The organism is Paludibacter sp. (genome assembly GCF_009712605.1).
In the GTDB taxonomy this organism is placed as follows: Bacteria; Bacteroidota; Bacteroidia; order Bacteroidales; family Paludibacteraceae; genus Microbacter.
This window is the reverse complement of the sequence record NZ_WASO01000014.1, coordinates 115343-173013: the sequence shown is the minus strand read 5'-3', so window position 1 is coordinate 173013 and position 57671 is coordinate 115343. Positions and strand designations below refer to the sequence as shown.

The window sequence follows — 57671 nt, the reverse complement described above, 5'->3', positions numbered from 1 at the left end:
GATTTCTCCATCAGCGATAGATCCCAACTGGCAGCTTCTCCCAGAGGTATCGGAAACGTAGTACGAAGGCCATGAATTACGTCCAGACCGAACAACAGAGGAATGTGCAAACGCGACTGGATGGCAATTTCCTGCAATGCACGGGTTTTATCCACACCCATTACATTGAGCATGGAACCCACTTTACCCTCTCTGATCTGTTTTTCTTTCTCCGCATCTACGGTCACCTTACCGGTAGCTGCCCCATCGCTTGTATACTGGTTTAACTGCCCGATTTTTTCATCGAGGGTCATTTTCGACAATAATTCGTTTACAAATTTCTCTCCATTCTGACTGACGGCAAGCAGCGGAATCGTCAGCAAAAAGGAGGCTAATAATAGTTTCTTCATAGGTTTGATTTTAAAATAAGTGTTGTTTGAAATAATGTCCGAATTTATAAAAATTATAACAAAAAAAGAGCTGCTCGCTCTTCTTTTATAACACGATCAAATAGTTAACCGATAGTATAATCTCTGATTGAAAAAGTAAAGGGGTTTATTGCCAAACACCGGGAATAGGTTCGCCGCAAAAGACGCAACGACCGTGATGGATATAGTTCGATTTTACCCTGTACCCTACCCGTTCTATCAATAATTGCCGGCAAACCGGACAAGTAGTATTTTCACCGTGTAAGTCCGGTACATTGCCTATATAAACGAATTTCATACCGCATTTTTCGGCAATAGCTTTGGCATGAATAAGTACCGTTTCGGCTGTTGCCGGGATATCTTTCAGCCTGTAAGTAGGAAAGAAACGGCTGAAATGAAGCGGAGTATCTGCAAAGCCATTCGCAACCAGCCATTCGCACATAACGAGTATCATTTCCGGACTATCGGTATATCCCGGAACGAGCAAATTGGTAATTTCCAGCCAAACGCCGCCAGCTTTCAGCATCTTCAGCGTATCCAGCACCGGTTGCAGTTTTCCTCCGTCAAGGTGACGATATATTTCATCATCAAAACACTTCAGGTCAATATTGGCTGCATCAAGCCAGGGCAGCAAACCTGCAAGCGGTTTTTTATTTATAAATCCATTGGAAATAAAGACGGTTTTCAACCCTTTTTCTTTAGCAATAGATGCCGTATCAAGAAGATATTCGTAAAACACCGTTGGTTCGGTATACGTAAATGCAATACTGTCTGTATCGTGTCGAAGAGCTTGTTGCACTACTTCAGAAGGAGTAAGGTCAAAATGTTGTAATATGTGGGGTGACACTTGCGAAATCTGCCAGTTTTGGCAATTGAGGCATCGGAAATTACAGCCGGCCGTAGCAAGAGAGTAAATGCCACTGCCGGGGAAGAAATGGAACAGAGGCTTCTTTTCAATCGGGTCAATGCTAATGGAGCAGGGATTACCATAAGCCTGTGTGTGCAAAACGCCATTATGATTGATGCGGGTGCGGCATATTCCTGTTTGACCCGGATGCAAAACACATTCGTGAGGGCAGAGATGACACTGCACTTTCATCTCCGGCAATTGCTCCTGCCACATTGCCGGACGGCTCCACTTATCGGGTTCGTAAGCTTCCATGGCTGTGATTCAACTTCAAAATTACTACAATTAATCACCTTTTGAATCTTTCTCCCTCCTTTTTCTGCTCTCTTCCGAAATGTACCACATCCTTTCCCGAAATTGTAACACAAAACGCGAAATCAGATATTACATTTGCAATAGAAAAACCTAATAAAAATACGATTATGGCAAAAGATTTTTATTCAGCAGTAGAAGCAAGACGTTCCTTTTATGGGATTAGTAAAGAAACCGTCGTTTCTGATCAAAAGATTCAGGAAGTGATTGAACATGCCGTCAAGTATACCCCGTCGTCATTCAACTCTCAAAGTGCGAGGTTGATCTTGTTGCTGGGCGCTCAGCACGACAAACTATGGGACATCACCAAAGAAGCGTTGCGCAAGATTGTTCCTGCTGAAAATTTCGGAGCCACCGAAGCGAAGATAGATTCTTTCAAGAGCGGATACGGAACGGTTCTGTTTTTTGAAGATAACGCCGTGATAGACGCGTTACAAAAGCAGTTTGCTCTCTATGCCAACAATTTCCCGGTTTGGTCACAACAATCGAACGGAATGCACCAGTTTGTGATTTGGACTGCACTGGAAGTCGAAGGCTTCGGTGCTTCATTGCAACACTACAACGAACTGATTGAAGAAGAGGTTAAGAAAGAGTGGAACGTGCCTGCATCATGGAAACTGATTGCCCAAATGCCTTTCGGCAAACCAACTTTTCAGCCCGATGCCAAACAGTTTCAACCGTTGGAAGAACGCATCAAAATTTTCAAATAAATGAAGTACGCAAAGACGCCAAGCCGCTAAGAAATCTGCATATAAACAGTTCTTTTGCGCCTTGGCGTCTTCTTTGCGAGATATATCAGTTATTATCGCTTTACCAGATTGACGAAATAGACATCGTTCTCCCGCAAATCAAGCGCTTTGGAGAATTTGCCGTCGGCAGCAATCTGAATCTCTTCTTTGGCCACCGGCGATCCGTCGTTGGCCTTTTTGATCTCTTCCACCTGCTGTTTGGTCAACTGAGCGGGCTTGTTTATCGAAAGATAGGTAGCATACGCGTCGTTCACTTTGTAGCCAACCTTATACAACTCCATCGTGTAGTTCCCTTGCGGAATACCAGACAACGAAACCACTACTTTCCCTTTGCTCTTAGAGGGTAAATCGCGAACGTAATAAACCTGATTATTGACCGAATCGCCCGGATGGGTGTTGGTGAAATCCCATAAAAGCAGCTGAACATCGCCTTTGCTGTTCTTGCAGGCATACGACTCGCTATCGTTGTTAGTCAGCTCGGTTTCGCCCAGTTTGTTCAGGAACGTAAAGGCATAGTAGGCCGGCTTTTTGATGCACTGATAGTTGAGCAAACCGAAACCACCGTGAAACGGAGTAAAGCGTGGCCCCGCTTCTTCGAAAATATCGGTAAACACCCAGTACGACATAGAAGTAGCAGCATCGCCCACCTGTTTGATTTTTTGGAGAATATAGGCAGCCTCGTGATAGCTGTCGTGAATTGGATCAGACGGTGTGTAAGATGCGCTCCACTCGGTATAGTGTAATTCGAGACCCGGCATGGCCGAATTCTGAATTTGTTTGCGGGAATTGAGAATATCGCCACTTACGGCCATCGGATCTTTGCTGAGTACAGTTCCTGAGTTTCCATATTCATCAAGATAGCCTTGTTTTACACCATAAGTGTGAGTGCTGATAAAATCGAGTGGCAAAGAATTTTTATGGCAAAACTCGATCATTTCGGGCACCCAGGCAGCACCGGCTGTGGCTGGTCCGCCCACTCTATAGGCTTTATTAACCGACTTAATACCATTCACCGCATATTGATACAACTTGAAGTATTCTTCCTGCGTGCCGGTCCAGAATCCGCCTTTCAGGTTAGGCTCATTCCACACCTCAAAGCACCAGCTCTTCACTTCGTTTTCGCCGTAACGTTCAGTAAAGTGCTGCGCCATATTACGAATAAGAGCTTCCCATTTATTGTAATCCTTCGGCGGAGTTACATTTCCGTGCCACCAGAAGATAGTCTGTTTGCCGCTTGCCAGAGCTTCGGGCATGAATCCCAGTTCCACGAACGGTTTCATGCCAATGCTCAACAGGTAATCGAACAACACGTCGATGTATTGATAATTATACTCGGGGTTACCTTTTTTATCTTCGCGATACAAGCCCATATCATCAGTCAGCAAACCGTGCATACGGATATATTTGAAGCCGCATTCTTTCTTAACGAGGGCAAGTTGCTGCTGCCAGTCAGCACGCAGGCCTTCGTTGGCGCGTCCGGCACCGATACACTCTTTGAACTGGGTGTTTAACGGACCTTTCACCTGATTGTAATCGACTGCGATCACCCGCTGAGGTTCTGTCGTAACTTTTGGTTTGGATTTACCGGCAAAGACATTACCGAACGACATGCTGCCAAGCAAGACAGCTGTGAGAAAGAGATTTTTGTTTTTCATTGATGGATTAAAAAATTGATATATCGGATTTTATTTACCATTCAAAAATTCAGTATAGCTTGAACCAATTACAGTAAGATCGGTTATAGTCGTTTTTTATTTTGCGTTTAAAGCATCCGACAAACCTCCAGTAGTTATTTTAACTGCTTTTTTTACTATGTTCAGAGCATGTTCTTGAGCAAAAGAGACAAAGCCTCAAAATAATAATGCTACAAATAGTAATTTTTTCATATCAAAATGATTATTATTAAAATTAGAACCGACAATCCAATTATAAGGCATCCTTTTCCATTTGACTTTTTTATTCCATTCTGCTGCATCATAAAATCAACATGCTCTTTCGCCTCCTTTAGACTTTCACCTGTTTTTTCTTTGTAGTATTTAACAGCTTCTAAGTATTTACCTTCTCTGCATAATTTCATCGCTTCATCGCCATAACTTATATCGACGATATTGTTTTCTATCTCATATTTTTCCCATTTCTCAAATTCTGCATCTGTGAGGATTTTAATTTTATCAATGAAAAAAAACTTTTCCTTTCCAGATGATATACAAAAAGCATTTATCTTATCTTTCCCGATATAATTAATCGGACAAATTTCTCTTGCCGTAAATGGTTGAGTGCCTCCATTGTAAACTATTTTAATAGTTTCTCCTGTCCCAATATGCTGATTAATATAATCGGTTTTATTCATCACCATCTATTTATATTTGTTACCCCTACAAGAGTGTAAAGACTCTGCATTTATAATGAAGTCATCTTGACTTTTATAAAACAATGTAATTTCGCTCCTATGAAGCTCTCAAAAAACACTAATTAACAATTTCTACCATAATATCGCTTCTCCGAGGCTTAATAAATGCTCCTTAGGAGTAATATCTTGCATTCAAAGTTCTATATTTTATCTCAAATTTCAAAATGCATATTTATTTTTATTAGTGAAATAAAATAAAACAACAAATTACAATGCAAATATGTAAGCAATAGAACCACAATGTATTATGGTTCCATTGATATAATCAACATGGTCAATGATTATGGGATAATGCTACCCAGATAAGAAAAAAGGATGTAAATCCGGTTACTTCAAGGTATTCCGTTCCCAAAATACGCCATCGACATAGCCCTGAATGGTTTTGTCTGTTTGTGCCATCTGGAGGCGTTTTTCGGCCAACAGGCAATAATCTTCGTTCATTTCCACCCCACAAAAACGACGGTTCAGTTTTCGGGCTACCACCGAAGTTGTGCCCGAACCTAGAAACGGATCAAAAACTATATCACCTTCGTTAGAGCTGGCCAAAATCAGTTTAGCTATCAGCTTTTCGGGTTTTTGGGTAGGATGGTCGGTATTCTCCGGCATCGACCAGTACGGAACCGTAATATCGTCCCAGAAGTTGGAAGGATGCGTCAAACGGAATTTCCCTTCTTCGGTTTCCTGCCAGTCTTTGGGCTTACCTTCGTGACGGTAGGGAGCCAACACTTTTCGTTTCACCTTTACAGCATCTACATTGAAAGTGTATTGATTTGCATCCTTCACACCAAACCAGATATCTTCCATCGAATTTTTCCAGTTGGTTTTGGCACCCCTGCCCTTTTCGCGCTGCCAGGTAATACGGTTAAGCACAGTCAGATGCTCCTGCATTACAGTTTGCAGAGCCGAAGTACATTTCCAATCACCACACAGGTAAAGCGATCCTCCGGATTTAAGGCATTCCACTACCCGGGGAAACCAGCTTTGAAGATAATCAAGATAGCGCGATTCCGAGAGTTGGGTAAATTTGTTTCCGGCAAAGTCTTTGGTAAGATTATAGGGTGGATCAATAATGATCAGGTTGGCAAACTCACGGGGTAGAAATTCAAGCACCTGCATCAGATCGCCCCAAATGGTACGATCAGTAACCTGTGCCACAGTTACCGGTTGTTCAGGGGTGAACAAATGTTGCCGCAGCGACGGCTTCTCGTCATCATTGACCGTTAAAGTACGATTACGGGGTGCCCGTTGTTTTTGCATGTGGTTCAGTTGTGGTAAAATGGATGTTCGATTTATTCCGAAAATTCAGCAGGAATACCTTTTTCGTTGAGACGCTTTTCCATTCTGATTACGGTTTCTTCCGATGCAAATTTAGTTAATTGCTCCCTGAAAACAGCATAATCAATCACTTTTCCGTAATATTTTGAATAGAGTTTCCGAATAAATTTCTGCCATTTTTTGTCGCCCATCTCTCCGCGAACCAGATGCCATATTACCGGACCAAGGGTATATGTCACCCAGTTAGGACGGTTGGCAGCAATAGGCAGATCCTCTGCTGTGCCCTTGATATAGGTATTATAAATCCGGCAATTCTCACGAAGCATCGCTTTCAGGGTATCATCGCCGCAACTCTTTTGCAGATACACCATTCGCAGGTATTCCGTCAACGATTCTTCTGTAAAACGCGTGTAGGACGAATGGTTATAAAGTCGTGTGAAATAGCCGTTCCCCACCCACTGATGAAATGTTTCGTGACCCACCCAGTAACGCTTATCCGGCTTGTTGACGTTAGCAATATATTCGGGTCCCATCAACACGAAGCCCGGCATCGACTGACAAAAATCAAAGCCCGGAAATTCGATAAACGTAAACGTAGGAGGCCTGTATTTCCCTATAAATTTATTGGCAAAACGAAAAGCTTGCAAACTTTCACGGGCAACTGTATTCGCTTTGGCAGTATCCGTTGTATGAAAGAAATAATTCAGTTGCCTGCCCTTCCATTTTTGCACCAAACCGGTATAATAATCTACCGGCGCAATAAACAGAGGCATTCCAGCATTTACCTTCACGCGAAAATGATATTGCCGGTTTATCCCGTCAAACTCATAACCAGACTGTTTGCCTGAAGAATAGGCATAATAACCGGCAGGTACGGTCAGGTTTATTTCCGAAGAAGCAACATTGTCGTAAAGATAAGGGAACCACTTACGGGCTCGAACCAACGCAATTACCCTATCGCTCTTGAAAGAATCCGTTTCGAGTGTATAGTTGAAGCGAAGTTCGCCTTTCCGGAAAGCCGGCAATTGAAGGAGTAAGCCATCCTGCGAACGACGATATCCGATCGTATCACCGTTACAGGAAGCTGTGTGGATTGGAATAATATCGGCAAAATTGAATCGCACTATTTTTGTGCTATCGTCTTTTGCCAGTTTAATCAGAGCCTGTACATTGAGCAATCGTCCGGCAGAATCGAGTTTCATATCCAAACGGTAAGAAACGATTTCTGTCCGCCTTTCTCCTGCCATTACATTGATTGCAAACAGCAAGATCATGCTCAACAATGCAAGCTTTTTCATACTATAATAATTCCTTTGTTTAAGGAAGTATGGAACTTCATGTTGCTGGAAATTATTATATTATTCTTGGGTGTTGTGAAGCAACATGTTCGTTTCATATTCGTAGAGCCAAGTGACCCAACTCTTGCGACTAAACGTAAACTTCAAGAATCTCCGACGAACGTTGCGGTACCAGAGTAACGCTACTTAGGGAAGCCGGCAACAATACGGTTTCACCTTTTACCATTGTCTCGCTACCGCCATCATACTTCAGCTCCACAGAGCCCTCCGTACACATGTAAATAACGAACGAATCGAGATGATAGTAATCGCGGTCAAGTTTATCCGTCAGTTTAATCAGGTTGGTTGTAAAATAGTTGCACGAAGCCAGTTCGCAGGGAACATTATCTTTCGCTACCGGATGTTTTTTTGCATCCTTCACATAGGTAAAGTCAATGACATCGAGTGCCTGTTCCGTATGCAATTCACGGGCATTTCCCTTGTCGTCCACACGGTTAAAATCGAACAATCGGTATGTAACGTCTGAAGTCTGCTGAATTTCAGCAACAAGGCAACCCTTGCCAATAGCATGAACACGTCCTGCAGGAATAAAGAAAACATCTCCCTTTTCCACCGGATGCTTATCCATTACTTGCTCCAGAGTTCCTTCTGCAAGGTGTTTCAGATAAAGCTCCTTGTCCACTCCGGGAAGAAAGCCTGAAATTAGAGTAGCCTCTTTATCTCCCGGCAAAGCATACCACATTTCGGTTTTCCCGAAAGAGTTGTGGCGTTCAGCGGCAAGTTCGTCATCAGGATGCACCTGAATGGATAGGTCGTCATTAGCGTCGATCAGCTTAATCAGCAAAGGAAATGTTTCACCGTAAGCTTCGAAAACCTTTTTTCCGACCAGCTCATCCATGTAAACCTCTACCAGTTCAGGAAGTGAATTTCCAGCCAGAAAGCCGTTTGATACGACAGACTCATCGCCCGGAACCCCGGAAAGTTCCCAGCTTTCGCCAATATTTGGAAGCATATCGGAATGTTTTCCGAATTGTTCTAATTTGTGTCCACCCCAAATTCGGGTTTTATAAATAGGGCTGAATTTTAAGGGATATAGTGTCATAGTTTTGTTTGTAAGTGTACTTGATGATGAATAAGTCCTTTTATTTTGAGAAGATTTTCTGCCACCAGCTGCGGGATGTTTTTCCTCCTTTATGAGTAGCATACGTAATACGGTAACAATGCACATCGGCAATAATAGCAGACTGATGCATATTGTTTCCTTTGCATTCCAGAAGCCCGCCGTCAATGGTCATAACCTCAGTTTTAGCTGATAGCGGCATAAAAACACGATAACTACGCCATTGTCCGTCTTTCTTCGCGTAAGACACCAAACTGTCCGTTTTGCCGGGATATGCCACTTTAAGAAGAAATTTATTTCCTTCAGCCTGATCCTCTTTATTGAGTTTCAGTCTGTATGTCAACAAGAACCCATTCCCTTTATGAAATAGATTCCGGTCAAAGTGGAAATTGACCTTATTGTGAATAAATCCTGTGGTAAAGTCAAACCGACGGGGCATTTGCCACACATCCACCGTATCGTTTTCCGCAAGTACAGGAATTATTTGTTTGTATTTATGCGCATTCACATCTTTCTGCAGTTTTTGCAACTGAAGAGTCAACCGGTCATATAAATGTTCCTGCTTATCAGGGTGTGCGGAGTACCAAACCATAGAGCTGTCAAAGTCAGCAACCGACACGTCGTATTTATGCAAAATATAACGATAGGACTGACGCTTTGTGCTATCAAGATTGGCTCCGTAATTCTTTACCATATTACAGGCATCCGCCAAATACATGTCATAAAGTACGTCAGCCGTTTTCCTTTCCGGGAGCACGCCTTTAGGTGTAGTGCTACAGGAAAACAGCAGCAGAATAGCTGCAAAGTATACGATTATTGTTTTCATGTGAAACAATTTATTTTTTAATGGTCACATGTAATTCTATGTTGCTACAAATTGGCTCCATTACGGTTGGCATTGTAAAGCAACATATTCATTTTATGCTTGTGTATCAGACTGTGTGTCAACCGGCTTTTTCACTTCATTATCGGAAAGATAACGACGATAGAACAACAATATCAATATCACACCGACACTCACCGCGCTATCGGCGATATTGAATACCGGGCGGAAAAATATAAAATCCTGACCTCCCCATATCGGGAACCAATCGGGGAAGTTGCCTTCTATCAGAGGAAAATACAACATGTCGACAACACGACCGTAAAAGAGAGGAGCATAACCGCCGCTTTCGGGCATAAACTGGGCTACATGTCCCATACTGTCAGAAAATAACAGGCCATAGAACATACAGTCGAACAAATTACCGATTGCACCGGCCAGAATCAATGAAATGCTGATTATGTATCCTGTCGGCAGTTGTCGTTGTATGATTTTACGCAGGTAATAAATCAGGAAGATGCCTGCACCTATGCGGAAAAGACTCAAAAACAACTTTCCGATCAGTTCCATACCGAAAGCCATCCCGTTGTTTTCTATAAAATAGATATGAAACCAACTGAATATCTGTATGTCATGTCCAAGCTCGAAATGCGATTTAATAAAAAGTTTCAGCGTTTGGTCGCACAACAGAATCAGTAAAACTGTAAGGATAGAAATTTTTGCTGTTTTTGAGAGTTGCATAATGGTTGAAATAAATTATAAGGTACAATTTAAATTGTAAATAGCGGCTACCTGCAAAGATAGCCGCCAATTACCATCAGTTTATCGAGTCCGTAAATTATCCGTAAATGATATTTCCGTTCTCGTCTTTGAAATCGTTTTCAAAACTCTTGTTATACTGAGTCATAGCCCGCAGACTCATACCCATACTTGAGAAACCACCGTCGTGATAAAGGTTCTGCATAGTCACCTTCTTGGTCAGGTCGGAGAACATCACGATGCAATAGTCAGCACATTCGCTGGCAGAAGCATTGCCCAGCGGCGACATGCGATTGGAGAAGTCTACCAGACCGTCGAAGCCTTTGATACCGCTACCGGCAGTGGTCATTGTCGGTGATTGCGAGATGGTGTTAATTCTCACACCTTTTTCGCGACCGTAGATATAACCGAAGCTGCGTGCAATGGATTCAAGCATTGCTTTTGCGTCAGCCATGTCGTTGTAACCGAACAAAGTACGTTGAGCAGCTACATACGAAAGCGCCAGAATAGAGCCACCTTCGCTAATAGCATCCATCTTTTTCGCCACCTGAATCATTTTATGGAATGATACAGCTGAAATATCAAGAGTTTTGCTCAATAAATCGTAGTCCAGATCATCATAAGTACGTTTTTTACGTACGTTAGGAGACATACCGATGGAGTGCAAAACGAAGTCGATTTTGCCACCCAGAACTTCCTGAGATTTTGCAAAAACCTTTTCCAGATCTTCTACACTGGTTGCATCGGCAGGAATCACTTCGGCATTGAGTTTCTTTGCCAATTCGTCGATTGTTCCCATACGAATTGCTAACTCGGTATTGGTCAATGTGATTGAAGCTCCTTCTTCTACGGCGCGTTCAGCAACTTTCCATGCAATGGACATGTCGTTTAAAGCACCGAAGACAATTCCTCTTTTTCCTTTTAATAAATTGTTTGACATACTGTTACAAATTAATAAATACTAGATACCTATTCTCCTGAGTACAATCAATGTCGGGATCGCACACGGAGCAAAACTACAATAAAAACTACCTAATTTGCTTATTAGCAAGACAAAACATTATCAACAACGTCTTATCCGACCAATTTATCTTGATAAAAAACGGTGCAAAGTTAGCAAAAAAACGTATCTTTGCAGCAAAATTCTTCACACCAGCATGACCAACAAAATCCTAATCCTCGATTTCGGGTCGCAATACACCCAGCTTATCGGTCGTCGCATCCGCGAACTCAATGTTTACTGTGAAATTCATCCTTACAATCACTATCCGGCTCTCGATGCCTCTGTGAAGGGTGTAATTCTCTCAGGTAGTCCGTTCTCTGTTCATCAGGACAATGCGCTGATTCCCGACCTCACTCCGTTTGAAGGAAAAATGCCAATTTTGGGCGTTTGCTACGGAGCTCAGTATCTTTGCCACAGCAACGGCGGTAAGGTAGAACCTTCCGACACACGCGAATATGGCCGTGCCATGTTGAATGTCGCTGCATCACACTCTCCTCTTTTTGCAGGAGTAAGCGAACGTTCTCAGGTTTGGATGTCTCATGGTGATACCATCACCGAAATTCCGGCTAATTTCGAACTGATTGCTTCCACTGAAACCGTAAAAAATGCCGCTTTCAAAATCAGCGGAGAAAATACATTCGGCATCCAGTTCCATCCAGAAGTTTATCATACAACCGAAGGAACTCAAATGTTGAAAAACTTTGTGGTGGATATTTGCGGTTGCTCACAGGACTGGACTCCCGATTCATTTATCGAAAGTACCGTAAAAGAACTGAAAGTACAGTTAGGCAACGATAAAGTTGTACTCGGACTTTCAGGAGGCGTCGATTCTACCGTAGCAGGCGTATTGCTGCAACGTGCCATCGGCGACAACCTTACCTGTATCTTTGTAAACAACGGTTTGTTACGTAAAAACGAATTCGAGAGCGTACTCGATCAGTACAAAGGCATGAAACTGAACGTGATCGGAGTAGATGCTACCGAACATTTCCTGAACGACCTGAAAGGTGTTCGTGAACCGGAAAAGAAACGCAAAATCATTGGCCGCGACTTTATCGAAGTATTCGACAAAGAAGCACACAAAATAGAAGACGTAAAATGGCTGGCTCAGGGAACTATTTATCCCGACGTTATCGAATCGGTTTCGGTAAACGGTCCGTCAGCTACCATCAAATCGCACCACAACGTGGGTGGTTTGCCCGAAACAATGAAACTGAAAGTGGTGGAACCTTTGCGCCTGCTTTTCAAAGACGAAGTTCGCCGCGTAGGTAAAAGCCTTGGCATTTCGCAAGATTTGCTGGGTCGTCATCCTTTCCCGGGTCCAGGTCTGGGCGTACGTATTCTGGGAGATGTTACTGCCGAAAAAGTTCGCATTCTCCAAGACGCCGACCATATCTTTATAGAAGGTCTGAAAACATGGGGTTTGTATGATTCCATCTGGCAGGCAGGAACCATTCTGCTTCCGGTAAAATCGGTAGGCGTAATGGGCGATGAACGTACCTACGAAAACACCATCGCCCTTCGTGCCGTTCACTCTACCGACGGTATGACCGCCGACTGGGTGCATCTTCCTTATGATTTTATGGCTCAGATTTCGAACGACATCATCAACAAAGTACGTGGTGTAAACCGCGTCGTGTACGATATCAGCTCAAAACCACCCGCAACTATTGAGTGGGAATGATGAACTACGTGTTTAATCGTTGAAATGTGTAATTGTTGAAGCGGTTATTCGTTTGACTACCCAATAAAAATAAGAGATCGTTGAATTGTTTAATCGTTGAGTCGACATAACAGTTCAACGATTTTTTCTATTAACCAACAAGAGATAAATACCATGTACCTGTACAGCTTTGAAAAACTTGAAGTTTGGCAAGATGCTCGCCTGTTTGTAAAAAAGATTTATCTTCTGACAAAGCAGTTTCCTGTTGAAGAACGTTTTGGTCTGTCGGCTCAAATACAACGAGCGACAGTATCTGTCATGTCAAATATAGCCGAAGGAGTTTCCCGCAGTACCGTCAAAGAGAAATGCCGCTTTATAGAAATCTCTTTCGGTTCATTGATGGAGGTCTTGTCGCAACTCTATATAGCGTTTGATCTGGAATATATCTCTGGACAACAATTCGCAGATACAAAAGCCGACATCGACAAAATTGCAAACAAATTGAATGCTCTCAATAGAAGTTTTCAATCCAGATAACATTACAGATTACGCTTAAACAAATCAATGGTTCAACGATTGAACGATTGAACAATTACACATTTCAACGATTCAACAAAGATGTTAATAGATACCCATTCACACATTTACCTTTCTGAGTTTGACGAAGACCGTGCGGAAGTAGTCAATCGCGCGAAAGCGGCCGGGGTTGCTCATATCATACTTCCGAACGTGGATAAAGAGACACTGGAACCGATGTGGGCGCTTGAAGCCACCGATACGAAGTTTTTCAGTGCAACTATTGGACTTCATCCTACCAGTGTGGATGCCGAATACAAAAAAGAGTTAGAATGGGTCAAAAATAAACTGGCACGTCGTCCCTATTGCGCGATTGGAGAAGTGGGTATTGATTTGTACTGGGACAAAACATTCCGCGAGGAACAAATCATTGCTTTCGAACAACAACTACAATGGGCTATAGACTACGACTTACCGGTCATCATTCACCAACGCGATGCTTTTGAGGACACCATTGCCTGCGTGGAGAAATATAATTGTTCCAAACTCAGAGGTGTTTTCCACAGTTTCGGTGGCTCATTAGAAGAAGCTCAGCGCATTTTATCTTTGGGCGGCTTTTATCTTGGCATCAACGGCGTGGTAACCTTCAAGAATTCGAAGCTCAGTCACGTACTGGAACAACTCTCTCCCGAATATCTGGTACTGGAAACCGATGCTCCCTACCTCACTCCCGCTCCTCACCGCGGGAAACGTAACGAAAGTGCTTACGTGAGGCTTGTAGCTCAAAAATTGGCTGAAATATATCAGCAACCTGTGAATGAGATTATTGAGATAACAGGAAAGAATGCTACAAAATTGTTCAGTTTGTAAATCACTCAATTTTCAATTCGTCGATAACTTCAAACAAAGACAATTTTTGCGTTGCTTCGTTTGTTTTTTAGCTTTCGCTGACAGCTTATTGACCACAGGATAAGGGAGCTCCAATCTGCATGAGCAAGACACATAAAAATAGAACTGGGTTACTTTTATGATCTTTGGTAAGACCAGACCCGAAGGGTAAACAAAAAATACCGAACCGACGGAAAGCTGTTTGAGTGAGTAGGCCAACTACAGAGTTTGTTAATGTGCAAATGTTTCATGGCCGAGCGAACGAGTTCTTTCCGTCTCTGTTTTTGCTTACTTTTTGCGCCAAAAAGTAAGGCTTGCGGCAGGCAATAAACAAATTAGTTCCAGCACATCAAAAGCAGTGATTTTCTGACCTCTAAAACAACAGAGCGTTGTTCCGATTTCTTCAATAGATTTCAGAACAACGCTCTTTAATTTCATTTCGGTAGATGACTACCTGTTATTTTCGAAGCTATTTATTTAGAATGGCATATCACCGGGCATTTCAGCCGGACCCGGATCGAAAGAAGGATCAATTGGCGGCGCAGATTCGCCCGGAGCACTCGCATTAGCCAGTTCTATTTTCCATGCTTTCACGTCAGTATACCATCTTTGATTGTACTCACGACTTTCAATATCGAAATCAATCTTCAGTTTATTACCGGGTTGTAGTTTAGCGTCAATCTTATCACCCCAGACAGAGATACATATCTTTTTAGGATACTGTTCTTCAGTCTCTACAACAATGTTTTGTTTTCTCCATTCACCTTTTGAGCTTGTACCGGTTTGTAATGGCAGTAATTCTACTAATTTAGCCGTGAGTTGCATTTTTTGAATCTGTTTTATTTAATAATCAAGCAAATAGCTGTTTACTATCTACCTCGTAAACTTACTCAAAATAATTTGATTTAAGCAGAATAAAATCATTGAAAAACCATTTAACGACAACTGTTGTAAGTCACAATAGATTTCAACAGAATGATTCAACGCCGACATTATTTTTCTTCAACTGGCTATTGGTGCAATCAGAATAAATCCCTACTTTTGCATCCGCTTTCAGCCAAAGGAGAGGTGCTCGAGTGGTTGAAGAGGCACGCCTGGAAAGCGTGTAAACCCCTAAAGGGTTTCACGAGTTCGAATCTCGTCCTCTCCGCTTTTTATGGTTACCAGAAAACCGGTAAATTTCTTTGAAAAGTTCAGAAATAGTCGAAAAAGCTCAGTTTTTTCTTGTATTTCTCAAGACAAACTAATAACTTTGCATCATCAAATTGTTCTGTGGTGTAATGGTAGCACAGCAGATTCTGGTTCTGCTCGTCTGGGTTCGAGTCCTAGCAGAACAACACTGAAAAATCCCTGTAAATTATTTTTGCAGGGATTTGTTGTTTTATATTGTTCTTTAACTATTTAACCTCAATGTTACCATGCAGGCACGTCACTACACTCAAAACAAAAACACCCGTCTTGCCTATTACGACAACGGGAAAGATGCCACACCAATCCTTTTTCTTCATGGGCATTTTAGTTGCGCAAGCACTTTTAAGCATATAGCAAAAGAACTGGACGGGTATCGCACAATCCTGATCGACCAGAGAGGTCACGGCTGGAGCGATCACAGCGACGACTATTCCCGCGAGGCCTACATAGACGATGTGCGTGCCATCGCTGAGGCTCTCCATTTGAAAGATATAATCATAGTAGGGCATTCTCTGGGAGGGGTCAACGCGTATCAGTTTGCTTCCCGTTACCCGCAATACGTCAAAGCTTTGATCATTGAAGACATTGGTACCATTGTAAATGGCGACATGCGTTCGTTTTTACTATGGCCGCGCCGCTTCGACTCCATCAGGTCGTTAAAACTCCATTTCCGCAAGAACAAAATGGGCGACAATACTTATTTTATGGAAAGTATCACCGAATTTGAAGACGGATGGGGTTTTCGATTCGATTACGAGGATATTGTACGTTCACAGCAACAACTCAACGGCAATCACACCCATGATTGGGATAAAGTTACCTGCCCTACTCTTTTAATGCATGGCGAGAAAAGCTGGGCTTTCCAGTCAGACAATGCCACAGCAATGTGCGAAGGCAAACCCAACGTACATTTTATAGAATATCCCGGGTGCGGTCATGTGATTCACGACGAACATCCTCAACAATACGTCGATGACATTAAAACGTTTTTAGAGTCTCTATAGTTTACTGGAGGAATTTCCGAGTTGATTTTGTATTTTTGTTTGTCAAACGATGCAATTTTCTTATCATTCATCGCTTAACCACTAAGATTATGATACTTAGAATTCTTTTCGCTCTACTGCTTTTTATTCATGGTCTCATACACTCCATGGGCTTTGCCAAAGCATTCGGTTATGCTTTCGTCAACCAGCCCGTTTATATTTCAACGTCTGCCGGGTATGCCTGGCTAATCAGCGGACTACTTTTTCTTGCGGCCTCATGGTTATTCATGGCAAAGAAAAAAAGTTGGTGGATAGTTGCTGTCATTGCGGTAACCAGTTCCCAGATGCTGATTGCTTCCATTTGGCAGGATGCCCGTTTCGGAACAATTGCCAATGCAATCATCCTGTTTGTTTCCGTTCTCGCGGGAGGAAGTGCCTGCTTTGAAGCAATATTCAGGCATGACGTACGCAAAAACTTAAAGAACAACTTCCCTCCAACAAGTGATCTCCTCACAGAAAAAGACATGCATCATCTTCCCGAACCAGTGAAACGATACCTCAGATATGTCGGCGTTGTAAATAAGCCTAAAATCAAAAATTTCAGAGTCGTCTTTGAAGGAGAAATGCGCGATAAAGGCAAAGATTTCTTTCCGTTCGTAGCTGAACAATACAACTTTTTGGCCAATCCGGCGCGCTTATTCTTTATGAAAGGAAAAATGTTTGGCATCGAAGTTCCCGGCTATCACAAATATGCCAACGCGAAAGCCCGCATGGATATAAGGCTATTCGGCCTCTTTCCTGTTATCCGAAAATCCGGTCCGGTAATGGACCAAACCGAAACCGTTACACTCTTTAACGACATGTGCCTTCTGGCTCCGGCCTCATTGATTGACACAAGAATTGAATGGCAGCCAATCAACGACTCCATGACAAAAGCCATATTCACCAACGAGAACATCTCCATTTCCGCCATACTCTATTTCAATACAGAAGGACAGTTGGTAAATTTCACATCCAATGACCGCACTGCAATAGCTTATATGAAAGAGTTTCCATTCTCCACCCCGGTAACTGAATACAAAAACATCAATGGGTACAATCTTATTTCGAAAGGCGACGCGGTGTGGCATTATCCCGATGGAAAATTCGTTTACGGAAAATTTACCCTGAAAGAAATTCAGTATAACAGAGATTATATTGATTAAGTTGTTCAACTTTCTCAAGCTTAAAATAACTTATCAGCGAGCAATCTCATGCATAAAACACTGACAGTATATTTATTACATTGTTTTTTTACATAAGAGCTAAGTTCCATATCTTCTTTTACTTTTTGTCTTGAAACAAAAAGTAAACAAAAAATTCAAGGCTATGCCCACTTCGCTCCAAAAACTGGCGTTCATCGACGAAAATCGTCCAAACTTGTTATCTCCTAACGTCAATAACTTCAAACAAGGACGATTTTTGCGTCGCTTCACTTGTTTTTTGGCTCACCGGACAATGCCACCCCAATCTGCACGAGCAAGATACATAAGAATAGAACAGAATTGTTTTTAAAATCAGTAATAAAACCAGATCCGAAGGATAAACAAAAATACCAAACCGACGGAAAGCTGTTTGAGTGAGTAGGCCAACTACAGAAGTTTGTTAAAAAGTAAATGTTTCATGGCCGAACGAACGAGTTCTTTCCGTCACTGTTTTTGCTTACTTTTTGCGTCAAAAAGTAAGGCCTGCCGCAGGCAAAGAATGATAACATTAAGCTGAAATATCTGCCTATTATCCCAAGAAGGCATTCCCTCTACACAAGCAGAATCACAATGTTTGGTTCTCCGGCCTCATTTCAAGATTCATTTTCAGTCTCAGACTCCTTGTATTAAAACAAAAAAGCGACCTATTTGGTCGCTTTTTTGTTTTGATTGTTGGGCTTATTCTTTTTGTTGAGAATTTCCTTGGACTCCATCAACTTAAGAAAATCCGGATTAATATTGAGCCGTCCCCTCGACAGTTCCCTAAGGTCATCAAATATTTTCCGGTCTTCCACCACCTCTTTGTTCCACGTCAGGTAGCATTTTTTCATATGGTTGGCAATCAATAATAGAAGCTGATCTTTTTGTTCACCTTCCGGATAATCGACCGCCTTCTCGATCATCTGTTGTAAAACGCGACCGTAATGGGGATAACGCATCGTTTTACTGGTAAACGGAATTTTATCGGGATGCGTGTAAAGGTTTTCCTTTTTCAGCACTTCACAAGGATAGTCAATATCCAACTTAAAATCAGACATTATTGCAAGGTGATCCCACAATTTATGCTTAAAGTTGTTGATGTCCCGTAAATAAGGAAACAAATTTCCCATTATCGAAATAATAGTCTGAGCACAGCGCGCTCTCTCCTTGGGGTCTTCAATGTTGACGGCGTGTTGCACCATTCGCTGAATGTTGCGACCGTATTCTGGTAGTATCAATGTTTGTCTTTTAGCGTATTCCATATCACAGATTCCCCTCCGGCACAGAGGCTTTATTGATAAAGTTTTTGCAAAGGTACACATTTTTATTGCTATTAGAGGTGATTTTTAGGCGATCCACAGGAAAATAGCAGAAATAACGTATTTTTGTATACATTTCTCATCAAATCAGAAATACCATTATTGCTCAATCAATTACTCAAAAACATTACTGCATGCGTAAAGTCATGATGATATTGTTAACCTTTTGCTACACATTGCTTTTAGCAAAAGGAGAGACCAAACCGTTAATCTATCAGATTGATATCCGAAAAGACATCGGCGCCACCACCTGGCTTTATCTGAAGAAAGGATTTGCGGAAGCCAATAAATCAGGAGCCAAAGTAATTGTAATACGCCTCAATACTTACGGTGGCGAAGTAGTTTACGCCGATTCAATGCGTACGCGTATACTAAACAGCAAAATTCCCGTCATTGCATTTATAGACAACAACGCAGCTTCTGCCGGTGCATTAATTGCCATAGCCTGCGACAAAATATACATGCGGACAGGCGCAAGTTTCGGTGCGGCAACTGTTGTGGACCAAACCGGAGGACAATTACCCGATAAATACCAGTCGTACATGCGCGCCACCATACGCTCTACCGCCGAAGCTCACGGAAAAGATACGATTATAACCGGAAAGGATACTATTATCCGATGGAAACGCGACCCGCACATTGCAGAGGCCATGGTCGACAACCGGATTATTATTCCCAATGTGGTCGATTCAGGACGAACACTGACTTTCACCACCAACGAAGCCATTAAAAACCGTTATTGCGAGGGGAAAGCCGAATCGGTCGATGACATTATCTCCAAACAAATGGGGATCAAAGATTATGATTTGAAAGTTTACAAACCCTCCGGATTCGGCATTGCAGGCATTTCGGGCATCATATTAATAATTTGCGGATTAACTTTAAGTATGATAGACAACATCAACCTCGATTTCAGCAGAGTGCCCGGTGGAGAAATCGCCATCGCACTGTTTACGGTTCTTATCAGCATTGCTGTCGCATTCGGCCTCTCCATTTATCTCTCCAACAAAATTGGCCAAAAAGGTATTTTCAGAAGAGTAGCACTCGAAGCAGAGCAGGAAATCGCTCAGGGATTTGTGGGTGTTCCCACCGAACCCCAGCAAATAGTCGGCAAAATTGGCATTGCAGCAACTGTTTTGCGCCCTTCAGGTAAAGTCATGGTTGAAAGCAATTTTTATGACGCTGTTTCCGAACATGGTTTTATAGAACAAGGCACTGCGATTAAAGTTACGCGATACGAAGCCGGACAGGTATATGTGATTAAAAGCGAAGAATAGAACAAAAGTATGCAGGAAGGGCAAAACGAACAGGTTGCCATTGTCTTTGAAAAGTTCTACTTTTGTAGCCGCAAATCATAAACAGAAAAATCAAGCATAAGATGTTAGTAATCGGCATAGCAGGGGGTACAGGCTCCGGAAAAACCACAGTAGTTCGTAAAATTATCGACCGTCTTCCGGCCGATGAGGTGGTTGTTTTACCTCAGGACTCATATTATAGAGACAGTTCACATATCCCTCTCGAAGAACGTTTTGACATTAACTTCGACCATCCGAATTCCATTGAGTTCGATTTGCTTGTTGATCATGTAAAAGAACTCAAAAAAGGCAATTCCATAGAACAGCCTATTTACTCATATCTTACGTGTACAAGAGCGGAAGAAACCGTCTCCATTTCTCCCCGCGACGTTGTAATCATTGAAGGCATTCTGGTGCTCACTCATCCTGAATTGCGTGACCTGATGGATCTGAAAGTATTTGTGGATACTGATCCCGACGATCGCCTCATTCGTGTCATCAACCGCGATATTCTGGAACGCGGACGTTCTGCCACAACAGTGATGGAACGTTATCAAACCACCGTAAAACCAATGCATCTGCAATTTATCGAACCGACCAAACGATTTGCAGACCTCATTGTTCCGCAGGGAGGCGACAACGAAATCGCCATCGATATTCTCACAATGTATATCGAACAAAACCTTGGTGTTGAGGTAAAAAAATAATTTCATTTTCATTTCAAACATAACCTTTGTATTCTGCGATGCTTACATTTCCACTGCCATTTATAGAACAAACCAAAGATCTTTTAGGTACAGAGTGGGAAGCATTTGAAGAGGCCTTGCAAAGTGACGCGCCTGTAAGCATTCGCCTGAACGATAAGATAAACCAGAAACTCTCCTACGAGAAAGTTTCCTGGTGTTCAACCGGTTATTACCTGCCCGAACGCCCGCTCTTTACCGCCGATCCCTTGCTTCACGCCGGAACTTATTATGTTCAGGAAGCCGGGTCGATGTTTTTGGAACAGGCTATCAAACAACACGTTCACCAACCGGTTCATGCGCTTGACCTCTGTGCCGCACCCGGAGGCAAATCAACTCACTTATCTAATCTGTTGCCAGAAGGAAGTTTCCTGATCTCGAACGAAACTGTACGTCAACGAGCAAATATTCTGGCCGAAAACATGCAAAAATGGGGCAACCCCAATGTAGCAGTCACAAACAATTCTGCAGCTGATTTTAGTAAACTTCAATCGCTCTTCGACGTCATTGTTACCGATGTTCCCTGTTCGGGAGAAGGCATGTTTCGCAAAGATCCGGCTTCGATCAACGAGTGGTCACCTGCCAATGTAGAGCTTTGCGCCACACGACAGCAATCCATCATCAACGATGTATGGCCATCCCTGAAAGAAGACGGTATTTTGGTTTACAGCACCTGCACTTACAACAGAAGCGAAGATGAAAATAATATCGACTGGATTGTAGAAACCCTTGGGGCAAAAGTTCTTCCGGTCAACGTGGATGAAGCATGGGGCATTACCCAAAGTGAATCCGGCTATCATTTTTATCCGCATAAGACACAAAGCGAAGGATTTTTCATTGCTGTTTTGCAGAAAACATCTTCCTCTGCAACCTCTTTCAGAAAAAGCAAAAACAACGACGCTAAAAACAGGCAATCTTTATTGAAACGTGATGCTTTCGTTTCTTATCTTAGCGGAGACAACTGGATATTCCGACTGGGTAAAAACGGAATATTTGCGTACCAAAAACAATTTGAAGAGATTGTCACTGCAATAAATACCCATCTGAATCCTTTGTTTGCCGGAATACAAATGGGCGAACAAAAAGGAGCTGATTTCATTCCTCACACGGCATTGGCTCTTTCGAAAGTTTTGGCCAGAAACAACCTTGCGGTCGCCAACGTAGATTGGCAAACGGCCATATCTTACCTCAGGAGGGAAGCAATCATGCTCCCTGATTCTCCAAAGGGATATGTTGTAATTGCCTACAACAATACACCATTAGGATGGGTTAAAAACCTGGGTAACAGAGCCAACAATCTTTACCCTTCCGAATGGCGCATCCGTATGAACATCGACCTGAACACTCCACACAAAAGCCCTCTCACAGAAAACAACTTGTAACATATTTTGCGATATATTTTATGTATATTTGTCTCGACCAACAAATACACTAACACAGTTCCTTGTTACCTGAACCGTCATGCAAAAAAAAGTTTTAGTTGCTTATGCCTCTAAATACGGGGCTACTGAAGAAATTGCAGAAAGAATCGGATTAATTCTTAGCCAAAGTGGTTTATTGGTTGATGTGCTTCCCGTATACGACACCGCCTCACTGGAACCATATCAGGCGATAGTGATGGGCTGTGCGGTCTATTTCGGTCAATGGCACCGCCCCGCAATAAAATTCCTGCGAAAAAACAAACACGAACTCGCGGACAAGGATGTCTGGCTATTTTCGAGTGGTCCGACAGGCAAAGGAAATCCTGTAGAAATAATGAAAGGATGGAAGTACCCCCCCACCCTTCAATTGGTGATGTCGGCAATTAAGCCGCACGATATAGCTTTGTTTCACGGTCAGCTTAGCCTCGACAAAATGAACGTTGTTGAACGCTTCATTATCAGCAAAATTAAGGCTCCGGTCGGAGATTTCAGAGAATGGGATGTAATTGAAGAATGGGCAAAAAATATTGCAGCACAATTAAATACGCCTCATTAATTGTCCTTTTTATTTCTCAAGCTCTTTTTTCAGCAAAACCAAAGCTTCTATGGTGGCGCGGGTAATATTTCTGTCTCTGAGTTTTCCAAACTGAAAACACTCGCTCACTACCTTATCACGAACAGCTACAGCAATCCAAACCATTCCAACGGGTTTTTCCGGAGTTCCTCCGTTCGGGCCGGCAACTCCAGAAGTAGCCACTGCAACATCCGTCTTGAATCTCGATTGTACGCCACGCACCATCTGTTCTACCACCTGTTGGCTCACAGCTCCGTAGGTATTCAAATCCGACTCAGACACGCCCAGAATGTTATGTTTTATTTCATTTGCATAAGCAACAACGCTACCTTTATAATAATCGGAGCTACCCGAAACCGAAGTGATTAAGTGCGCTATATTTCCACCGGTACAACTTTCAGCAGTAGCCATGGTCATTTTCTTCTGTCGCAACAAGTTTCCCACAACCACCTCCGGAGTAATATCTTCAAGTGCAAGAATTGCATCACCCAGAATAGGTTTTACTTTCTCTATTTGCGCATCCAGCACACGCGACAATTCCTGCGGATCATTCATTGAAGCTGTCAGCCGGAGACGCATCAATCCTATTTGAGGCAAATACGCGAGTTTGACAAAATCAGGCAGGTTATTTTCCCACTCCTCAAGTTTAATAGCCAGCGCTGACTCAGAATAACCACCCACAATTATATGGCGATGTTGTATTGAAGGTACCCTGAAATATTGTTTCAAGCGTGGAATAATCTCGTTATTCATCACCGTTTTCATTTCCACCGGCACACCCGGCATCGAAACCAGTATTTTACCGTCCCGTTCAAACCACGTGATGGGTGCTGTGCCGACAGTGTTGGAAATCACGGTTGCCTTTTCAGGAACCATTGCCTGCATTCGGTTCAGCTCATTCATTGCTCCGGGGCGTCCGGCTAGGAAGGCTTCAATATTTTTATAAATTCTTTCGCTAAACACCATTTTCGTTTCAAAGAACTCACACAATGTTCGCAAGGTAATATCATCTTTGGTGGGACCTAATCCGCCTGTTACCAAGACAATGTCCGTTTTCTCCAACAATCTTCCGATTGTGTCTTTAATTTCATCGGCGTCATCACCAATAGATGTAATACCCCTTACCCTAAATCCTTCTTTTGCGAGCTCCGCCCCCATCCATGCCGAATTAGTATCGACAACCTGACCCAAAAGCAATTCATCTCCAATCGTAATTATTTCGACATTCATAATTTCGCAGTTTTAGTCAATACAACAAATATCCTTATAAACAGGGATTTCTCTCAAATAACTCATTTGCATCGATTCGTAGTCCAAATGACAACAAAAATGCTTCATCCCGTTACTCACCAACAGATATTCGACCTTCAGTTCCCAAACGTAACGCGCTATCTGATCAAATACACTCTGCGTTATTTCAACTGCAGGCGCTTTGTATTCTGCAATAAGCAAAGGCATTCCAAAAGTGTCATACACCACCGAATCACACCTTCTGATCAAACCGTTTTGGCGCAACGAAATTTCATTTCCAATCCTTGCAGCAGGAAAACCTTTTTCGTTTACCAAAAATTCGATAACGTTCTGACGAACCCATTCCTCCGGAGTTAGCATCACATATTTCTTGCGTAAACGATCAAAAACAAGACGTTTGCCATCTTTTTCCTTAAAACGAAACGAATATAACGGTAAATTCAGTGGTAACATTGCTTCAAAATAAAACATACTTAACACACAGATACTCCCCAAACATTGAGATTAAAGCCTCCCTGTGTTTCAAAATGACAAAGTTACCACCTTCATTTGTAAATTTGAAAAGAAACATGCGCTTGATAGCAACAATTTTTGTAATTTTGCAAACAAATTTTGTTACTGCGTTGTATGTCATCATCCTTACATTCAAAAGAAAACCTGGAATTTATAACTGTAGCTGCTGAATTTTGTCTGTTTTTAGAACAACTTCCTGAAATCGACAAGAAACAATTTCTAAACCGCGCTATAAAATACCTGCCGCTTGTCTATCTGAAAACATCCCTATTGCCCTTCAATAGCGATAATTACGAAGCAGAACCCGAACGCATCGTGACAGAAACAGACTATGAACTTGTAAGGGGGAATATTGCATCACTGATGGGAATGGATGATAACTATCTGGAAGTATTTCACCCAGACATGCAATACTCCGACACACCGATTGCGGCGACAATTTCGGAAGATTTAGCTGACATTTATCAGGAACTCAAAGATTTTCTGTATAATTGTCAGATCGGGAGCGACGAAGCCATGCAGGATGCCTTAACATATTGTCTTTCGGCATTCAAAGATCATTGGGGACGCAAGCTGTTAAACGCCATGCGTCCATTGCACCAGGCTTTTTACAACGACAATAACGAAGAAGATATTGACACAACCTCAACTCCTGCGGACGATGAGCGTGATATTCCATTTCTAAAATATCAACGCAGAGAGTAACCTTTTTGAACAGAAACCAAATAATGACTTATCAAGCATCAATAAGCAAAGAATCTATAGCAGGACTGCCTACAGCCGCCTTTGATGGCAAAATAATTGTAGTGCATTCTGTTGAAGAACTGGAGTATGCTATAGCGTACTTATCAGAACACAAACTTATTGGCTTTGATACAGAAACCAAACCTTCATTTTCACGGGGACAAAGCCACAAGGTCGCTCTCTTACAGCTATCAACCGATGAAATTTGCTTTTTGATCCGCCTGAATGAAATTGGTTTTCCGCAGGTTTTAGTGGAGCTTCTGAATAACATTGATGTAAAAAAGGTCGGACTTTCCCTTCGTGACGATTTCAAAGCATTAAGCAAACGCGCACATATTTACCCAGACAGTTTTGTCGATCTGCAGAATGTTGTGCATGAATATGGCATAAAAGATCAGAGCCTGCAAAAGATCTACGCCATTCTTTTTGGCAAACGTATATCTAAATCCCAACGCTTATCAAACTGGGAGGCATCGGAATTAACTCCGGCACAACAACTATACGCAGCTACCGATGCCTGGGCCTGCCACCAAATTTACCAAAAACTCAAACAAGACGTATGATTTTACCGAAAATAACGCTAAAAAGAGGAAAAGAAGAAGCTCTTTTACGTTTTCACCCCTGGATTTTTTCCGGAGCTATTCATCGCATAGAAGGAAATCCGCAGGAAGGTGACATTGTAGAAATTTACACCGCACAACAACAATGGATTGCAATAGGCTACTACCAAATCGGAAGTATTTCTGTTCGTATTCTGTCCTTCAAACCCTTGGAAATTAACGATCAGTTCTGGCTGGCAAAAATTCAGAACGCTTACAACATAAGAGTAACGCTCGGACTGGCTCAGAACCCACAAAACACGACATACCGGCTTGTACATGGCGAAGGGGATAATCTTCCGGGACTTGTGATCGATGTATACGACACGACAGCTGTTGTACAGGCGCATACCGTTGCGATACACAATGTTCGTCACACCATTGCTTCCGCATTAATGCAAACCGTAAAAGGCCTTGAAAATGTTTATTACAAATCAGAAGGAACTTTACCATTCAAAGCAGACGTAACTCCAGAAAACACCTATTTGGTGGGTCAGGAAACCGATTGCATTGCTATGGAACATGGACTTCGGTTTCATGCAGACTGGTTACGCGGCCAAAAAACAGGTTTTTTCGTGGATCAACGCGAAAACCGTCTTTTACTTGAAAAATATGCTAAAGGACGTTCTGTTCTCAATATGTTTTGTTACACCGGCGGCTTTTCATTCTATGCTCTGAGAGGGGGAGCACAGCTTGTTCATTCGGTTGACAGTTCTGCAAAAGCAATAGAACTCACCAACAAAAATGTAGCACTGAATTTCCCCGACGAGACAAGACATGAAGCCTATGCCGAGGATGCTTTCAAGTTTCTCGAACAGGCAAAAGACAAATACGATCTCATCATATTAGATCCACCGGCTTTCGCAAAACACAAGAATGTTCTGAGCAACGCATTACAGGGTTATAGAAAACTAAATGCGAAAGCATTTGAACAGATCAAACCTAACGGAATTCTGTTTACATTCTCCTGTTCACAGGTTGTTTCAAAGGAACAATTCAGGCTGGCCGTCTTTTCAGCCGCTGCACAATCCGGCCGAAATGTAAGAATTCTGCATCAGTTAACCCAGCCGGCGGATCACCCTATCAACATATATCATGCTGAAGGTGAATATTTAAAGGGACTTGTTCTATATGTTGAATAACCAAAATACCACTGATTATCAACGATATAAATCTGTTAAGAAAATTTATTCACTATAAATTACGTTAATAACCAACAGTTCTTGTTCATACCACTTGGAAAACGTAAAAATACACTGTACCTTTGCATTGTGTTTTTCATGGTATTAGATTTAAGGTTAACAAGGATTGTGGTTGTCGGGAGACAACCCTTTCTATTTTAAATTCGATTTTATTCCACAAGCCAAATTGGCTTTCCAATAAAAAACAAGAGAGTAAAGAGATCAAATTCTTTACTCTTTTTTATTTGGCATAAATATACATAAATTAATTTGAAAAAACCTCAAATTATTTGGAGACAGTGCTTTCCACTCCTTACCTTTGCACTGTGTTTTTCATGGTATTAGATTTAAGGTTAATGAGGATTGTGGTTGTCGGGAGACAACCCTTTTCTTTTTTAAACAAACTCAAATTGGTATACCACTACCTCACGAGCACAAAACACAATATCCCACTAAATATCTGCTCATTACGCAAAATACAAGAAATCCAAAACATAAATGAAAATTAAAATCAATTAATTTATATAAATTATTTTGGTTGACCAGTTCAAAATCCATTACCTTTGCACTGTGTTTTTCATGGTATTAGATTTTAAGGTTAATAATTGATTGTGGTTGTCGGGAGACAACCCTTTCTTTTTTAAATACTTACTAAAAAGCACAATCTCCCTCTCCTTCCCCAAAACACCAAACACACTACATATCAACGACTTAAACAATCGACCAATTCATCTTCCATTAAAAGTCTATTAATCAATACAAAAAAAGTGCAAAAAATTTGGTTTACCAACCGTTTTACGCTTATCTTTGCACTGTGTTTTTCATGGTATTAGATTTAAGGTTAATAATTGATTGTGGTTGTCGGGAGACAACCCTTTCTTTTTTTAAATACACCCGTATTATAACACATCTTAGACGCTTCATATAAAACTTCACGGCAAAACAAAGGAAACTCTCCCGAATGCAACATTCGCACGTTTATTCCGTTATCTTTGCATCAATTTAATTGTATTATGTCACACACGATGCCACGATATTCATTCTTCAGCAAACTCATTCTTCTGTGCTTTTTCATCACATTTGCAAACACAGCCTTTTCCCAGAAATCTTTCGCACCGGGAGAAGTATTAACGTATAAGGCTTATTACCACTGGGGAGTCCTCTGGCTACCGGCAGCCAGCATTACACTCAAAGTATTACCAAACGAAAATCCAAATTTTCTGACCATCAAAGCAAACGGAATAAGTTTCAAACGGTACGACCTCTTTTTTAAAGTTCGTGAAAATTTTGAATCAACCATATTCAAAAATACGTTATTGCCAATTGAAGCGAGACGCAATGCAGTTGAAGGATCCTATTCTGCTCAGGAACACTATCGTTTCAACGACTCGGCCAATACCATCGATTATAACATTTCTGTAAACGAAGGAAAAACTAAAAATGCCGGTAAAATAGAAAAGGCTGACGGATATTTCGACATGTTGTCGGCCGCCTACTACATGCGCGAATATGATTTTTCCAAGCTAAAACTCAATCAAAAAATCCGTGTAAATACCATCATAAACGGAAAAATATATCCGATTGAAATTCAGTATGTAGGAAACGAGACCTGCAAAGACAACAACAACAAGTCATACATGTGCGCAAAGTTTGCAGCAAGCACTGTCCCCGGAACCATTTTCAAAGGAAATGAGAAAATTTCGATTTGGATGAGCCTCGATTCTGCCAAAATACCGGTTAAAGTCACTTCAAAACTCAAGATTGGCGAAGTGAACGTTGAATTAACTGGTGCATCCGGCATAAAATAGGCCTCGCAGAATTTGACTGATAGTCGAAAAATGTGTAACTTGCAGTGTTATTCGTCTGACACATAACTGCATTACATATTTTTTTATCTATGAGAGTTATCGACCTGATAAACAACAGTAAAACGACTGCATTTTCGTTCGAAATCCTGCCACCACTCAAAGGAAATAGTATCGATTTAGTTTACAAAACCATTGATTTACTGCGACCTTTCGATCCAAAATATATAAACATCACCACACACCGGAGCGAAATCGTATACAAAGAGACCGGTCCAAATCTTTTTCAGCGTGTTGCCGAACGGCATCGTCCCGGCACAGTAGCCATTGCAGCGGCTATTCAAAACAAATACAAAGTCAATGTTGTCCCCCACATTATTTGCAGCGGTTTTTCAAAAAGCGAAACCGAATATGCATTGATCGACCTTCAATTTCTGGGGATTACTGACCTACTGGTTCTGCGCGGCGACAAAGCCAAACACGACAAAGCTTTTATTCCGGGCGAAGAAGGACACGCCCATGCAATCGATCTGCAACAGCAAATCAACGATTTCAACAGCGGAAAGTTCATGGACGGATCAATCATCAAACAACCGGTTTCAACCTTCTCATACGGCGTTGCAGGTTACCCTGAAAAGCATGACGAGGCACCCAACCTGGACTCTGACATCCACTGGCTGAAAGAAAAGGTGCGTTTGGGAGCTGAATATGTGGTTACCCAAATGTTTTTCGACAATGAAAAGTATTATGCATTCGTGGAACGTTGCCGTAAAGAAGGAATCACAGTGCCTATCATTCCGGGCTTAAAACCGATAACTCTAATGAATCAGTTGACTGTTTTGCCAAAAATTTTCCACGTGGACATTCCTGAACCTTTAGCCACCGAACTGGCCAAATGCAAAACTGATGCCGAAGCGCTCGAAGCAGGCGTAGAATGGTGTACAATGCAGGCTCAGGACTTAAAACTACACGGAGTACCCAGCATCCACTTTTATACAATGATGGCCACACAAAGCGTTAAACGCGTAGCCGAGAAAGTATATTAAATCCAGAACATAGGACAAAGAGTAAAGAACAAAGACCGCCGTCTCTGAAGTCTTTACTCTTTATTCTTTTATCTTTATTCTAAAATGCCCGAAGCCTGCACGCTATATGAACTGAATGAACGGATCAAAGATGCGATTGCCGTTTCATTTTCTCAGCCATTATGGGTAAAAGCCGAGATCAGCGAGATACGCGAAAATGCAAACGGACATTGTTACCTCGAACTAATCGAGAAAGACGCAAAAAGCGACCGTATTACGGTACGAAATAAAGCTACCATCTGGTCGTTTACTTACCGAATGCTGAAACCCTACTTTGAATCAGCCACCGGAGAACAGCTACACGCCGGCGTAAAAATTCTGATTGCTTGCACGGTAGAATACCACGAACTTTACGGATTAAGTCTCAACATCTCTGACATTGATCCAACCTATACACTTGGTGAAGTTGCTCTCCGACGCCAACAAATCATCAATCAGCTACAGGAAGAAGGCATTGCCGATATGAATAAAGAGATGGAATTAGCTGTTGCTCCCCAGCGCATTGCTGTAATATCTTCGGCAACCGCCGCCGGATATGGAGATTTTCTCGACCAATTGCAGGGCAATAGCTTTGGTTTTCAGTTTTATCCGCACCTTTTTCCGGCCATCATGCAGGGAGATCGCTCCGAACAATCGTTAATAGAAGCGTTGGACAACGTCTATCAGCACATCGATAAATTTGATGCGGTGGTGATTATCAGGGGAGGTGGCGCCTCGGCTGATCTAAGCTGTTTTGACCGCTATTCGCTGGCAGCACACACAGCGCAGTTCCCTTTGCCTGTTCTGACCGGCATCGGGCATCAACGTGACAATACCATTCTCGATATGGTAGCGTATGCTTGTTTGAAAACGCCCACAGCCGTTGCTGAATTTCTGATTAACCGAATGCAGGAAGCTTTCGGTTTACTGGAAGAACAACAAGAAAATCTGGTTCAGTTCGTTAATGAGATCAGCGAAAAGCATTCCAATCGTTTGAAAGAGCTCACACGCAAATTGCCACAGCTTTTGCTCGGGAGAACTACTGAACATAAAATGCTGTTGGAACGCTACAAGCTACAACTAAAACAGGCTTCGAAAGCAATTATCGTCACTCAAAATCAGAAATTATCCGGCTACAGTCAACCTCTCTCCGGACTGGCTAACCGCATAATCAAGGAACAACAACACCGACTCGAACAAAAAGAGCTGCAATTGAAATACATTAATCCACTAACCATCCTCGAAAAAGGGTATACCATGACTTATGCCAACGGGAAACGGGTAACCAGCGTTGCTAATGTGCAATCCGGCGATCGCATCACGACAGCATTTAAGGATGGAAATATAGAAAGTATTGCAGAATAAAAAGAGAGCCGACTAAGTTCAATCCTTAGTCGGCTCTCTTTTGAAATTTTGGAATCCTAAATCCTGAAATTTTATTTATTCTCCTACATAAACAGGCTCTGATGCTGCGCTCTCTTGATGCAGTCGATTGAGAGAGGTAATGACATATTTCGCCTTTTCCTTCGGATCGGGAACAATGTAGTACGGATCACGCACAATCTTCACAATCTTTGCTCCGTTGTTCAAATCGATATTTTCATCCAAGCCAAAACGGTAAATACAGTAATAGGCCGATTGCTCTAACTCTTTTTTCGCCTGAGCACCTTGCCAAATCACTTTCAGCTTGCAATTATCGATCGTAAATCGCAGACCCGATATAGGAGCCGGAGTCACTTTTTCCATCGCAGGATATACCGGAATCAAGGACGGAATGCGTTGATAGTGTTGCGCCAGCGTATCGAGCGATCCGAAAGGATTTTCGCGCATCTGATAGCCCGACCACCAGATATTCCCCTGAATATTGGGAGTTTCACGTGTCAATCGCATTTTTTCGGCGAACTGCGTCTTATTCGGATCTTTCAAATCTTTTTCGTTGAAAGTGGTGATGCTTTGACCAACATAGACGTTGGTTCCATAGCTATTCTTGCTCCACCAGTCAACCAGCGTTGCATAATCAGCCGCCTTGTGACCAATTTTCCAGTAAAGCTGTGGAGCCACATAATCGACCCAATGATTTTTCTGCCAAAGCAACACATCGGCATACAGATCGTCATAATTGGAAAGGCCATTTGTTTTGCTACCGTCAGGAGTGCTACCCACATTACGCCAAATACCAAACGGACTCACGCCAAACACCACCCAGGGTTTTTCGTGATGCACGGTTTCGTTCACCTCTTTAATAAGCTGGTCTACATTATTCCTGCGCCAGTTAGCACGATCGTCTTTTCCAAAGCCTTGCTTTTTTGCGTATTTTTTGAACGATTTTGCATCATTGAACTCTTCGCCTTTGATAGGATACGGGTAGAAATAGTCGTCAAAATGAATACCGTCAACATCATAACGTTCCACGATATCTTCCACCACCTTGTTGACAATCTTACGCGATTCGGGCTGACCCGGATCGAAATACAACTGCTTTCCGTAATGGATAAAGAGTTTCGAGTGTTTCTTGTTCATCTTCGATAACACTTCCGACTCACTGCTGGTTACACGGTAAGGATTCAGCCACGCATGGAGCTGCATACCACGTTTGTGACACTCCTCAATCATAAAGGCAAGCGGATCCCACATCGGATTAGGCGCTTTGCCCTGTTCGCCGGTCAGATAACGACTCCAGGGTTCCAGTTTGGACTCATAAAACGCGTCGGCCTGCGGACGAACCTGAAAGATAACGGCATTCATACCAGCCTTCTGAAAACTGTCGAGCATATTTGTCCACTCTTTCTGAATGGCTTCTGCTTTCATAGTGCGATATTTCCAGTTGCCGACCGTGTGGATCCACACACCACGAAACTCACGTTTAGGAACTACTTCCGAATAAACCGAAAGCGAAATCAGGAAAGCTAATGCTAATGTCAGAACAGCTCTGATATTCTTGAAAATCATTATAAATTCTGGATTGATTATTTACTTACGTAATAAATGATGGTGTCTTTGGCAGCCTCAACGCTTGGAGTAAGCGCATGATAGAGGATTTTATCGTCGGAAACATATTCCGGCAAATTGACCTCTTCCACCTTAAAACCAACAGAGCGCATCCGGTCGGCATAATCGCGACCATACTCACGCACGTGATCTTTCTGTCCGAAGTGTTTCAAGCGTTCTTCGGGCGCAGTGATCGTTTTATCTTCGTAAGTCACGGCACGATCCAGATTGACCGGAGACTGAACGATGCCCCATCCGCCGGGTTTCATCACGCGATAGAGTTCTCGCATGGCCAGCAAATCATCGTCCACGTGTTCGAGGATGTGGTTGCAAAAGATAACATCAAATTTATTTTCTTCGAACGGAATAGACTGAATATCCATCTTGACACGTGCCAACGGCGATTCCAAATCAGCCGAATAGTAATCGATATTCGACATAGCACCAAAACGTTTGATAAAACAGTATTCGGGAGCAATGTGCAACATCACGCTCTGTTTGGTAAAAAATTCGGTTTTGGCCTGCAAAAAGAGCCAAATCTGACGGTGCCGTTCCAACGACAAGCACGAAGGGCAAAGCGCATTTTCACGGGAATTGACATAGCCATAAGGCAACAATTTGCGGAAACGGTGATGACACACCGGGCATTCATATTTACTACCCACATAGAAAACGGAACTGGCTCTTACAGCCACATGAGCGAAAAGTTGCAGATACTTTCGGGGAATATGGTTCAGCACGAACCGGATAAGCTTCTTCATTATTTAATGTAACATTTTATAGACTAATTCTTTCAGGAGATCTCCCGCATCAGTCGACACATTCTCGATTCCTTTGGAGTGGGCATCACATTCGCGCAACCAGGCAATAATCCGCAGTGTTTTGGCTGCTGAGAAGCGTTTGGCTGCCGCCTGAAAATCCTTCACAAAATAGGGATTAACGCCCAATTCACGAGCCACATTTGCCTGACTTTTGTCCTGCAAATAGTGATACACCATCAGGTTGCTGAAAAAATTGAACAGAACGGAGAGGGTGACAATAATCGGATTATTCTTGGGATTATCGGCAAAATAGCGGACAATGCGATTCACTTTCAACACGTCGCCGGCCACGATGGCACTTTGCAATTCGAAGTTATTAAAATCCTTACTGATGCCAATGTTCTTCTCAATCAGCTCTGGAGTGATCGTGGGTTCGGAAGCAGGTTTGGTAATAAGGAGTTTGTCGAGCTCGTTGGCCACCTTGCTCAAATCGGTTCCCAGAAATTCGGTGAGCATAAGAGCCGCCTTCTCGGAGATTTTCACCTTCCGATCGGCCAGATATTTTACAATCCAGGGCGGAATCTGGTAGTCGCGCAACTTCTCAGAAACAAACAACACCCCGTTTTTTTCAATCTCCGAGGTTACCTTTTTCCGTTTGTCGAGCGTACCGTATTTATGGCAAAATACAAGAATGGTGGATGCAAGCGGTTTTTGCAGATAGAACGACAGTTCGTCGATCGCCTTCAACTGCTGCGCCTCTTTGACGATGACCACCTGATATTGCGATCCCATCGGGAAACGTTTGGCAGCATTAATCACCGTACGAATATCAGTATCTTTACCATACAGCACTGTTTGGTTGAACGATTTTTCCATCTCGTCCAGCACGTTTTCTTCGATGTAATCGGCGAGCAAATCAATGTAGTAAGGTTCCTCTCCCATAAAGTAGTACACCGGGGCATACTCCTTTCGCTTGAGTTTGTCGAGAATCTGTTCGTATGAATCTGATTTTTTAGCCATTACTCGAAACGCAAATGCTTGATTGTACTACTGTTATTCATGATCGAACTCAAGGCTTTCACTCCAATACGTAAATGCTCTTCCACAAAATTCGCAGTCACATTATTATCGCTGGCCTCGGTTTTTACCCCATCCGGGCGCATCGGCATATCTGAAACGAGCAACAACGCTCCTGTAGGAATACTATTGAAGAAACCTACAGAAAACAAGGTGGCAGTTTCCATATCTACGGCCTGAGCACGGGTATTGTGCAGATATTCTTTGAATTCTTCATCATGTTCCCACACGCGACGGTTGGTCGTATAAACAGTACCAGTCCAATAATCCTTACCAAAGTCACGGATATTGGAAGAAACGGCACGCTGCAACATAAATGCCGGTAGAGCCGGAATTTCAGGAGGAAAATAATCATTTGACGTACCTTCACCGCGAATGGCTGCAATTGGAAGGATATAATCACCATTACGGTTTTTATCTTTCAAGCCGCCACATTTCCCAAGGAAAAGAACGGCTTTAGGCTGTATGGCTGTAAGTAAGTCCATAATCAACGCAGCATTGGGACTACCCATTCCGAAATTGATGATGGTAATACCATTGGCCGAAGCGTTGACCATATTTCCTTCGTTATAGACGGGAACGCCGAAACGTTCTGCAAACATCTCCACATAATTGTTGAAATTCGTCAGCAAAATGTATTGGTCAAAATCTTCCAATTGTCTTTTGGTGTAACGAACCAACCAGTTTTCAACTATCTCTTTCTTTGTCTTCATGCGAAAAATTATTTTGCGTTCAAAGATACAAATTTTCGGCGGCAACCCCGCAAATACAATAAAGATGCCCAAAAGCATCACCTTTGAATCTAAATTTATTGTCATCACGCTGAATTTTGGTAGCTTTGCAGGTAATTACAATTCAACATATAAAATTCACATAGACATGGTTAAACATTTAGTATTTTGGAAATTGAAAGAAGAGGCTGCCGGAAATGATAAAGCAACCAACGCAAAACTGGTAAAGGAAAAACTGGAAGCACTCAACGGACAAATCGAAGGATTGATTAAGCTGGAAGTAGGCATCGATTTTACAGGCAATCCTGCTGACCACGACATCGCTCTCTACTCCGAGCTTACAAGCAAAGAAGCATTGGACGGTTATCAGGAAAACCCGCTTCACAAGGCTGTACAATCTTTTGTGAGGGAAGTGGTCAATGCACGTGCCTGCGTGGATTACGAAATTTAAATTACCTTTATACAAACAGGAAGGCGTTGAAGGCAATACCACCTTACAACGCCTTTTTTGTTTTTATTCCATTCCGAATAGCAAATAGTTCAATTATATATTTAGTTAATTATATAGAATATTTTAGATTAATGTCAGATTATATCACAGAAATCCACTACTTTTACAGACTTTAATTGTCATTTGTTAAATCCCCATGAATAACCTGCAAAATCATACTTCTGAGAAATACAGGTTCACCGCGCTTGATATTTTCAGAGGGATGACCATATGTTTTATGATCATTGTCAACACTCCCGGCAATGAAGAAACTACTTTTGGTTTCTTAAAACATGCAGATTGGCATGGTTTTACTCCCACAGATCTGGTATTTCCTTCGTTTCTTTTTGCAGTTGGCAATGCGCTTAGTTTTGCAAACAAACGCTGGGAGTCATTGTCTACGAAAACCGTAATGTTGAAAATAGCCAAACGGACTTGCCTAATTTTTCTTGTCGGTTATCTCATGTACTGGTTTCCCTTCTTTTCATTAAATTCTGATTCTCATATCGTACTTTCCCCTATATCCCATACGCGCATCATGGGGGTGTTGCAACGAATAGCACTTTGCTATAGCATCGTCGCCTTACTGGTGTATTCCCTCAATAGAGAAAAAATATTGGCTACAGGCATCGGTGCATTAGTATTTTACTGGATGATTTTGGTATGGTTTGGCTCCCCCGGACTGGAATATACAAAAACCGGAAATGCTGTTCTTTCTTTCGACTCTCTCATATTCGGAGTAAATCACCTCTACACCGGAGAAGGATTTCCATTCGATCCGGAAGGTATTCTCAGTACGCTACCCGCGTTATTCAATGTCATTTGCGGCTATTTAGCAGGATCGTACATTCAAAGGAAGGGCAACAATCATCAAACACTCACGGAGTTTGTTTTTGTGGGTTTGGGATTACTCATAATTGCGTATGCATGGAACCATATTCTTCCTATCAACAAAAAATTATGGACGAGCTCTTATGCTGTTCTGACTGTTGGGCTTGACTTTATATTGCTGGCAGCAATTATCTATTGGACTGATTTCCTAAAAATAAAACAAGGCCGTCATTTTTTTCAGGTTTTCGGAAAAAATCCGCTTGCCATCTATGTGCTAAGCGAAATTGGTGTAACGTTAATGTGGTTGATCCCAATCGGTGATACTCCGCTGTATTCCTTAATATACAACAACATTTTCGCCCATGCCGGCGGATACATCGGATCGCTACTGTTTGCTCTCTGGTGGATGTTTTCCTGCTGGTTGGTAGCCTACTGGCTTGATCGAAAGAAAATCTATATCAAACTTTAGCCGTTGCTGGTTCATGTCAATGAAAATAAAATATCTTTGCGGATGTTTTATTTAATTCGACTAACATGAAACGAGTTCTACTCTCTACCCGCCTTCTGCCCGAAGGATTTGCTGAGCTGCAAAAGCAGTTTGAGGTTGTATTCCCTGAAAAAGAAACTTTTACCCGCGATGAATTAATCGCTCTCCTACCAGATTTCGATGCATTTATCCCCACATTCGTCTATCCCGTCGATCGCGAAATGCTGGATGCTGCTTCGCAACGGGTCAAAATCATCTCCAACTATGGCGTGGGGTACAACAATATCGACATCGACTATGCCGCACAACTGGGCATCGTGGTGACCAACACCCCCGATCCGGTGATAGAACCGACCGCAGAACTGGCTCTTGCTCTGATGCTGGCCGCCGCGCGTCGTATTCCAGAATGCAACCGAAAAGTGCGCGTTCCCGGAGGACTGAAGTGGGGTGTACTGGAAAACCTGGGTCAGTCGCTCACTGGCAAAACACTGGGTATCGTCGGCATGGGACGCATCGGTCAGGCGCTGGCACGACGCGCACTGGCCTGCGGTATGCACATCGTTTATTACAACCGCCATCGTCTGTCGCCCGATCTGGAAGCAACTTATAAGGCCACCCGTCTCGATCTTGACGACCTCATCTCTACCTGCGACGTACTTTCGCTCAACACTCCGCTCACCGACGAGACCCGTCATCTGGTTGGTCGCGAACAATTGCTGATGATGAAACGGACGGCCATCATCGTTAACACCGCCCGCGGAGCCGTCATAGACGAAGCAGCACTGGTGGAAGCACTGCAACAAGGTTGGATTGCCGCCGCCGGATTGGACGTTTACGAGTTCGAGCCGCGAATTACGCCCGCTTTGCTTGAAATGGACAACGTAGTGCTTGCTCCTCACAACGGCACCGCCACCGTGGACACCCGCAACGAGATTGCCCGCTTTGCTTCGCAAAACATTATCCGCTTCTTCGAAGGACGGGATGATATTACGAGAGTTAACTAAAATACGATAGCACACAGAATACACGAAAGCAACAGAAAAACACAGATTAACTGCTTGCTACTAAAGGGGCGGTAGCCCTGTATTCTTGGTAGAAAATTATGGAGACAACGCCATGAGGAGCGTAGCTCTGGTTTCTAAGAAACATCGATAAAATGCTTGCTGTGAAGTTCAGTTTATTCTGTGTTTTCCGTGTACCTCATTTGCATGAGACCAAAATCCATTACCTTTGCAACCAAATTAAGTTTCACTTTCAATTATGAAAAAAACAATTTTTTTAACTATGACCGCATTGTCGATAACGGCGGGTGCTGGCAGCGCCGAAGCTGCCGGGAAGAGCGCTCCGCCTAAAGAGTTCAACTACATTGTCGATCAGTTTGCCGACCTGCAGATCCTGCGCTATCAGGTTCCCGGTTTCGAACAACTGAGCATCAAACAGAAAGAACTGATCTATTTTCTCTCTCAGGCTGCCAACGAGGGCCGCGACATTTTGTTCGATCAGAATTGCCGCTATAATCTGGCCATCCGCCGCACGCTCGAGGCCATCTACCTCAACTACAAAGGAGATAAAACCAGTAACGACTACAAACAGTTCGTCGTTTACCTGAAACGGGTATGGTTTGCCAACGGCATTCACCACCATTACGGAGAAGACAAATTTGCACCCGGCTTCTCCAAAGATTTTTTTATCAAACAGGTAAAAGCATTGCCGCAGACGAAAGTGCCTGTTCGCAAAGGACAATCGGTGGACGCTTTTCTGACAGAAATTTCTCCGGTAATTTTCGACCCTTCGGTGATGCCGAAAAAGGTAAATCAGGCGCATGGTGAAGATCTGATCAAAACCTCGGCCAACAACTACTACGAAGGTGACATTTCGCAGAAAGAGGTGGAAGATTTCTACTCCAAAATGAAAGATCCGAACGATCCGAAACCGATTGCTTACGGGCACAACAGCCGCCTGGCGAAAGTGAACGGTAAGTTGGTGGAAAAAGTTTGGAAAGTTGGCGGACTCTACTCACAAGCCATCACCCGCATTATCTACTGGTTGGAAAAAGCCGGCACCGTTGCTGAAACGCCTCAACAAAAAGCAGTCATCGAGAAGCTAATCGAGTTTTATCAAAAAGGTGATCTAAAGTTATTCGACGCTTACGCCATCCTTTGGGTACACGACACTCAATCACAAATCGACTTTGTGAACGGCTTTACCGAAAGCTACGGCGATCCGCTTGGATTGAAGGGAAGCTGGGAGTCGAACGTCAACTTCAAAAATCTGGAAGCAACCAAACGCACCGAAACCATTAGCGCCAACGCACAGTGGTTTGAGGACAACTCACCCGTGGATAAACGTTTCAAGAAAGAAAAAGTAAAAGGCGTTACCGCCAAGGTGATCACCGTGGCTCAACTAGCGGGAGATTGTTACCCCTCTACTCCGATCGGGATCAACCTGCCTAACTCCAACTGGATTCGCAAAGATTATGGGTCGAAATCGGTAACCATCGAAAACATAATGGAAGCTTACGACAAAGCTGCCCAAAAAAGCGGGTTTAACGAAGAGTTCGTCTGGAGCGACAATGAGCTAAAGTCGATCCGCAAGTACGGCTTCCTCACCGACGTGCTCCATACAGACCTTCACGAATGTCTCGGCCATGGTTCAGGAAAATTGTTGCCGGGTGTTGATCCTGATGCACTGAAAGCCTACGGTAAAACCATCGAAGAGGCACGTGCCGACCTGTTTGGTCTCTATTATGTGGGCGATCCTAAACTCGTGGAACTGGGTATTCTCCCTGACAAAGAAGCGTACAAAGCAGAGTACTACAAATACATGATGAACGGACTGATGACACAGCTCACCCGTATCGAACCGGGCAAAAACATCGAAGAGGCCCACATGCGGAACCGCCAGTTGATTGCCCGCTGGGTATATGAACATGGCAAAGCCGAAAACGTGGTGGAATTCAAACAACGCGATGGAAAAACCTTCGTGGTGGTAAACGACTACGAAAAAATGCACAAACTGTTGGGCGTGTTACTGGCCGAAATCCAGCGTGTGAAATCGGAAGGTGACTTTGAAGGAGCTAAGAAACTGGTAGAAGATTACGGCGTGCAAGTCGATCAAAAGCTGCACGACGAAGTATTGGCACGCTACAAAAAGCTGGAACTGAAACCCTACAAAGGCTTCGTCAATCCGGTGATTACAGCCGTGAAAGATGCTAAAGGCAATATCAAAGACGTGAAGATTTCCTACACGGAAGGTTACACCGAACAGATGTTGCGCTACTCCGGTAAATTCTCACCGCTGCCAACTTACAACGAATAAACTTATTCGTTATTTCACAAATTAGCCAGACCTGATTGATCAGGCCTGGCTAATTTGTATTTGAAATAAAGTTTCGTATTTATAAGTGGTTTGCCAATACGCTTTGTTCAAATTGCATACACGATCAGAACAGATATGCAAGAGCAATACTAAATACTTTATTTTTTGCAGTTACAGAAGATTCCGGCGAAATATTTGTCAGGCTAAATCCATACTGTAAGGTAACTTGCAAACTGCCGATTTCCACCCCGGGTCCAAAGTTCAATCCTAAATCCAAAGCTTTAAAATCTTTATTCGCACCTGTAAACTTTATTTTCTCGCCTGTCATGCTATCCTTACCACCCACACCATATCCAAGGTAGGGACCTGCAAACAATATCAGCTTAGCCGGACCAGCCAGTTCAATCTTATACATCGCATTAACCGGCAATTCGAGATAATCAAGTCTTTCGTTCGAGTTCACACCTGCCATGTCAATTTTTGTCCCCTTTGAGGAATAGAGCAATCCCGGTTGGATGACAAAATCGGTTGCCACCGGTATTTCTGCAACTACACCCACCTGAAATCCAACTAACGTCGACATAGACATATTAATTCCAGAGGATGAGAGAGTCATATTTGAAATATTCATACCAACTTTTGGTCCGATTCTCACCTGTGCATTAATCGCCACAAAGGAAGCAAGGCACATCACAACTGTTAGAATACTTATTTTTCTCATACTTGTAATTTTTTAGTCGCCTACTCTTAAAGCTTTTCGGCATCTGCTTCTTACTCTTTTTCAGGATTTTCAGAATATTCCTTTGCATATTAAGCAAACCACTGTTTGAAGAAACTGTCACAAAGATACATACAATCACACCTTTTGATATATATTTTATAATATATGTTATTTTAACATTCAAACAAAATCCAAATTCAAGAAGCAGAAACAGCCTCTTTTACTGTAATTTCAAATTATTTCATTCTATCATTAACAACAAAAATGCCGAACGAAAACTGATTCCCATTCGGCATTTAAGACTGCTATTTTTGTACTCTTTATAAGGAAAAACGTCATTTATCTCCCCAATACCTGCTTCCTTAACGCTCGCTCTTCCTCGGAAATTTCCCGCTCCGGTTCAATAAAATTGAGCTGTGTTACTTTCACTCTTATCGGAGGATTCTTTATCTCCATCAATTTTCCTTTGCGGGAAAACCGTACCGTAACTTCCGCATCTGTTCCCGGGCTCCCGATCAAATTCACGTTATGATAGTAATTGCTTTCGTTCAGCAAAGTGTCATTGACAGCAACAATCACATCTCCCTTATCTATTCCAAACGCGTTATAACCCGGAGAAGCATCACGTACCACACACCGTTTATCCTTTGCATCATATTCCACACTCACCCGTCCGAAGGTATAAATGCTATCCGGCTTTTCGGAAGTAAACCGATACCCTATTTTTTGCAGATATTCTTTTACAGGCAACTCTTTAGTTCCTACAATGTAATCGTTGATTAAGATGCGGATGTCAGGATGGGTCAGATTGACAATTTCATCAAACAAAACCTCGTCTTTAAAGTAGTGACCTTTATATTTTTCATTGAGTTGGAGTAACACCTTTTTAAGATTCATCTTTCCTCCGGTAAGCTCGTTAATCTTTACATCAAGCAAGAAAGAGACAAGAGCACCACGGTTGTAAACATTTGCATAATAATGCATATCGCTGTTATCAAAGATTTTCTTGCCAAATTCGGTCATCGAAATATCTTTATATCTATCACTGTAAAGGGTTTTCTGGCGAAACGTTTCCCAAAAATCCTCATCTGAGATCAGCGAATCTTTGTACAGAATGATATTTGATAAATACTCCACACTGCCTTCGTACAACCATAAATGTTCGGAAGCTTCGGGATTACGGTAATCGAAATTATATATCTGCTCCGATTTGAGAGATAAAGGAGTAAGAATATGCAAAAATTCATGAGCCACAACGTGAGTGAGAAATGAGTTCAGAATATCCCTGTTGCCCGTTTCCGGATAAAAATAAACCGAGCTTTTGCAGTGTTCCATTGCTCCCATGGTGCCATTTGCAAACAAGGCCTCATCCTGCCAGCCGGGAAAAAGAAATGTAAAAGTATAATTATCGGTAGGAAAAACAGAGAAAAACGAAGCAAAAGCGTTGGTTATAACCGGACTAATGGATGCAAGAATATCTCGCGAAGTTATTTTATGGTTGCGGGAAAATACCGCAATATGAAAACGACAATTCCTGACTTTGATAGAAACCGTATCAGGCCTCATATAGACCATTGGATTATCCTGCAAATCATCGTAATTCGGAGCTTTCACCACATCGTCGGTAGCGCTCAACGCTGAGATATTAGCTGAGGTAGCACAATATAATACAGTCTCTTTTTTAATATGCACTTCTGTCGGGCAATCCTTAAAACCCTCAAAGTAACCAAAAAGAGCAAACGTATTCAGGCAAAAGAGAGTACCGGGCTCAAAATAAGTACCCCCGGGTTGAAACACATAGTTTTGCTTCTTCGTATCGGTCCATGTATCATGAACGTCGTATGTAATGCGGGATAATGACTTTGCGTTTGAGATTCTGAAATTGCTTTCCTGCTTGTTATAACTTACTTTCAGCCGTTTCCCCTTGTGATCATAAGCCCGAAAATCATCAATATAGTCACCAAAATTCTTTATCGAATAGGAACCCTGCACGGCTCTCGGAATCTGATAAACCAGTTCTTCTTTTTGATAGGCGGGCACATCGCATGTAACCGAAAGGCTACCTTTTTTACCTTTAGTTAAATCAACAGTAAACCGGGTAACAGGCTGAGCCTGCAACACCATTACCGTCAGAAGAAATCCCAAAAAGAGAAAGTATTTCTTCATCCGTAGAAAAGTGTTTTAATGATTAGATGAAACGAGTCAGAATCAACAATAGGCGCCGATCCGGGCAATCATTTCCCAAAAGCTTAATATCGGATATCACCGACAACTGCGTTTTCTGCCTGTTCAAAAAGAGTATTGAAATCGGTCCCTTTTATCTCAATGGGAGCATGGACGGTAAATGTGAGGTGATTGCCAACGCCCAAAGGAAAATTCCCGTAACGGAATACTTTCCATGAGTCATTGATACTAACAGGCACCACCAACGCATTGGGAGCATATTTGCACAATATCTTTAAGCCGTTGGATGCAAAACTACGCGGTTTCCCATTTTTCGAACGCGTTCCCTCGGGAAAGATAACTGTAGAGCGGTTGTTTGCTTCAATATACTCAGCCATCTTCTTCAATGCCGGCAACGCCTGTTTCGGGTCTTTACGGTCAATCAGCACCGATCCTCCATGATTCAGGTTGTAGGAGACACTGGGAATTCCTTTCCCTAACTCCACTTTGCTTACATATTTCGGGTGATACTTGCGCAAGAACCAACCCATCCCGATAATATCGTACAAGCCCTGATGGTTAGCCACAAATATAAGAGGCTTTCCTTCTGGCAACTCCGCCTTCATTTCTATTTTTGCCGTGGAAAAGGTCGCCCATAAAATACGCAGCAAACAATAATTGAGCACATCGACACTCTTCTTGTGTGCTTTGTATCCAAACAGATTAAAACACACGTACTGAACAGGATGAAATATACACAAAACAAGGAAGAACAACACGTAAGCAAGTACGGAAAGAGGGTAAGAGATAATTTTTTGCATTGGTCTGAAATTTGATGCAAAAGTAATGAATTTTACCTTAGCAGTCGAACAACCATCCATCTTATCTCTTACCCTCCAACAGAAATTATAATGTCGTAAATTTATCGTGTCGGTTCTTTTGTATATTTCAGCATCTTACTGGCCCACGGAATAAACGCCTGAAAATTGGGAGCATCGGTATGACCGCCATCGTGTTGACGCCAGGCAAGTTCGCCATCCATTAAACCATGCAATACCGGTGGCATCTGTTCTTTCATATAATCATTTGAAACTCCCAGATCGCGTGCTCCCAATAATTTGAAAACAGTACCGGCTGCAATGGTTGACATGTAACTACCCTGCTGATCGAGCCAACGGGCATCGCCCTGTTCCGGAATGCCGTAACTGATAAAGGTAAGGCGCGGAGCACAAAGAGCTATCAACTCATGAGAATCGACAGGCAGATCGCAACCGGTTTTACTGCCAAAACGCGCTTCGGAAGCCGAATATTTGATATAGTTACCCGCCATCCAGTGATACTCGCCACTATTACCGAGACTTTCAACCGCTTCACCAAAAATACGGCGATGCAATGCTGCACCTCCTTTACCCGACGACCCAATGAGTCCGACAGCAAAACGAGGTTCGAAAGCAAGCGTCACCAAAGCTGCTTTCCCATAACGGGAAACGCCTTCTATACCTACTTTTTTAGCATCCACCAACGGATCGGTTTCCAGATAATCGAGACCACGGGCAGCACCCCATGACCAGGCACGCAAAGCCCCCCAGTCTTCGGGGTTACGGGGTTGTCCTTTATTAACCAGACCAATAATACCTCTGGTTAAGCCGGCTCCATTATCTGCCTGAATGCTGGCAGGATCAATGGTAACGTATCCCCACCCTGCGGCTAAAAGTTGCTCTGTAGGAGCCGATTTACCATCGGGTGCCGGGGCAAAGAAGTTCGCACCGGCTAGTTTAGTAATCGGTTGATAAGCCGGATATTTGTCAAATATCGCTTTCATTTCGGGATTTGACTTTATCATCATCTCTTTGAAAGCCACATTTATTTTATCCAGGTCTTCGTTTGAGGGCTGTGCCGGAGAGGGGAAAGAAGGACGACCGAACATCATCAATACAGGCACCGGCCCTTTCACATTTGCCGGAACAACCAGCATCATATTAATATCGACATTAATCGACGGACATTGACTGTTGTCCACATGGCCGACCAGTTGTTTTGCAATTACCGGAATGCGCCCGACATACTCCCGGTCGGTTATTTTTACCTCCCACTTAACGGATGGGATATTTTTAGGCAAGCGTCCATAGACTTCACGTTCAAAATCTTCGACAATTTCGGGACGGCGAAGCTTCCACCACATATCAGGAGATGTGACCTTCTTTCCGTTTTTAAGAGTAAGAACATCAGGAAGTTGTGGACATGGATTCGCCTTCGACTCGTCATAATTAGCATGGTTTGGAGCTTTTTCGTCTCCACTCGGACCGGGCCGCAGACTTTTTATGCCCAGTTGTTTCATCATGTTGGCATGATCCTGCTCGGCAGTAAACGTTACCGGAATCGGGTTGTTACCTGCTGACGGCGAAACACTTTGAGCCGAAAGCAGCTTCGGCATAGCCAAAATTAAACAGTAAAGAAAAATGCGTTTCATTGAGTATTAGTTTTATATGAAAATAGAATCTTTATCTTCAACTGATTGACAAATATTTCAAATAAAAAGAGGTTTGGGATATTTTCGAATCGTCAAAACGTCAGATCTCTTAGAATCAAGCCTCAAAGACATACTCTATTCACCCATTGGCTTCCTGTCCTCTCCGAATATTTAAGGTAAATCCGCATGAGTTCCCGCACCTATTAGTTATCAAGAGAAACATTCTTATTATCAGGAGTCTCTCCAACATTTCTTATTGTCAAAATCCAACATATCCATTCGTGTTAACATAAAGGATGTTTTGAATCATGTCAAATCTACAAATTTCAATTGAAATAACCATACACATGAAAACAGATTGCTAATTTCGCTTACAATGCTATTAACAGCAAAGTCAGGCTTAAACAATCCTGACTTTTCACATATCATTCCAATCGGAATACACTTTGGTGGGTTCACCGCATAAGGCTGTTCCTAATCTGACTTAGCAGCATTGGAAAATTAATACGTTGTACTTCGCTAAACTTCTAAATGCGTAATCTCTGAAAGCTTCATTACTCTCTTGACTTTAACATTACAATTCGTTATATTTGAATCAATCTTGCAACTGATACTATTCATCACAACTCTTTCATTCTAAAACACATGGTCTTTCGTTAACTTTTAAAACTAATGCTGATGTAGAATAAGCGTACACGACAATGATTACGAAAAACATTAATTTCGGAGCAATCTCAGGTCTTGACCTTAGACACAAATTCACTGAAGTCGTAACACAAGCAAAAGAGGATCACAAGTGCAACTACTACGTTATTACATGGAACGACAGTATTTTTATATTGAAACACGGTAGCATCGTAGCAAAAGTAACTGATCTCCCCGATAACTATGACGAAGACGTTGTTAACGATGCCCTTACAAAATACATTGCTCTGCACAAAGTATACAACTCCAGATTAGTACATCTCACTTACGAGTACCTTTGTGCCGAATACAACCGACTTAAAAACATACACAACAAATACACAACTATTTTCAGATCTTAGACTCAAATAGAAAAAGCAAAGCCCCGGAAATAAGATAGTCATTATTAAACCTCTTATTTCCGGGGCTTCTCATTAAGCCGATTACCACTGAACTTTACAGTCTATTACAATTCAATAATTTCTTCGTTCAGCACGGTAAGCTTTTCTATTCCGTTTTCATTTACCACAAATGTATTTTCAATGCCGACAGCTCCCGTTCCCGGAATTACGAATTTCGGTTCCAACGCAAAAGTATGTCCCGCTTTCAACACATCTTTAGAACGGGGCGCCAACACCGGCGATTCATTTAGTTCAATGCCGAGACCATGTCCGATAAAACCGGCCTGTTGATTATATCCCATAAAATATGGCAGCAAATTCCTTTTTTTCACTTTCTCAATGGCCGCATTGTACAGATCGCAAGCTGCTATGCCCGGTTTGGCATTGGCTTCTATGTCACTTTGAATTTCCAGAGCAGTTTGATGCGCTTCATACGCCAGTGGAGCAACTTTCCCGATAGAAAACACACGTGTCATATCGGATATATAGCCGGTAAATGTTCCGCCCATATCCACCATGATGGTGGTTCCCGGCTCCGGTATGGTTCCGTTCACTCCCACCGGCAGAGAGTTGTGCAAACCGCCACCACCCAACGCAAAATCGTATGGAGACGGATTGATCGCATTATCACCGGCAATTACGCTCCCCATAAAAATTTCCATCGATTGCCCGAATACCCGGATGTGTCCGAGTGCGCCTTTTTTACGAAACAATCGCTCTATTTCAATAGAGAAGTCTATATCCGTCATTCCCGGTCGGTACAATTGCGGCACTTCCGCATAACAGGCTGCATGCAGTTGTCCGGCATGGCGCAGCAGAGCGGTTTCATAGGCCGATTTCACACTTCTGACCTTACGGAGAGTTGCCGTGGCATTTAACGTTTGTTCGGGTATAAAAACCGATTGCAAACGAACAATCTCATTGTATGGCAGCTCGTCCAGTTCCAGCATAAGCGTATGAGGCAGAGCCACGCCTTTCTTTATCAGGATTTCAGCAATTTGCTCCGGCTTTCTGACATAGTGCACATTCTCACCTTTCAGGGATATCGGTCGTTTCACAAAAAACCAGGGAGCGCCTTTTACGGGCAGATAAAAATATCCACTGTATACTCTGTCTGCCACATAAAACAAATTCACATTGCCAGCAATCAGACAGGCATCTGCGCCTTTCTTTGCCATCTCTTTTTGTATGGCCTTCCACCGGTTATTCAGTTCCGGTAATATTTCTTCTGTAAACATAATCTTTTTTGTAGTCCCGCGGCCTGTTCCGACAGCGGTGTAAAATTCGGTGCAAAGATAATCATTATGTTTTCGGAGGAAAATTCATCAATCCGGACAGCAGGAAAAACGCTTTTAGAATTAAAATACGGGGCTTCCGCCCCTGTGACCCCGACTTCCTTTTTGCCTTGAAGCTAAAAGGAAGCAAAAAGTTCAAGGCTGTGCCCGCTTTGCTCAAAAAACCGGCTATCACCAAGCTAAATTGTCCAAACTCGCTCCCTCCTTTGGTCAGGAGCCTCAAACAATGGACAATTTCACGCTTGTCTCTCTTGTTTTTTGGCTCACCGGACAAGGCCGTTCCAAATCTGGCATAGCAAATTTTACTCATTTGGTGTCTATTCTTTGTATAAATCTTAAATGCGTTTTATCTGCCCGGACTGGCCGACACATCAGGCTTTGAAGATCATTCCTATTCTTTACTAACAAAGACATAAGCTCCGATAATACCGGCTAAAATGCCGGAAATGCTCACCAATCCGGCAGGCATGGCAATATCTTCACCCAGAGAAGCCTTAAAAATCCAGACAAGAATAAGAATTACGGTAAAAATTACGGCCATAATGACAAAGTAGGCGGCTTTTTGCCAATGGCGGAGCAAGGCAAAAAAGAAAATAATCAAGCCTGTAAAGAGCATGGCAATCATTGGAAAATTATCCCCGACACCTATAAGCAGGGAACTTCCAATCAAAACAAGAGAAACCACAAGCAGTAGGATGGTTTTCTGGATATGGACGTCTTGTAACCCGGAGAAAAATCGATTGTTCATAATTCAAGCTATTTTATTCTCAAAGTTACTCAATCCAACATTCAAAGTCAATCCTTCAATGAATATCAATCGCGTTAAAAATCTTTGAATTCTACAGTTTCACAGGACATAACTTACAACATACAGAGTATCCCGTCGGATTTGCAAACACGAGTGTTCGCAGATCAGCCGCTACGACGGTTTGATACATATTCGAGAGGTCGGAATTAAAAATAGAATAGATTGTTTATAGATAGAAAGATTCATTCCGCGAATATTTTTTCAAGGGAACTCCGAGAGTCTTCTCCTTTTACAATTTCGACTCCAATTGCCTTCTGTTGAAGAGTGTCGAAACGAATTTGCAAATCTTCCCAATACCGGGGATCGATATCGAAGCCATATCTGATTAAAACGGGGTACGTAATCGATTTTATTTTGCCCGTTTTTGTCGTATCGACCGAGCCGTTTTTCCCGAGCAAATTTACAATTTCCGTATTACTTTTTCCAATAAGAATGTGAGACTGAATCAAGTCATCAGCCATTGGCTTGCGTTGAGGATAAAATGCGGGATCATCATTCAGCCAGAGAGTCTTATCGAATTTTTGGCCAGTGCAGGAACTGAGTAACACTAGAAATAATACAACGATATGGTTTCTGACCTTATTCATATAATATCTTAAATTTTTGCACCACTGTACCGTTCTGTCAGATTTGCAATCCGACAGAACGATGATTTATGTATTTTTAAATCCATTTGCAAATTTATCTATAATTATATTTACTTGAAATGGAGTCCGTTTTATTGCTATTAAGTCATCTAAAAGTAAAATCGTTCTTATAATACAGCGCCTACACTCCTGCCTGTGAGGGTCGCTATGAACCCCTTTGTTAGATAATTCATATAGTTTATTCCACTCGTCAAAAAGTGAGGATGTATTTGTGACAATTAAATCGATATTTGTTTCACTTTTAAGCTCTTGTTTAGCAAATTCTAAAAGTCGGTTTTTGTATTTGTCTTTTTTTAACGAATGGCCGTCGATAATATCGTTTGTTGCAGGAAATAAACAATCAATTACATATTCAAAAACACGTCTGCATGAAGTCATAGCTTGAGCATACTGTTCTCCTGTTTGGGCATTTAAAAAACTCTGATTTATAGCCCAAAGCTTATCTGTCAAATCTGGAGCGGTATCTGTCAATTTAGAAATTATCTCATCAGTAATAGTAGTAAATATTGACTCCATTCCTTTTTTCCATTCTGTTGTTCGTTTAGCATTTTCGTAATTATGCTTATCGTCAAACAAACTATATCTATAGTTGGATAATTCTGTATAGATGTTTTCAAATGGAATACCTTTCAGCCTATCCTTCATGTCAATTACGTACTCAATACTCTCTGGCTCATTATTGTCTATCAAAATATTTAATTCTTTATTCAACACCCTAAATTTTGGACCAATACATTCTCCATACAACCACCAATGCAGTTCAAAAGAGTCATCAATTTCAAAGGCGCCTAAATAATGCTCTTCACTTACAAGCGAGTTATTTATTTTGTTAGCAAATTCTTTTGTAATAGTCTCAAAGCATATAATAAATACAGTATCTTCAATGAAATATCTGACTTTATCTGCAATAATTCTTTTCCAATTATCGCCCTTTAGTTGAAACAAATAATTCAAAAAATCAGCTGGATTATTTTGACGTAAGTACTCATAAATTGAAAGGTCTCCTATCAATATTTTGGAAGAAACAAACGGATCATTAAGTCTTAATAGATTATTGAATAATATTTTGTAAAAAACGCTATCATATCTACCTTCAATATCTCCACATTTAAAATGATAAGCTACTTTCATTGCTGTGTGTCTTTTTTATACGGTCTTTCGAAAAAACAAGATAATTATTACGCGCCTCAAATCTACAAATTCATTTTCAATCCGCTCATATTTTTGTTAATTTCTTTATTGATTATTGAAAAATGAAGCGTGCGTTCTCACTCTTTCCGTTGATCTCAAAAAAATATTTGTAATTTTTACACTTATTATTTGCAAATATCAGGAACATGTACGAATTTTACAGCGTATTTTTCAGAAAAACAAATACACAAATCCAACACTTATAAATCAATATCGTATGAAATCCCCATGCTTTAACAAACGCCTCTGTTTATTAAAACAATGCGGCAGGGGATTCCATTTGTCCTTTAAAATCTAAATTATTTACAAATGAAAAAAACAATCCTGACCACTTTGTGCCTTTCGGCGCTGACTTTCGGATTTACCTCCTGCCACTCTTCGGCTAAAAAGGCAGACCAATCCGATTCTATCAAAGTTGTAACTCCTGAAAAGAAGAACTTTACGGACACAATCAATGGCAAAGCCGTTTCGCTCTACACGGTAAAAAACAAAAGTGGCTTAACTGCCTATATTACCAACTATGGCGGACGTATTGTCGGTCTGGTTGTTTCTGACAAAAACGGCAAAGCTACCGACGTGGTGGTTGGTCATGCTACATTGAAAGAATATACCAATCCATTGGCTCAATATTATGGTGCGTTGATTGGCCGCGTAGGCAATCGTATCACCAAGGGTCAATTCACAATTGACGGCAAGGCATATCAACTGGATACCAACGATGGTCCTAACTCACTCCACGGTGGCAAAGCCGGTTATCAGGATGTGGTTTGGGATGCAGCCCAACCAAATGATTCAACATTGGTATTGAGCTACCTGTCGAAAGACGGCGAAGGTCACTATCCCGGCAATCTGAACATAAAAGTAACGTATACCGCCACAGCCGATAATGGTCTGAAAATGGAATATACAGCTACTACCGACAAAAAAACGATTGTCAACCTTACCAACCATGCTTACTACAACCTGAATGGTGAAGGAAGCGGTACAATCCTCGATCACCTGTTGCAAATCAACGCCGCCAAAATGACTCCGGTTGACAGCACACTGATTCCTACCGGCGAATTAGCTCCGGTTGCAGGTACTCCATTCGACTTCAACAAAGCAACCGCTATCGGCGAACGCATCAACGACAAAGCCAATCAGCAATTGAAATTCGGCAAAGGTTACGACCACAATTTCGTACTTAACGGCAAACCGGGCGAAATGTTCAAGGCTTGTACTCTTACCGGCGACAAATCAGGTATCGTAATGGATGTTTACACCGTAGAACCGGGTCTGCAATTCTATGCGGGTAACTTTATGAATGGTTCAAGCGCATTCAAAAACGGCATCAAAGATGCTTACCGTACTGCTCTTTGCCTCGAAACACAACACTTCCCCGATGCTCCTAACCACAAGAACTTCGCTTCAATCGAACTGGCTCCGGGCAAAGTGTACAATACTACAACCATTTACAAATTCTCTGTAAAGAAATAATTTATAGCGAATTACAAAAACAAAATGGCGACTGTAACAGTCGCCATTTTTCGTATCCGGTGAATTGATACCGTTATTAAAACTCGAATTTCTCCAGCTTAACAGTTGCAAACTCCTGCAGTACAGCAATATTCTTAACGAAAACGGCACCCTTGGAATGAGCAGTCAAAGCCTCTGCATCTTTCCATGTTTCGCAAATCATCAATACATCGGGGCGAGTAGCGCTTTCAAACACATCGTAAGCAATACAGCCTTCTTCCTTCAACGAAGATGCTGTCAACTCTCTGGCAGCATCCAACACTTTTGTACGGTTCTCCTCTACTACCGAGATAAATACATTTAATCGAATCATAATGCTATTTTTAGTTTATATTGAGTACAAAACTACATTTTTTTATTCCAAACGCTATCTATAGTCTAAACAAGAACTGGATTCGCTTATCTCCATCTATGATAATCGCCCCATTCTTCCTTTAATCTGAAAATTCTATTTAATTTTGTATAATAAACAAGCTATTGCAAGAAACCATTTCGCGTAACTTGCAATTTAAACCGACAATTTTTTAATTTACAAAAAGAGATGAGAGACAAATTAGAAAGACGCATCAATCTATTAACAATTTATGCTGTTGTCAGCACACTCGCATTAGGAACTCTAGTTTTCACTTCGTTCAAGAACAAAGAGAACAATATTTTGACCGATGAACTAACTGTAAAACGCATCAACTTGATTGGTGAAGATGGTAGCTTACGCATGGTAATCAGTAACGAAAAACGTCAGCATCCGGGACGAATAAATGGGAAAAATCTTGCACCAAGAGAACGGCCAGCTGGAATACTCTTCTTTAACAATCAGGGCGATGAATGCGGAGGTCTGGTTTACAATGTTGTTAAAGAAAAGAATAGCACCAACTCTGGCATGTCATTCACCATGGATAATTACCACAACGATCAGGTAGTGCAAATTTTAAATGACGAGACATATAACGGAGACAATAGCTCTGACATACAACGTGGTATTATGGTAAACGAATTTCCGGAGGTGCCGATTTTAATGCAACCAATGACAAATATCAGGCCATCCTGAAAATAAAAGACACCAACCAAAGAGAAGCTCAACTCAATGCCTTATTTGACAAAGAAGGTTCTCGAAGACGATTATTTCTTGGACGAAACAGGGATAATAAATCGGGTTTATTTTTATATGATTCCGAAGGGAATCCCAAGATGAAAATTTATGTCGACAAGCAAGGCACTCCTCGCTTTGAAGTGATTGATAACAGTGGAAAAATAAATGACATTCTAAGTCGCAAATAAACCGGTCACAGGCTAGCACATTTCAATTAACAATTTCAGAAAAACTGTCCGAATACATACCGTGACAGTTTTTTTTATTTTCATACAGCACGTATAATTTTCAAATAATGAAGCAATTATTGAATTTTATTTATTAAAAACGCTCTAAGTTACATCAACATATTCCATGCTCTTGTTCTGATTAATATCCTCAAATTTATCTCTACCTTTGCGATATGAATATCGAGAATAAAATACGTTTCAAGGCTGCCGGTCTGTACATTATCACAGGCATTGCCGTTGCGGTGATGGTTGTGTTTTTGTACAACATGAGAAGCAACATCAACAGCCAGCGGACAGAAATAGAAAAACAGCATCAGGTACTTGCTCTCACCAACGAGCTGATCTATGCAGTAGGTGAAGCACAATCGTCGGTGAGCCTTTTTGTGTCCACTCACGACACTACATATATCAATAAATTCGGCAAAAAGCTGGTTTCTATCAACACGTTGATTGATACTCTCGTCGTCAATGAACCGATTGGAAAAGCCAAATTGCAGCAGATCAAAATCCTGTTGGCACGCCAAACCTCCGAAGTTGCAGCCCTGAACCGTCAGTTAGGAAACAAAAACCCACTTACGCTTATCAGCGAACGTATTCGGCAATACAAACCTCAACCTAGTACTCCTTCACGTGTGGTAACAGTCAAACAAGACACTGTCTATAAAAAACCGGAAAAGAAGAAGGGATTTTTCAAACGGTTGGGAGAACTTTTCAGTCCCAGTAAAAACACAACGATGGTGATTTCCAACGTCAGGGTCGACACCGTAAAAGTAGGCGCTGAAGCACCTGCGCCGATCCTGACAGAGGTGAATGATTTGGCACTTATTGAAGGCAAGCGCTACGAAAAGACCATGAAAGCCATTGAACAGCAAGTGGCTCGTCAAATCGCATCCGACAGAGAAATCTCGACCCAAATAGCCGGTGTATTGCTCGATCTGCACCGCCAAACGCTGAATTCTGTATTGGGAACCATTGACCGGAGTGAAAAATCCATCAATCGAAATTACACGCTTTCTGTAGTGGGAGGCATCATTGCTTTGGGATTGATACTTGCATTTATACTGCTTATTATCTACGATGTCAACAAAGGCAAGGAAGCACGCGAACGTCTTCGTCAGGTAATGGAGAGCCGGCACAAACTGCTGCTTTCCGTTTCGCACGACATTAAAAGTCCGCTGGGCTCCATTCTCGGCTATCTGGAATTGCGGCGTCAGCAGGGCGAAGACATCAAATCGATGCAAAACTCCGCAAGGCATATTCTGGCATTGCTGGAAAACCTGCTTGAGTTCTCCAGTCTTGAACAAGGTTCGCTACAGGTCACATCCAGCACTTTTTCATTGGCTGACCTGAATGAAGAAACCGGTCAGATGTTCCTACCGCTGGCAGAAAAAAAAGGACTGCAATTTTCGTTCGATTCGGATACAGTTCGGCTCAAATCCGACCTGATGAAGATCAAGCAGATCATCATCAATCTGGTGTCGAACGCCATCAAATATACCAGTGAAGGTTCAATATCGTTGCACACAACGCATAACGGATACCAGCTTTTCATTGAAGTAACCGATACCGGAGCAGGAATCCCCACCGACAAGCTGGAGGAAATTTACGAACCATTCTCACGGGTGGAAAGCAACAACGCACTGGCACATGGCACCGGTTTGGGTTTGTACGTGGTAAAAGGGCTGATCGATCTGCTACACGGAAGCATCCATGTCGTTTCTGAAGTCGGGAAAGGCACAAAGGTCAAAGTAACCATTCCCTGCCGGGAGGCTGAAATACGAATCAAAAAAGGGACTAAAAAGATTACCGTATATGACGATGATCCGGTGATTGCACAAATGGCGTGCGATATGCTGACACGACTGGGACACAAAATAGTGGAGACGGATTGTGATGTGATCTTAACCGATATGGAAATGGGAGAACGTACTGGACTGGACATTCTGGCTTCGGCGGGCAACACTCCTGTCGTGATAATGACCGGTCACAGCGATTTTACGGCAGAAAAAGCAACCCGCCTCGGGTTCGAAAGTTTCTTGCCAAAACCATTTTCGCTGGAATCGCTGCGTGAGATTTTCGGGGAAGGAGAACCGGCAACCGATAGTTTTCTGGATGATGACGATGAAGAGATCAAAGAGATGTTTCGGGCCTCTACCGTTGAAAATTATAAACTATTGGAAGAAACGCTGGTCAACGACGACTTTGACAAAGCGCAGGCTGTGTGCCACAAAATGCTGCCCATGTTTGTATTGCTGGGGTATCCGTCCGAAGCCCTGCGCCGTATGGATGCTCAGCGTGGTAAGTCGTATGAGGGCTGGCAAAACGATGTAAAAGCAATCCTGGATATTAAAGTTTGATGCCGTAAAGGTGCATTTTGTTGTAGAGTGTTTTGCGGTCTATCTTCAACAATTGAGCTGCCAGCGTTTTATTGCCACGTGTTTTGCGCAACACATTTTCTATCTGCTCACGCTCATTGTCGGGCTGCAAAGCCAGATCTTCATTGGTCGATTGGGACGCAAAAGCTGGGATATCGTCAACCGTAATCATTTCGTTTGAGGCAAACAACACCAAACGTCGCACAGTGTTCCTTAATTCACGCAGGTTGCCGCTCCAGTGGTGCTTTTCGAGGAGCGCCATTGCATCGGGGGAAAAACCCTTGACCGACTTATCCAGTTCCTCGTTGGCCTGTCGCAAAAATTCATTCGCAAATATTTCGATATCGCCTTTCCGGTCACGGATGGGAGCAATAAATAGCGAAAACTCGTTGAGGCGATGATATAAATCTTCGCGGAAACGCCCTTCGGCAATCGCTTCTTCAAGATTTTCGTTGGTAGCAGCAAGAATCCGAACATCAACCTTTATATCTTTAACCGACCCAACCGGACGAACTTTTTGTTCCTGCAAGGCGCGCAACAACTGTACCTGCACCTCGTACGAAAGATTGCCTACTTCGTCCAGAAAAACGGTTCCCTGGTCAGCCTGCACAAACACGCCGGTTTTATCTTCAATGGCAGAAGTAAATGATCCTTTCAGGTGACCGAAGAGTTCACTCGGTGCCAGTTCGCGCGATAAACTACCGCAATCGACAGCAATAAAAGGCTTGTTACGACGCGGACTGTTTTCATGAATCATTCGTGCTGCATATTCCTTTCCGGTACCGCTTTCGCCCATAATAAGCACCGACATACGTGTAGGAGCTACCTTCTGAATATGATCGTACATCTGACGAGCCACCGCACTTTTACCTAACACCATGCCGTCAACATTCGCTTTTACTGCTTTTACGGGCTTTGCCTCAGACGGTTTCTTCGAAAGAGCCTGTTCTATCTTTTCTTTCAAAATAACCGGATTCATTGGTTTTTCCAGAAAATCCTCAGCGCCGAGCTTCATTGCCGCAACTGCACTCTGAATCTCGCCATAGCTGGACATCACAATAACGGGGGTATCCATGTTCAGGTCACGCATCCAATGTAAAAGCATGATGCCGTCACCATCAGGCAAACGCAAGTCACTCAACACAAGGTCGACATTCTTATGTGTCAATTCTGCCTGTGCCGAAGCAATATCGGAGCATAATTCTGCCTCGAATCCATTCCGACAACACCATTTTTGTAACATTGTTCCAAAAGCGGCATCGTCTTCGATCAGTAAAATCGTTTGTTTCATACAGGGAGCAAAAATAAGCAATTTAGCGGATATTTGTGTCCCTGAACGCATAGGAATCCATCATAATTAAA

Annotated in this window: 53 protein-coding genes and 2 tRNA genes (1 of these 55 cut by a window edge); 26 read left to right on the top strand and 29 right to left on the bottom strand. The window is 42.4% G+C overall.

Annotated elements, in window-relative coordinates:
• Together F8N35_RS11060 and amrS are read right to left on the bottom strand one after the other, a co-directional pair.
• Positions 1-389 carry the 5' portion of a glycoside hydrolase family 3 N-terminal domain-containing protein gene (locus F8N35_RS11060; protein WP_293052756.1) on the bottom strand. It extends 1843 nt beyond the left edge of the window, so only the first 389 of its 2232 coding nucleotides appear in the window; the start codon lies at positions 387-389; its stop codon lies off the left edge, out of view.
• Between the two features lie 145 nt (positions 390-534).
• Positions 535-1569 (bottom strand): AmmeMemoRadiSam system radical SAM enzyme, encoded by a 1035-nt coding sequence (amrS, locus tag F8N35_RS11055; RefSeq protein WP_293052753.1) that lies wholly within the window; start codon positions 1567-1569, stop codon positions 535-537.
• Between the two features lie 167 nt (positions 1570-1736).
• Here amrS and F8N35_RS11050 point away from each other — a divergent pair, with 167 nt between their 5' ends.
• Positions 1737-2336, top strand: a complete 600-nt coding sequence (locus tag F8N35_RS11050) for a nitroreductase family protein (protein ID WP_293052751.1) — start codon at positions 1737-1739, stop codon at positions 2334-2336.
• 92 nt (positions 2337-2428) lie between these two features.
• On the opposite strand, the gene F8N35_RS11045 is transcribed toward F8N35_RS11050, so the two are convergent.
• The 8 genes from F8N35_RS11045 to F8N35_RS11010 all read right to left on the bottom strand — a co-directional run bounded on the left by F8N35_RS11045 (position 2429) and on the right by F8N35_RS11010 (position 11000).
• Positions 2429-4030 (bottom strand): glycoside hydrolase, encoded by a 1602-nt coding sequence (locus tag F8N35_RS11045; protein ID WP_293052749.1) that lies wholly within the window; start codon positions 4028-4030, stop codon positions 2429-2431.
• Between the two features lie 227 nt (positions 4031-4257).
• The gene (locus tag F8N35_RS11040; RefSeq protein WP_293052747.1) at positions 4258-4725 is read right to left on the bottom strand and encodes a hypothetical protein; all 468 of its coding nucleotides are present in this window, start codon (positions 4723-4725) and stop codon (positions 4258-4260) included.
• 387 nt (positions 4726-5112) lie between these two features.
• Positions 5113-6042, bottom strand: a complete 930-nt coding sequence (locus F8N35_RS11035) for a DNA methyltransferase (protein WP_293052744.1) — start codon at positions 6040-6042, stop codon at positions 5113-5115.
• Between the two features lie 32 nt (positions 6043-6074).
• Positions 6075-7358 (bottom strand): hypothetical protein, encoded by a 1284-nt coding sequence (locus tag F8N35_RS11030; protein ID WP_293052741.1) that lies wholly within the window; start codon positions 7356-7358, stop codon positions 6075-6077.
• Positions 7359-7488: 130 nt separating this feature from the next.
• On the bottom strand, positions 7489-8460 hold the full coding sequence (locus F8N35_RS11025) for a type I phosphomannose isomerase catalytic subunit (protein WP_293052739.1): 972 nt from the start codon (positions 8458-8460) through the stop codon (positions 7489-7491).
• Between the two features lie 40 nt (positions 8461-8500).
• The gene (locus F8N35_RS11020; protein WP_293052737.1) at positions 8501-9304 is read right to left on the bottom strand and encodes a DUF4296 domain-containing protein; all 804 of its coding nucleotides are present in this window, start codon (positions 9302-9304) and stop codon (positions 8501-8503) included.
• Between the two features lie 93 nt (positions 9305-9397).
• Positions 9398-10042: a lipoprotein signal peptidase gene (locus tag F8N35_RS11015; protein WP_293052735.1), complete on the bottom strand. Its 645-nt coding sequence runs from the start codon at positions 10040-10042 to the stop codon at positions 9398-9400.
• A 97-nt stretch (positions 10043-10139) separates the two neighbouring features.
• Positions 10140-11000, bottom strand: a complete 861-nt coding sequence (locus tag F8N35_RS11010) for an SDR family oxidoreductase (protein ID WP_293052733.1) — start codon at positions 10998-11000, stop codon at positions 10140-10142.
• Positions 11001-11217: 217 nt separating this feature from the next.
• Here F8N35_RS11010 and guaA point away from each other — a divergent pair, with 217 nt between their 5' ends.
• From guaA to F8N35_RS10995, 3 genes are all read left to right on the top strand, one after another.
• Positions 11218-12747: a glutamine-hydrolyzing GMP synthase gene (gene guaA, locus F8N35_RS11005; RefSeq protein WP_293052731.1), complete on the top strand. Its 1530-nt coding sequence runs from the start codon at positions 11218-11220 to the stop codon at positions 12745-12747.
• A gap of 153 nt (positions 12748-12900) precedes the next feature.
• Positions 12901-13263 carry a four helix bundle protein gene (locus F8N35_RS11000; RefSeq protein WP_293052728.1) on the top strand — a complete coding sequence of 121 codons (363 nt, stop codon included), beginning with the start codon at positions 12901-12903 and terminating at the stop codon, positions 13261-13263.
• A gap of 81 nt (positions 13264-13344) precedes the next feature.
• The gene (locus F8N35_RS10995; protein ID WP_293052725.1) at positions 13345-14112 is read left to right on the top strand and encodes a TatD family hydrolase; all 768 of its coding nucleotides are present in this window, start codon (positions 13345-13347) and stop codon (positions 14110-14112) included.
• 495 nt (positions 14113-14607) lie between these two features.
• On the opposite strand, the gene F8N35_RS10990 is transcribed toward F8N35_RS10995, so the two are convergent.
• The gene (locus F8N35_RS10990; RefSeq protein WP_293052722.1) at positions 14608-14955 is read right to left on the bottom strand and encodes a DUF3127 domain-containing protein; all 348 of its coding nucleotides are present in this window, start codon (positions 14953-14955) and stop codon (positions 14608-14610) included.
• 237 nt (positions 14956-15192) lie between these two features.
• Between F8N35_RS10990 and F8N35_RS10985 the strand changes: the two genes are divergently transcribed.
• From F8N35_RS10985 to F8N35_RS10970, 4 genes are all read left to right on the top strand, one after another.
• A tRNA-Ser gene (locus F8N35_RS10985) sits at positions 15193-15280 on the top strand.
• Positions 15281-15396: 116 nt separating this feature from the next.
• Positions 15397-15467 (top strand) — tRNA-Gln (locus F8N35_RS10980).
• 81 nt (positions 15468-15548) lie between these two features.
• Positions 15549-16325, top strand: coding sequence for an alpha/beta hydrolase (locus tag F8N35_RS10975; RefSeq protein ID WP_293052719.1), 777 nt, complete (start codon positions 15549-15551; stop codon positions 16323-16325).
• 89 nt (positions 16326-16414) lie between these two features.
• Positions 16415-17509, top strand: a complete 1095-nt coding sequence (locus F8N35_RS10970) for a DUF6544 family protein (RefSeq protein ID WP_293052716.1) — start codon at positions 16415-16417, stop codon at positions 17507-17509.
• A gap of 683 nt (positions 17510-18192) precedes the next feature.
• On the opposite strand, the gene F8N35_RS10965 is transcribed toward F8N35_RS10970, so the two are convergent.
• Positions 18193-18789 (bottom strand): DUF4290 domain-containing protein, encoded by a 597-nt coding sequence (locus F8N35_RS10965; RefSeq protein WP_293052713.1) that lies wholly within the window; start codon positions 18787-18789, stop codon positions 18193-18195.
• Positions 18790-18980: 191 nt separating this feature from the next.
• On the opposite strand from F8N35_RS10965, the gene F8N35_RS10960 reads away from it, so the two are divergent.
• The 4 genes from F8N35_RS10960 (at position 18981) to F8N35_RS10945 (ending at position 22861) form a co-directional block, all read left to right on the top strand.
• Positions 18981-20123, top strand: coding sequence for an NfeD family protein (locus F8N35_RS10960; RefSeq protein WP_293052711.1), 1143 nt, complete (start codon positions 18981-18983; stop codon positions 20121-20123).
• A gap of 101 nt (positions 20124-20224) precedes the next feature.
• A complete protein-coding gene (udk, locus tag F8N35_RS10955; RefSeq protein WP_293052709.1) occupies positions 20225-20848 on the top strand; it encodes a uridine kinase in 624 nt (207 codons plus the stop codon).
• A 38-nt stretch (positions 20849-20886) separates the two neighbouring features.
• Positions 20887-22266, top strand: a complete 1380-nt coding sequence (locus F8N35_RS10950) for an rRNA cytosine-C5-methyltransferase (protein WP_293052706.1) — start codon at positions 20887-20889, stop codon at positions 22264-22266.
• Between the two features lie 79 nt (positions 22267-22345).
• Positions 22346-22861, top strand: a complete 516-nt coding sequence (locus tag F8N35_RS10945; RefSeq protein WP_293052703.1) for a flavodoxin domain-containing protein — start codon at positions 22346-22348, stop codon at positions 22859-22861.
• A gap of 9 nt (positions 22862-22870) precedes the next feature.
• On the opposite strand, the gene F8N35_RS10940 is transcribed toward F8N35_RS10945, so the two are convergent.
• Complete coding sequence (locus tag F8N35_RS10940) at positions 22871-24109, bottom strand: CinA family nicotinamide mononucleotide deamidase-related protein (RefSeq protein ID WP_293052700.1); 1239 nt, start codon at positions 24107-24109, stop codon at positions 22871-22873.
• Between the two features lie 12 nt (positions 24110-24121).
• Positions 24122-24583, bottom strand: coding sequence for a type I restriction enzyme HsdR N-terminal domain-containing protein (locus F8N35_RS10935; RefSeq protein WP_293052697.1), 462 nt, complete (start codon positions 24581-24583; stop codon positions 24122-24124).
• Between the two features lie 174 nt (positions 24584-24757).
• Between F8N35_RS10935 and F8N35_RS10930 the strand changes: the two genes are divergently transcribed.
• The 6 genes from F8N35_RS10930 to xseA all read left to right on the top strand — a co-directional run bounded on the left by F8N35_RS10930 (position 24758) and on the right by xseA (position 31401).
• Positions 24758-25348, top strand: a complete 591-nt coding sequence (locus F8N35_RS10930; protein WP_293052694.1) for a DUF5063 domain-containing protein — start codon at positions 24758-24760, stop codon at positions 25346-25348.
• A gap of 23 nt (positions 25349-25371) precedes the next feature.
• Positions 25372-25950 carry a 3'-5' exonuclease gene (locus F8N35_RS10925; protein WP_293052691.1) on the top strand — a complete coding sequence of 193 codons (579 nt, stop codon included), beginning with the start codon at positions 25372-25374 and terminating at the stop codon, positions 25948-25950.
• A complete protein-coding gene (locus F8N35_RS10920) occupies positions 25947-27128 on the top strand; it encodes a class I SAM-dependent rRNA methyltransferase (RefSeq protein ID WP_293052689.1) in 1182 nt (393 codons plus the stop codon). The genes F8N35_RS10925 and F8N35_RS10920 overlap by 4 nt, the downstream gene beginning before the upstream one ends.
• A gap of 1052 nt (positions 27129-28180) precedes the next feature.
• Positions 28181-28975, top strand: coding sequence for a DUF3108 domain-containing protein (locus tag F8N35_RS10915; RefSeq protein WP_293052687.1), 795 nt, complete (start codon positions 28181-28183; stop codon positions 28973-28975).
• Positions 28976-29064: 89 nt separating this feature from the next.
• Positions 29065-30018 carry a methylenetetrahydrofolate reductase [NAD(P)H] gene (gene metF, locus F8N35_RS10910; RefSeq protein ID WP_293052685.1) on the top strand — a complete coding sequence of 318 codons (954 nt, stop codon included), beginning with the start codon at positions 29065-29067 and terminating at the stop codon, positions 30016-30018.
• Between the two features lie 84 nt (positions 30019-30102).
• Positions 30103-31401, top strand: coding sequence for an exodeoxyribonuclease VII large subunit (gene xseA / locus F8N35_RS10905; protein ID WP_293052683.1), 1299 nt, complete (start codon positions 30103-30105; stop codon positions 31399-31401).
• A 75-nt stretch (positions 31402-31476) separates the two neighbouring features.
• Here xseA and F8N35_RS10900 read toward each other — a convergent pair whose 3' ends face one another.
• The 4 genes from F8N35_RS10900 to F8N35_RS10885 are packed head-to-tail and all read right to left on the bottom strand — an operon-like array spanning position 31477 to position 35575.
• The gene (locus tag F8N35_RS10900; protein ID WP_293052680.1) at positions 31477-32985 is read right to left on the bottom strand and encodes a family 10 glycosylhydrolase; all 1509 of its coding nucleotides are present in this window, start codon (positions 32983-32985) and stop codon (positions 31477-31479) included.
• 17 nt (positions 32986-33002) lie between these two features.
• A complete protein-coding gene (locus tag F8N35_RS10895; RefSeq protein WP_293052677.1) occupies positions 33003-33785 on the bottom strand; it encodes a methyltransferase domain-containing protein in 783 nt (260 codons plus the stop codon).
• 3 nt (positions 33786-33788) lie between these two features.
• Positions 33789-34805: a DNA polymerase III subunit delta gene (holA, locus tag F8N35_RS10890; RefSeq protein ID WP_293052675.1), complete on the bottom strand. Its 1017-nt coding sequence runs from the start codon at positions 34803-34805 to the stop codon at positions 33789-33791.
• A complete protein-coding gene (locus F8N35_RS10885; protein ID WP_068704984.1) occupies positions 34805-35575 on the bottom strand; it encodes an AMP nucleosidase in 771 nt (256 codons plus the stop codon). The genes holA and F8N35_RS10885 overlap by 1 nt, the downstream gene beginning before the upstream one ends.
• 166 nt (positions 35576-35741) lie before the next feature.
• On the opposite strand from F8N35_RS10885, the gene F8N35_RS10880 reads away from it, so the two are divergent.
• The 4 genes from F8N35_RS10880 (at position 35742) to F8N35_RS10865 (ending at position 40719) form a co-directional block, all read left to right on the top strand.
• The gene (locus F8N35_RS10880; RefSeq protein WP_293052670.1) at positions 35742-36044 is read left to right on the top strand and encodes a Dabb family protein; all 303 of its coding nucleotides are present in this window, start codon (positions 35742-35744) and stop codon (positions 36042-36044) included.
• A 196-nt stretch (positions 36045-36240) separates the two neighbouring features.
• Positions 36241-37383: a DUF5009 domain-containing protein gene (locus tag F8N35_RS10875; protein WP_293052667.1), complete on the top strand. Its 1143-nt coding sequence runs from the start codon at positions 36241-36243 to the stop codon at positions 37381-37383.
• Positions 37384-37448: 65 nt separating this feature from the next.
• Complete coding sequence (locus tag F8N35_RS10870) at positions 37449-38405, top strand: NAD(P)-dependent oxidoreductase (protein WP_293052664.1); 957 nt, start codon at positions 37449-37451, stop codon at positions 38403-38405.
• 256 nt (positions 38406-38661) lie between these two features.
• Positions 38662-40719 (top strand): dihydrofolate reductase, encoded by a 2058-nt coding sequence (locus F8N35_RS10865; protein WP_293052661.1) that lies wholly within the window; start codon positions 38662-38664, stop codon positions 40717-40719.
• Between the two features lie 124 nt (positions 40720-40843).
• Here F8N35_RS10865 and F8N35_RS10860 read toward each other — a convergent pair whose 3' ends face one another.
• From F8N35_RS10860 to F8N35_RS10845, 4 genes are all read right to left on the bottom strand, one after another.
• A complete protein-coding gene (locus F8N35_RS10860) occupies positions 40844-41440 on the bottom strand; it encodes a porin family protein (RefSeq protein WP_293052658.1) in 597 nt (198 codons plus the stop codon).
• 339 nt (positions 41441-41779) lie between these two features.
• Positions 41780-43606 carry a hypothetical protein gene (locus F8N35_RS10855; protein WP_293052655.1) on the bottom strand — a complete coding sequence of 609 codons (1827 nt, stop codon included), beginning with the start codon at positions 43604-43606 and terminating at the stop codon, positions 41780-41782.
• 83 nt (positions 43607-43689) lie between these two features.
• The gene (locus tag F8N35_RS10850; RefSeq protein ID WP_293052652.1) at positions 43690-44424 is read right to left on the bottom strand and encodes a lysophospholipid acyltransferase family protein; all 735 of its coding nucleotides are present in this window, start codon (positions 44422-44424) and stop codon (positions 43690-43692) included.
• A 101-nt stretch (positions 44425-44525) separates the two neighbouring features.
• A complete protein-coding gene (locus F8N35_RS10845; RefSeq protein ID WP_293052649.1) occupies positions 44526-46073 on the bottom strand; it encodes an acetylxylan esterase in 1548 nt (515 codons plus the stop codon).
• A gap of 701 nt (positions 46074-46774) precedes the next feature.
• Between F8N35_RS10845 and F8N35_RS10840 the strand changes: the two genes are divergently transcribed.
• Positions 46775-47119, top strand: coding sequence for a hypothetical protein (locus F8N35_RS10840; RefSeq protein WP_293052646.1), 345 nt, complete (start codon positions 46775-46777; stop codon positions 47117-47119).
• Between the two features lie 104 nt (positions 47120-47223).
• On the opposite strand, the gene F8N35_RS10835 is transcribed toward F8N35_RS10840, so the two are convergent.
• The 5 genes from F8N35_RS10835 to F8N35_RS10815 all read right to left on the bottom strand — a co-directional run bounded on the left by F8N35_RS10835 (position 47224) and on the right by F8N35_RS10815 (position 51039).
• Positions 47224-48396: a Xaa-Pro peptidase family protein gene (locus tag F8N35_RS10835; protein ID WP_293052643.1), complete on the bottom strand. Its 1173-nt coding sequence runs from the start codon at positions 48394-48396 to the stop codon at positions 47224-47226.
• Between the two features lie 64 nt (positions 48397-48460).
• Positions 48461-48763, bottom strand: a complete 303-nt coding sequence (locus F8N35_RS10830) for a hypothetical protein (protein ID WP_293052640.1) — start codon at positions 48761-48763, stop codon at positions 48461-48463.
• A gap of 81 nt (positions 48764-48844) precedes the next feature.
• Positions 48845-49201, bottom strand: a complete 357-nt coding sequence (locus F8N35_RS10825; protein WP_293052637.1) for a hypothetical protein — start codon at positions 49199-49201, stop codon at positions 48845-48847.
• A gap of 242 nt (positions 49202-49443) precedes the next feature.
• Positions 49444-49848 (bottom strand): hypothetical protein, encoded by a 405-nt coding sequence (locus tag F8N35_RS10820; RefSeq protein ID WP_293052634.1) that lies wholly within the window; start codon positions 49846-49848, stop codon positions 49444-49446.
• 66 nt (positions 49849-49914) lie between these two features.
• Positions 49915-51039 carry a hypothetical protein gene (locus F8N35_RS10815; protein WP_293052631.1) on the bottom strand — a complete coding sequence of 375 codons (1125 nt, stop codon included), beginning with the start codon at positions 51037-51039 and terminating at the stop codon, positions 49915-49917.
• A 369-nt stretch (positions 51040-51408) separates the two neighbouring features.
• On the opposite strand from F8N35_RS10815, the gene F8N35_RS10810 reads away from it, so the two are divergent.
• A complete protein-coding gene (locus F8N35_RS10810) occupies positions 51409-52575 on the top strand; it encodes an aldose epimerase family protein (protein WP_293052628.1) in 1167 nt (388 codons plus the stop codon).
• Positions 52576-52651: 76 nt separating this feature from the next.
• Here F8N35_RS10810 and F8N35_RS10805 read toward each other — a convergent pair whose 3' ends face one another.
• A complete protein-coding gene (locus tag F8N35_RS10805) occupies positions 52652-52927 on the bottom strand; it encodes a putative quinol monooxygenase (RefSeq protein WP_293052625.1) in 276 nt (91 codons plus the stop codon).
• Between the two features lie 228 nt (positions 52928-53155).
• Between F8N35_RS10805 and F8N35_RS10800 the strand changes: the two genes are divergently transcribed.
• Positions 53156-53662: a hypothetical protein gene (locus F8N35_RS10800; RefSeq protein ID WP_293052622.1), complete on the top strand. Its 507-nt coding sequence runs from the start codon at positions 53156-53158 to the stop codon at positions 53660-53662.
• Between the two features lie 445 nt (positions 53663-54107).
• Entirely contained in the window at positions 54108-56291 is a 2184-nt protein-coding gene (locus tag F8N35_RS10795; protein WP_293052619.1) for an ATP-binding protein, read from the top strand.
• On the opposite strand, the gene F8N35_RS10790 is transcribed toward F8N35_RS10795, so the two are convergent.
• The gene (locus F8N35_RS10790; RefSeq protein ID WP_293052616.1) at positions 56281-57600 is read right to left on the bottom strand and encodes a sigma-54 dependent transcriptional regulator; all 1320 of its coding nucleotides are present in this window, start codon (positions 57598-57600) and stop codon (positions 56281-56283) included. The two genes, F8N35_RS10795 and F8N35_RS10790, sit on opposite strands and share 11 nt — an antisense overlap.
• Between the last annotated feature and the right edge of the window lie 71 nt (positions 57601-57671).

What these genes read in the sequence shown, in the direction of transcription:
- amrS (WP_293052753.1), bottom strand. Translation starts at nt 1,569, where the DNA reads ATGGAAGCTTACGAACCCGATAAGTGGAGCCGTCCGGCAATGTGGCAG.
- F8N35_RS11050 (WP_293052751.1), top strand. Translation starts at nt 1,737, where the DNA reads ATGGCAAAAGATTTTTATTCAGCAGTAGAAGCAAGACGTTCCTTTTAT.
- F8N35_RS11045 (WP_293052749.1), bottom strand. Translation starts at nt 4,030, where the DNA reads ATGAAAAACAAAAATCTCTTTCTCACAGCTGTCTTGCTTGGCAGCATG.
- F8N35_RS11040 (WP_293052747.1), bottom strand. Translation starts at nt 4,725, where the DNA reads ATGAATAAAACCGATTATATTAATCAGCATATTGGGACAGGAGAAACT.
- F8N35_RS11035 (WP_293052744.1), bottom strand. Translation starts at nt 6,042, where the DNA reads ATGCAAAAACAACGGGCACCCCGTAATCGTACTTTAACGGTCAATGAT.
- F8N35_RS11030 (WP_293052741.1), bottom strand. Translation starts at nt 7,358, where the DNA reads ATGAAAAAGCTTGCATTGTTGAGCATGATCTTGCTGTTTGCAATCAAT.
- F8N35_RS11025 (WP_293052739.1), bottom strand. Translation starts at nt 8,460, where the DNA reads ATGACACTATATCCCTTAAAATTCAGCCCTATTTATAAAACCCGAATT.
- F8N35_RS11020 (WP_293052737.1), bottom strand. Translation starts at nt 9,304, where the DNA reads ATGAAAACAATAATCGTATACTTTGCAGCTATTCTGCTGCTGTTTTCC.
- F8N35_RS11015 (WP_293052735.1), bottom strand. Translation starts at nt 10,042, where the DNA reads ATGCAACTCTCAAAAACAGCAAAAATTTCTATCCTTACAGTTTTACTG.
- F8N35_RS11010 (WP_293052733.1), bottom strand. Translation starts at nt 11,000, where the DNA reads ATGTCAAACAATTTATTAAAAGGAAAAAGAGGAATTGTCTTCGGTGCT.
- guaA (WP_293052731.1), top strand. Translation starts at nt 11,218, where the DNA reads ATGACCAACAAAATCCTAATCCTCGATTTCGGGTCGCAATACACCCAG.
- F8N35_RS11000 (WP_293052728.1), top strand. Translation starts at nt 12,901, where the DNA reads ATGTACCTGTACAGCTTTGAAAAACTTGAAGTTTGGCAAGATGCTCGC.
- F8N35_RS10995 (WP_293052725.1), top strand. Translation starts at nt 13,345, where the DNA reads ATGTTAATAGATACCCATTCACACATTTACCTTTCTGAGTTTGACGAA.
- F8N35_RS10990 (WP_293052722.1), bottom strand. Translation starts at nt 14,955, where the DNA reads ATGCAACTCACGGCTAAATTAGTAGAATTACTGCCATTACAAACCGGT.
- F8N35_RS10975 (WP_293052719.1), top strand. Translation starts at nt 15,549, where the DNA reads ATGCAGGCACGTCACTACACTCAAAACAAAAACACCCGTCTTGCCTAT.
- F8N35_RS10970 (WP_293052716.1), top strand. Translation starts at nt 16,415, where the DNA reads ATGATACTTAGAATTCTTTTCGCTCTACTGCTTTTTATTCATGGTCTC.
- F8N35_RS10965 (WP_293052713.1), bottom strand. Translation starts at nt 18,789, where the DNA reads ATGGAATACGCTAAAAGACAAACATTGATACTACCAGAATACGGTCGC.
- F8N35_RS10960 (WP_293052711.1), top strand. Translation starts at nt 18,981, where the DNA reads ATGCGTAAAGTCATGATGATATTGTTAACCTTTTGCTACACATTGCTT.
- udk (WP_293052709.1), top strand. Translation starts at nt 20,225, where the DNA reads ATGTTAGTAATCGGCATAGCAGGGGGTACAGGCTCCGGAAAAACCACA.
- F8N35_RS10950 (WP_293052706.1), top strand. Translation starts at nt 20,887, where the DNA reads ATGCTTACATTTCCACTGCCATTTATAGAACAAACCAAAGATCTTTTA.
- F8N35_RS10945 (WP_293052703.1), top strand. Translation starts at nt 22,346, where the DNA reads ATGCAAAAAAAAGTTTTAGTTGCTTATGCCTCTAAATACGGGGCTACT.
- F8N35_RS10940 (WP_293052700.1), bottom strand. Translation starts at nt 24,109, where the DNA reads ATGAATGTCGAAATAATTACGATTGGAGATGAATTGCTTTTGGGTCAG.
- F8N35_RS10935 (WP_293052697.1), bottom strand. Translation starts at nt 24,583, where the DNA reads ATGTTACCACTGAATTTACCGTTATATTCGTTTCGTTTTAAGGAAAAA.
- F8N35_RS10930 (WP_293052694.1), top strand. Translation starts at nt 24,758, where the DNA reads ATGTCATCATCCTTACATTCAAAAGAAAACCTGGAATTTATAACTGTA.
- F8N35_RS10925 (WP_293052691.1), top strand. Translation starts at nt 25,372, where the DNA reads ATGACTTATCAAGCATCAATAAGCAAAGAATCTATAGCAGGACTGCCT.
- F8N35_RS10920 (WP_293052689.1), top strand. Translation starts at nt 25,947, where the DNA reads ATGATTTTACCGAAAATAACGCTAAAAAGAGGAAAAGAAGAAGCTCTT.
- F8N35_RS10915 (WP_293052687.1), top strand. Translation starts at nt 28,181, where the DNA reads ATGTCACACACGATGCCACGATATTCATTCTTCAGCAAACTCATTCTT.
- metF (WP_293052685.1), top strand. Translation starts at nt 29,065, where the DNA reads ATGAGAGTTATCGACCTGATAAACAACAGTAAAACGACTGCATTTTCG.
- xseA (WP_293052683.1), top strand. Translation starts at nt 30,103, where the DNA reads ATGCCCGAAGCCTGCACGCTATATGAACTGAATGAACGGATCAAAGAT.
- F8N35_RS10900 (WP_293052680.1), bottom strand. Translation starts at nt 32,985, where the DNA reads ATGATTTTCAAGAATATCAGAGCTGTTCTGACATTAGCATTAGCTTTC.
- F8N35_RS10895 (WP_293052677.1), bottom strand. Translation starts at nt 33,785, where the DNA reads ATGAAGAAGCTTATCCGGTTCGTGCTGAACCATATTCCCCGAAAGTAT.
- holA (WP_293052675.1), bottom strand. Translation starts at nt 34,805, where the DNA reads ATGGCTAAAAAATCAGATTCATACGAACAGATTCTCGACAAACTCAAG.
- F8N35_RS10885 (WP_068704984.1), bottom strand. Translation starts at nt 35,575, where the DNA reads ATGAAGACAAAGAAAGAGATAGTTGAAAACTGGTTGGTTCGTTACACC.
- F8N35_RS10880 (WP_293052670.1), top strand. Translation starts at nt 35,742, where the DNA reads ATGGTTAAACATTTAGTATTTTGGAAATTGAAAGAAGAGGCTGCCGGA.
- F8N35_RS10875 (WP_293052667.1), top strand. Translation starts at nt 36,241, where the DNA reads ATGAATAACCTGCAAAATCATACTTCTGAGAAATACAGGTTCACCGCG.
- F8N35_RS10870 (WP_293052664.1), top strand. Translation starts at nt 37,449, where the DNA reads ATGAAACGAGTTCTACTCTCTACCCGCCTTCTGCCCGAAGGATTTGCT.
- F8N35_RS10865 (WP_293052661.1), top strand. Translation starts at nt 38,662, where the DNA reads ATGAAAAAAACAATTTTTTTAACTATGACCGCATTGTCGATAACGGCG.
- F8N35_RS10860 (WP_293052658.1), bottom strand. Translation starts at nt 41,440, where the DNA reads ATGAGAAAAATAAGTATTCTAACAGTTGTGATGTGCCTTGCTTCCTTT.
- F8N35_RS10855 (WP_293052655.1), bottom strand. Translation starts at nt 43,606, where the DNA reads ATGAAGAAATACTTTCTCTTTTTGGGATTTCTTCTGACGGTAATGGTG.
- F8N35_RS10850 (WP_293052652.1), bottom strand. Translation starts at nt 44,424, where the DNA reads ATGCAAAAAATTATCTCTTACCCTCTTTCCGTACTTGCTTACGTGTTG.
- F8N35_RS10845 (WP_293052649.1), bottom strand. Translation starts at nt 46,073, where the DNA reads ATGAAACGCATTTTTCTTTACTGTTTAATTTTGGCTATGCCGAAGCTG.
- F8N35_RS10840 (WP_293052646.1), top strand. Translation starts at nt 46,775, where the DNA reads ATGATTACGAAAAACATTAATTTCGGAGCAATCTCAGGTCTTGACCTT.
- F8N35_RS10835 (WP_293052643.1), bottom strand. Translation starts at nt 48,396, where the DNA reads ATGTTTACAGAAGAAATATTACCGGAACTGAATAACCGGTGGAAGGCC.
- F8N35_RS10830 (WP_293052640.1), bottom strand. Translation starts at nt 48,763, where the DNA reads ATGAGTAAAATTTGCTATGCCAGATTTGGAACGGCCTTGTCCGGTGAG.
- F8N35_RS10825 (WP_293052637.1), bottom strand. Translation starts at nt 49,201, where the DNA reads ATGAACAATCGATTTTTCTCCGGGTTACAAGACGTCCATATCCAGAAA.
- F8N35_RS10820 (WP_293052634.1), bottom strand. Translation starts at nt 49,848, where the DNA reads ATGAATAAGGTCAGAAACCATATCGTTGTATTATTTCTAGTGTTACTC.
- F8N35_RS10815 (WP_293052631.1), bottom strand. Translation starts at nt 51,039, where the DNA reads ATGAAAGTAGCTTATCATTTTAAATGTGGAGATATTGAAGGTAGATAT.
- F8N35_RS10810 (WP_293052628.1), top strand. Translation starts at nt 51,409, where the DNA reads ATGAAAAAAACAATCCTGACCACTTTGTGCCTTTCGGCGCTGACTTTC.
- F8N35_RS10805 (WP_293052625.1), bottom strand. Translation starts at nt 52,927, where the DNA reads ATGATTCGATTAAATGTATTTATCTCGGTAGTAGAGGAGAACCGTACA.
- F8N35_RS10800 (WP_293052622.1), top strand. Translation starts at nt 53,156, where the DNA reads ATGAGAGACAAATTAGAAAGACGCATCAATCTATTAACAATTTATGCT.
- F8N35_RS10795 (WP_293052619.1), top strand. Translation starts at nt 54,108, where the DNA reads ATGAATATCGAGAATAAAATACGTTTCAAGGCTGCCGGTCTGTACATT.
- F8N35_RS10790 (WP_293052616.1), bottom strand. Translation starts at nt 57,600, where the DNA reads ATGAAACAAACGATTTTACTGATCGAAGACGATGCCGCTTTTGGAACA.